General features: G+C 38.9%; 55 protein-coding genes (2 of these 55 running past the window's edge). 43 read left to right on the top strand and 12 right to left on the bottom strand.

Annotated features, from left to right (window positions below):
* The 3 genes in view from H4J38_RS03240 to murA are tightly spaced (at most 27 nt apart) and all read left to right on the top strand, a layout consistent with a single transcriptional unit that may run on beyond the window.
* Nucleotides 1–70, top strand: partial view of a lipid asymmetry maintenance protein MlaB gene (locus H4J38_RS03240; RefSeq protein WP_182129382.1) — the final stretch only. 227 nt of this gene lie to the left of the window's left edge; 70 of the gene's 297 nt are visible here — the last part of the coding sequence; the start codon falls outside the window, past its left edge; it ends in the stop codon at nucleotides 68–70.
* 24 nt (nucleotides 71–94) lie between these two features.
* Nucleotides 95–352, top strand: coding sequence for a BolA family protein (locus tag H4J38_RS03235; RefSeq protein ID WP_182129380.1), 258 nt, complete (start codon nucleotides 95–97; stop codon nucleotides 350–352).
* A 27-nt stretch (nucleotides 353–379) separates the two neighbouring features.
* On the top strand, nucleotides 380–1642 hold the full coding sequence (gene murA / locus H4J38_RS03230; RefSeq protein ID WP_182129378.1) for a UDP-N-acetylglucosamine 1-carboxyvinyltransferase: 1263 nt from the start codon (nucleotides 380–382) through the stop codon (nucleotides 1640–1642).
* 139 nt (nucleotides 1643–1781) lie between these two features.
* Here murA and H4J38_RS03225 read toward each other — a convergent pair whose 3' ends face one another.
* The 4 genes from H4J38_RS03225 to H4J38_RS03210 all read right to left on the bottom strand — a co-directional run bounded on the left by H4J38_RS03225 (nucleotide 1782) and on the right by H4J38_RS03210 (nucleotide 6038).
* A complete protein-coding gene (locus H4J38_RS03225; protein ID WP_182129377.1) occupies nucleotides 1782–2786 on the bottom strand; it encodes a trypsin-like peptidase domain-containing protein in 1005 nt (334 codons plus the stop codon).
* A gap of 280 nt (nucleotides 2787–3066) precedes the next feature.
* Entirely contained in the window at nucleotides 3067–3765 is a 699-nt protein-coding gene (locus H4J38_RS03220) for a glucosaminidase domain-containing protein (RefSeq protein WP_182129375.1), read from the bottom strand.
* 322 nt (nucleotides 3766–4087) lie between these two features.
* Nucleotides 4088–5449, bottom strand: coding sequence for a Do family serine endopeptidase (locus H4J38_RS03215; protein WP_182129373.1), 1362 nt, complete (start codon nucleotides 5447–5449; stop codon nucleotides 4088–4090).
* A 124-nt stretch (nucleotides 5450–5573) separates the two neighbouring features.
* Nucleotides 5574–6038 carry a YhcB family protein gene (locus H4J38_RS03210; RefSeq protein WP_182129371.1) on the bottom strand — a complete coding sequence of 155 codons (465 nt, stop codon included), beginning with the start codon at nucleotides 6036–6038 and terminating at the stop codon, nucleotides 5574–5576.
* A 180-nt stretch (nucleotides 6039–6218) separates the two neighbouring features.
* Here H4J38_RS03210 and zapE point away from each other — a divergent pair, with 180 nt between their 5' ends.
* From zapE to H4J38_RS03165, 9 genes are all read left to right on the top strand, one after another.
* A complete protein-coding gene (gene zapE, locus H4J38_RS03205) occupies nucleotides 6219–7334 on the top strand; it encodes a cell division protein ZapE (RefSeq protein ID WP_182129369.1) in 1116 nt (371 codons plus the stop codon).
* A 60-nt stretch (nucleotides 7335–7394) separates the two neighbouring features.
* Nucleotides 7395–8366, top strand: coding sequence for a hypothetical protein (locus tag H4J38_RS03200; protein WP_182129367.1), 972 nt, complete (start codon nucleotides 7395–7397; stop codon nucleotides 8364–8366).
* Nucleotides 8367–8596: 230 nt separating this feature from the next.
* Nucleotides 8597–9025, top strand: coding sequence for a 50S ribosomal protein L13 (rplM, locus tag H4J38_RS03195; RefSeq protein ID WP_085330301.1), 429 nt, complete (start codon nucleotides 8597–8599; stop codon nucleotides 9023–9025).
* Nucleotides 9026–9028: 3 nt separating this feature from the next.
* Nucleotides 9029–9421, top strand: coding sequence for a 30S ribosomal protein S9 (gene rpsI, locus H4J38_RS03190; RefSeq protein ID WP_081150081.1), 393 nt, complete (start codon nucleotides 9029–9031; stop codon nucleotides 9419–9421).
* Nucleotides 9422–9846: 425 nt separating this feature from the next.
* A complete protein-coding gene (petA, locus tag H4J38_RS03185) occupies nucleotides 9847–10437 on the top strand; it encodes a ubiquinol-cytochrome c reductase iron-sulfur subunit (protein ID WP_182129365.1) in 591 nt (196 codons plus the stop codon).
* A complete protein-coding gene (locus tag H4J38_RS03180; protein ID WP_182129363.1) occupies nucleotides 10437–11705 on the top strand; it encodes a cytochrome bc complex cytochrome b subunit in 1269 nt (422 codons plus the stop codon). The genes petA and H4J38_RS03180 overlap by 1 nt, the downstream gene beginning before the upstream one ends.
* A complete protein-coding gene (locus H4J38_RS03175) occupies nucleotides 11702–12400 on the top strand; it encodes a cytochrome c1 (protein WP_182129361.1) in 699 nt (232 codons plus the stop codon). The genes H4J38_RS03180 and H4J38_RS03175 overlap by 4 nt, the downstream gene beginning before the upstream one ends.
* Before the next feature lie 98 nt (nucleotides 12401–12498).
* Nucleotides 12499–13140, top strand: coding sequence for a stringent starvation protein SspA (gene sspA, locus H4J38_RS03170; RefSeq protein ID WP_182129359.1), 642 nt, complete (start codon nucleotides 12499–12501; stop codon nucleotides 13138–13140).
* Between the two features lie 11 nt (nucleotides 13141–13151).
* Nucleotides 13152–13634, top strand: a complete 483-nt coding sequence (locus H4J38_RS03165; protein WP_182129357.1) for a ClpXP protease specificity-enhancing factor — start codon at nucleotides 13152–13154, stop codon at nucleotides 13632–13634.
* Between the two features lie 148 nt (nucleotides 13635–13782).
* Here H4J38_RS03165 and hemL read toward each other — a convergent pair whose 3' ends face one another.
* The 4 genes from hemL to H4J38_RS03145 form a co-directional block, all read right to left on the bottom strand.
* Entirely contained in the window at nucleotides 13783–15066 is a 1284-nt protein-coding gene (gene hemL / locus H4J38_RS03160) for a glutamate-1-semialdehyde 2,1-aminomutase (protein WP_182129355.1), read from the bottom strand.
* 43 nt (nucleotides 15067–15109) lie between these two features.
* On the bottom strand, nucleotides 15110–16120 hold the full coding sequence (locus tag H4J38_RS03155) for an aspartate carbamoyltransferase (protein ID WP_220465397.1): 1011 nt from the start codon (nucleotides 16118–16120) through the stop codon (nucleotides 15110–15112).
* A 207-nt stretch (nucleotides 16121–16327) separates the two neighbouring features.
* Nucleotides 16328–16759 carry a protoporphyrinogen oxidase HemJ gene (hemJ, locus tag H4J38_RS03150; RefSeq protein ID WP_182129353.1) on the bottom strand — a complete coding sequence of 144 codons (432 nt, stop codon included), beginning with the start codon at nucleotides 16757–16759 and terminating at the stop codon, nucleotides 16328–16330.
* Nucleotides 16759–18444 (bottom strand): chloride channel protein, encoded by a 1686-nt coding sequence (locus H4J38_RS03145; RefSeq protein WP_182129351.1) that lies wholly within the window; start codon nucleotides 18442–18444, stop codon nucleotides 16759–16761. Before H4J38_RS03145 ends, hemJ begins: the two co-directional genes overlap by 1 nt.
* A 59-nt stretch (nucleotides 18445–18503) precedes the next feature.
* Here H4J38_RS03145 and H4J38_RS03140 point away from each other — a divergent pair, with 59 nt between their 5' ends.
* The 3 genes from H4J38_RS03140 to H4J38_RS03130 all read left to right on the top strand — a co-directional run bounded on the left by H4J38_RS03140 (nucleotide 18504) and on the right by H4J38_RS03130 (nucleotide 21354).
* Nucleotides 18504–19247 (top strand): DUF6776 family protein, encoded by a 744-nt coding sequence (locus tag H4J38_RS03140; RefSeq protein ID WP_182129349.1) that lies wholly within the window; start codon nucleotides 18504–18506, stop codon nucleotides 19245–19247.
* Nucleotides 19248–19311: 64 nt separating this feature from the next.
* Nucleotides 19312–19653, top strand: a complete 342-nt coding sequence (gene erpA / locus H4J38_RS03135; RefSeq protein WP_182129347.1) for an iron-sulfur cluster insertion protein ErpA — start codon at nucleotides 19312–19314, stop codon at nucleotides 19651–19653.
* Nucleotides 19654–19917: 264 nt separating this feature from the next.
* Nucleotides 19918–21354 carry a M20/M25/M40 family metallo-hydrolase gene (locus H4J38_RS03130; protein ID WP_259365369.1) on the top strand — a complete coding sequence of 479 codons (1437 nt, stop codon included), beginning with the start codon at nucleotides 19918–19920 and terminating at the stop codon, nucleotides 21352–21354.
* A gap of 184 nt (nucleotides 21355–21538) precedes the next feature.
* Here the strand turns inward: H4J38_RS03130 and H4J38_RS03125 are convergent, their stop codons facing one another.
* Together H4J38_RS03125 and H4J38_RS03120 are read right to left on the bottom strand one after the other, a co-directional pair.
* Nucleotides 21539–21829 (bottom strand): hypothetical protein, encoded by a 291-nt coding sequence (locus H4J38_RS03125; RefSeq protein WP_182129345.1) that lies wholly within the window; start codon nucleotides 21827–21829, stop codon nucleotides 21539–21541.
* An 82-nt stretch (nucleotides 21830–21911) separates the two neighbouring features.
* Complete coding sequence (locus H4J38_RS03120) at nucleotides 21912–22934, bottom strand: GGDEF domain-containing protein (RefSeq protein WP_182129343.1); 1023 nt, start codon at nucleotides 22932–22934, stop codon at nucleotides 21912–21914.
* Nucleotides 22935–23206: 272 nt separating this feature from the next.
* On the opposite strand from H4J38_RS03120, the gene H4J38_RS03115 reads away from it, so the two are divergent.
* The 8 genes from H4J38_RS03115 to H4J38_RS03080 all read left to right on the top strand — a co-directional run bounded on the left by H4J38_RS03115 (nucleotide 23207) and on the right by H4J38_RS03080 (nucleotide 31518).
* On the top strand, nucleotides 23207–23824 hold the full coding sequence (locus tag H4J38_RS03115) for a tetratricopeptide repeat protein (RefSeq protein ID WP_182129341.1): 618 nt from the start codon (nucleotides 23207–23209) through the stop codon (nucleotides 23822–23824).
* A gap of 171 nt (nucleotides 23825–23995) precedes the next feature.
* Nucleotides 23996–26461 carry a ribonuclease R gene (gene rnr / locus H4J38_RS03110; protein WP_182129339.1) on the top strand — a complete coding sequence of 822 codons (2466 nt, stop codon included), beginning with the start codon at nucleotides 23996–23998 and terminating at the stop codon, nucleotides 26459–26461.
* Nucleotides 26462–26659: 198 nt separating this feature from the next.
* Entirely contained in the window at nucleotides 26660–27418 is a 759-nt protein-coding gene (rlmB, locus tag H4J38_RS03105) for a 23S rRNA (guanosine(2251)-2'-O)-methyltransferase RlmB (RefSeq protein ID WP_182129337.1), read from the top strand.
* A 354-nt stretch (nucleotides 27419–27772) separates the two neighbouring features.
* Complete coding sequence (gene rpsF / locus H4J38_RS03100) at nucleotides 27773–28219, top strand: 30S ribosomal protein S6 (protein ID WP_126670225.1); 447 nt, start codon at nucleotides 27773–27775, stop codon at nucleotides 28217–28219.
* Between the two features lie 35 nt (nucleotides 28220–28254).
* A complete protein-coding gene (priB, locus tag H4J38_RS03095; protein ID WP_182129335.1) occupies nucleotides 28255–28569 on the top strand; it encodes a primosomal replication protein N in 315 nt (104 codons plus the stop codon).
* Between the two features lie 65 nt (nucleotides 28570–28634).
* Nucleotides 28635–28862 carry a 30S ribosomal protein S18 gene (gene rpsR, locus H4J38_RS03090; RefSeq protein ID WP_182129333.1) on the top strand — a complete coding sequence of 76 codons (228 nt, stop codon included), beginning with the start codon at nucleotides 28635–28637 and terminating at the stop codon, nucleotides 28860–28862.
* Between the two features lie 20 nt (nucleotides 28863–28882).
* Nucleotides 28883–29335: a 50S ribosomal protein L9 gene (rplI, locus tag H4J38_RS03085; protein ID WP_081150055.1), complete on the top strand. Its 453-nt coding sequence runs from the start codon at nucleotides 28883–28885 to the stop codon at nucleotides 29333–29335.
* Between the two features lie 332 nt (nucleotides 29336–29667).
* Complete coding sequence (locus H4J38_RS03080) at nucleotides 29668–31518, top strand: EAL domain-containing protein (RefSeq protein ID WP_182129331.1); 1851 nt, start codon at nucleotides 29668–29670, stop codon at nucleotides 31516–31518.
* On the opposite strand, the gene H4J38_RS03075 is transcribed toward H4J38_RS03080, so the two are convergent.
* The gene (locus H4J38_RS03075) at nucleotides 31472–32416 is read right to left on the bottom strand and encodes a 1-aminocyclopropane-1-carboxylate deaminase/D-cysteine desulfhydrase (protein ID WP_182129329.1); all 945 of its coding nucleotides are present in this window, start codon (nucleotides 32414–32416) and stop codon (nucleotides 31472–31474) included. The genes H4J38_RS03080 and H4J38_RS03075 overlap by 47 nt on opposite strands.
* A gap of 107 nt (nucleotides 32417–32523) precedes the next feature.
* On the opposite strand from H4J38_RS03075, the gene H4J38_RS03070 reads away from it, so the two are divergent.
* From H4J38_RS03070 to H4J38_RS02980, 19 genes are all read left to right on the top strand, one after another.
* Nucleotides 32524–33423, top strand: coding sequence for a hypothetical protein (locus H4J38_RS03070; RefSeq protein ID WP_182129327.1), 900 nt, complete (start codon nucleotides 32524–32526; stop codon nucleotides 33421–33423).
* Nucleotide 33424: 1 nt separating this feature from the next.
* A complete protein-coding gene (locus H4J38_RS03065) occupies nucleotides 33425–34021 on the top strand; it encodes a PilN domain-containing protein (RefSeq protein WP_182129325.1) in 597 nt (198 codons plus the stop codon).
* A 4-nt stretch (nucleotides 34022–34025) separates the two neighbouring features.
* Nucleotides 34026–34742, top strand: a complete 717-nt coding sequence (gspM, locus tag H4J38_RS03060; RefSeq protein ID WP_182129323.1) for a type II secretion system protein GspM — start codon at nucleotides 34026–34028, stop codon at nucleotides 34740–34742.
* Between the two features lie 28 nt (nucleotides 34743–34770).
* Nucleotides 34771–35052 (top strand): hypothetical protein, encoded by a 282-nt coding sequence (locus tag H4J38_RS03055; RefSeq protein ID WP_220465396.1) that lies wholly within the window; start codon nucleotides 34771–34773, stop codon nucleotides 35050–35052.
* Nucleotides 35049–36755: a pilus (MSHA type) biogenesis protein MshL gene (gene mshL / locus H4J38_RS03050; RefSeq protein ID WP_259365368.1), complete on the top strand. Its 1707-nt coding sequence runs from the start codon at nucleotides 35049–35051 to the stop codon at nucleotides 36753–36755. Before H4J38_RS03055 ends, mshL begins: the two co-directional genes overlap by 4 nt.
* 11 nt (nucleotides 36756–36766) lie before the next feature.
* Nucleotides 36767–37675 (top strand): ExeA family protein, encoded by a 909-nt coding sequence (locus H4J38_RS03045; RefSeq protein WP_182129319.1) that lies wholly within the window; start codon nucleotides 36767–36769, stop codon nucleotides 37673–37675.
* Complete coding sequence (locus H4J38_RS03040; RefSeq protein WP_182129317.1) at nucleotides 37672–38838, top strand: lipopolysaccharide assembly protein LapB; 1167 nt, start codon at nucleotides 37672–37674, stop codon at nucleotides 38836–38838. The genes H4J38_RS03045 and H4J38_RS03040 overlap by 4 nt, the downstream gene beginning before the upstream one ends.
* A 1-nt stretch (nucleotide 38839) precedes the next feature.
* Entirely contained in the window at nucleotides 38840–40555 is a 1716-nt protein-coding gene (locus H4J38_RS03035; protein WP_182129315.1) for a GspE/PulE family protein, read from the top strand.
* A gap of 11 nt (nucleotides 40556–40566) precedes the next feature.
* Nucleotides 40567–41805, top strand: coding sequence for a type II secretion system F family protein (locus H4J38_RS03030; RefSeq protein WP_182129313.1), 1239 nt, complete (start codon nucleotides 40567–40569; stop codon nucleotides 41803–41805).
* A 28-nt stretch (nucleotides 41806–41833) separates the two neighbouring features.
* Nucleotides 41834–42340, top strand: coding sequence for a hypothetical protein (locus H4J38_RS03025; RefSeq protein WP_182129311.1), 507 nt, complete (start codon nucleotides 41834–41836; stop codon nucleotides 42338–42340).
* A gap of 122 nt (nucleotides 42341–42462) precedes the next feature.
* Nucleotides 42463–43080 carry a type II secretion system protein gene (locus H4J38_RS03020; RefSeq protein ID WP_182129309.1) on the top strand — a complete coding sequence of 206 codons (618 nt, stop codon included), beginning with the start codon at nucleotides 42463–42465 and terminating at the stop codon, nucleotides 43078–43080.
* 24 nt (nucleotides 43081–43104) lie between these two features.
* Nucleotides 43105–43602, top strand: coding sequence for a prepilin-type N-terminal cleavage/methylation domain-containing protein (locus H4J38_RS17355; RefSeq protein WP_182129307.1), 498 nt, complete (start codon nucleotides 43105–43107; stop codon nucleotides 43600–43602).
* Nucleotides 43603–43873: 271 nt separating this feature from the next.
* Nucleotides 43874–44362, top strand: a complete 489-nt coding sequence (locus H4J38_RS17350; protein ID WP_182129305.1) for a prepilin-type N-terminal cleavage/methylation domain-containing protein — start codon at nucleotides 43874–43876, stop codon at nucleotides 44360–44362.
* A gap of 27 nt (nucleotides 44363–44389) precedes the next feature.
* Nucleotides 44390–44887 (top strand): prepilin-type N-terminal cleavage/methylation domain-containing protein, encoded by a 498-nt coding sequence (locus tag H4J38_RS17345; RefSeq protein WP_310733435.1) that lies wholly within the window; start codon nucleotides 44390–44392, stop codon nucleotides 44885–44887.
* Nucleotides 44877–45488: a prepilin-type N-terminal cleavage/methylation domain-containing protein gene (locus tag H4J38_RS03000; protein WP_182129301.1), complete on the top strand. Its 612-nt coding sequence runs from the start codon at nucleotides 44877–44879 to the stop codon at nucleotides 45486–45488. Before H4J38_RS17345 ends, H4J38_RS03000 begins: the two co-directional genes overlap by 11 nt.
* Complete coding sequence (locus H4J38_RS02995) at nucleotides 45488–46309, top strand: PilW family protein (RefSeq protein WP_182129299.1); 822 nt, start codon at nucleotides 45488–45490, stop codon at nucleotides 46307–46309. The genes H4J38_RS03000 and H4J38_RS02995 overlap by 1 nt, the downstream gene beginning before the upstream one ends.
* On the top strand, nucleotides 46299–46784 hold the full coding sequence (locus H4J38_RS02990; protein WP_182129297.1) for a pilus assembly PilX N-terminal domain-containing protein: 486 nt from the start codon (nucleotides 46299–46301) through the stop codon (nucleotides 46782–46784). Before H4J38_RS02995 ends, H4J38_RS02990 begins: the two co-directional genes overlap by 11 nt.
* Nucleotides 46785–46976: 192 nt before the next feature.
* The gene (locus H4J38_RS02985; protein ID WP_182129295.1) at nucleotides 46977–47519 is read left to right on the top strand and encodes a PEP-CTERM sorting domain-containing protein; all 543 of its coding nucleotides are present in this window, start codon (nucleotides 46977–46979) and stop codon (nucleotides 47517–47519) included.
* Nucleotides 47520–47766: 247 nt separating this feature from the next.
* Complete coding sequence (locus H4J38_RS02980; protein WP_182129293.1) at nucleotides 47767–51960, top strand: LamG domain-containing protein; 4194 nt, start codon at nucleotides 47767–47769, stop codon at nucleotides 51958–51960.
* Nucleotides 51961–52054: 94 nt separating this feature from the next.
* Here H4J38_RS02980 and H4J38_RS02975 read toward each other — a convergent pair whose 3' ends face one another.
* On the bottom strand, nucleotides 52055–52408 hold the full coding sequence (locus H4J38_RS02975) for a hypothetical protein (RefSeq protein WP_182129291.1): 354 nt from the start codon (nucleotides 52406–52408) through the stop codon (nucleotides 52055–52057).
* 266 nt (nucleotides 52409–52674) lie between these two features.
* On the opposite strand from H4J38_RS02975, the gene H4J38_RS02970 reads away from it, so the two are divergent.
* Nucleotides 52675–57671: the 5' portion of a LamG domain-containing protein gene (locus tag H4J38_RS02970; protein ID WP_182129289.1), read on the top strand. It continues 1456 nt past the right edge of the window; 4997 of the gene's 6453 nt are visible here — the first part of the coding sequence; it begins with the start codon at nucleotides 52675–52677; its stop codon lies off the right edge, out of view.

Here is a 57671-nt window from a genome sequence, read left to right as displayed (position 1 = left end):
ACCTGATGACCTATTAAAGTTGGCAAAGTTAAGTGCAGTTGATACCTTATTGCCAATAGAAAACACCTAATCTACACGCTATTTGGAGCAAAAAGTGGAAGTAAAAGATATAGAAAAGCTAATTACCGATGCAGTTGAATTAGACGAGATTCACGTAGCATTTGATGGTTCACAATGTAAAGTCATTGCCATTGCTGACTTTTTAGGTGAATTGAGCCGAGTGAAAAAGCAACAAACAATTTATGCACCCTTAGCAAAAGTTATTAATGAAGGTGTCATTCACGCGGTAACCATTAAAACTTTCACAACGTCTGATTGGCAGCGTGAAAAAATGTTTAATTTACCTCTTTAATTAACACCGACTTAAAAGAATATTCAATTGGACGCATTTAAAATTATAGGTGGGCAACCACTACACGGCGAAGTGACTATTTCAGGCGCAAAGAATGCAGCATTACCTATTCTAATGTCTGCATTGCTCTCGGAAACCCCGGTCACTTTTTCCAATGTTCCTAAACTCAATGATATAGAAACTACGATTAAGCTTTTGTCTCAATTTGGTGCTAAATGTCAGTGGGTTAGTGAGAGTAGTTTGATGATCGATGCTAGTAGTATTGACCATTGTCGCGCGTCGTATGAATTAGTCAAAACCATGCGAGCATCTATTTTGGTCTTAGGCCCTTTGCTTGCCCGTTTTGGTCATGCTGAAGTGTCTTTACCGGGTGGCTGCGCTATTGGTGCTCGACCGGTTAACCTGCATATTCATGGTTTGAAGTTGATGGGTGCAGATATAGACGTTGAAAATGGCTATATCATTGCTCGAAACAATGGTCGACTCAAAGGTGCGACTATTTTTATGGATACCGTCAGTGTTACGGGTACTGAAAATTTGATGATGGCGGCAGCACTTGCTGATGGCGTAACTATTATCGAAAACGCAGCACGTGAACCCGAAATTGTAGATTTAGCTAATTGTCTCAATGGTATGGGCGCCATCGTTTTAGGCGCAGGCTCTGATACCTTAACGATCACCGGCGTTGAAAAGCTACAAGGTGAAAGTTATTCAGTAATGCCAGACCGCATAGAAACAGGTACGTTTTTAGTCGCTGCAGCAGTAACGCAAGGTAAAGTCAGATGTTTAAATACCGATCCTAAAGCTTTAGATGCCGTGCTAAGTAAATTACAAGAAGCTGGCGCGTTAATCACCACGGGTGATGACTGGATTGAACTGGAAATGACTACTAGGCCAAAAGCGGTTAATATTCGCACTGCGCCTCATCCGGCATTTCCAACCGATATGCAAGCGCAATTCGTTGCACTTAATGCCATAGCTGATGGCACAGCAACGACAACAGAAACTATTTTTGAAAATCGCTTTATGCATGTGCCTGAATTACAGCGTATGGGTGCAAAAATAAGTCTTGAAGGCAACACGGCCATCAGTACAGGTGTTGAACACCTAAATGGTGCACAGGTTATGGCTACAGATTTACGTGCCTCTGCGAGCTTAGTAATTGCTGGACTAGTAGCGAGTACAGAAACGCAAGTTGATCGCATTTATCATATTGATCGTGGATATCAAAAAATTGAAGATAAACTGCAAGCATTAGGTGCAAATATTACGCGTATTAAAGCGAGTTAAATCTAGCGTATTTGCGCGTGTTAAGCGTTAAGCTGAATTAGACGTTAATTGTTTCATAAAAAATCCCAGCTACTTGCTGGGATTTTTTTGTGTAAGGCTAATTAAAAAGGGTAACTAAAAGCTCTTATATCAATTGATACTATTTGGGCACTTCAGCAATGGTAACTGGCAAGGTTAACAGTTGGTTATCGCGAGAGATCATAAAGTTTAATATGCTCCCTGGCGCGGCTTCTGCGACAACATCTAAGCCCTGTTTTGCATTCTGTAATCGAATATCGTTAATTTGGTAAACCACGTCACCAGATTGAAGTCCTGCTTTGAGGGCGGGGCTATTTGGCGTTATCGCACCAATAATAAAGCCTTTTAGGCTAGTCACAGAATCTTTTGCGTCGACACCAAGCCAACCACGCACTACTCGTCCATGCTCAATTATTTTCAACATAATTGTACGCGCTAATTGATACGGAACCGCAAAAAATATTCCCTGGATATTGAGATTAGGATTGGCCTGAGTAAACTTTCTTGAATTGATACCGACTAATTCGCCGTTAGAATTGATAAGCGCGCCGCCGGAATTGCCTTCATTAATGGCGGCATCCATTTGTAAAAATTGTAAGTAGCTAGTACTTAAGCCACTTTGCCCTGTTGCGCTAACAATACCTTGTGTAACGGTTTGGCCAAGATTTAAAGGGTTACCAATAGCTAACACCACATCACCAACTTGTGATGTTAATGTACTAATTTGTGGGATCACAGGTAAATTATTGTCGTGAACCTTTAATACTGCAAGATCGGTAAGCACATCGTAACCAATGAGTTCAGCATGAAGTTCTTGCCCGCGTTGCAATACCACTACAATTAAATCAGCACTTTGCACTACATGGTAGTTAGTTAGAATATAGCCCTGTTCATGCATGATAACGCCACTACCTAAACGGGTGACTTTACGCGATTGACGACCATAAGTTGGGTTAACTTGAATATCTTCAGTGTAAATATTGACTACAGCAGGGCCAGCTAACCGCACTGCTTTTGCATAAGAAAGTGGTTGTTGCTTTTGTTCGGTGGCAGTAAATACTTGCCAAGGTAAGATGTTATTCTCACGTAGCTCAGGTACTAATATCAACAAAACTACTGCAAACATGACACCGTAGCTGGCTGAACGAAGGATAAACTTTAGGGCATTGATAATTTTCAACAGGATTATTTTTATTAGTCTAATTTTTAGTAGATTAACATAAACCCATTGTGGTTATAAGGTCTTGTCTAGCTATATCTTTTAAAAGCGATTTTACAATAATTTGCAGTGCATTATCTGCTCATGGATATTATCTTTTAGGTTGCTGTTGATATATTTTAATGTCTAGCAACCTAGACATTAAAATATAAATTAGTTGAGTCTATGATTTTGATTAAAAAAATAGTTAATCTTCAGTATTAACCTCTTTAAGTTTATGAAATTTATTAAACTTAATAATAGATGTTAATTCATGACCGTATTCTGCTCCTTTTTCAGAATAACGATCTAACTTTTTAACTAAAGCAAATGGGTCATCTGTTTTCATTTTTAATTTTCTAAACTCTTTAAACGCAGTGCTTCGTGCAATTGTTCGATAATAATCACGAACTGACGCTTTTACTGATGAGTATTCTTTTACCCAAATCGTTTTATCACCGCGTTTTTGCAGTGCAGCAATTCTGGGTTCATCTTCATCAAATGACCAAACACCAAAAATATTATAGGCCTCTCTGAAGAATCGAGAAGTAGCCCAAGAACTTTCCATGGCGGCTTGTGCAATAGCGATACTTTTTGGGTGTGGCTTAAGTGCCATTAAAAGTTCTGCATCGCTTTTTGCTTTGTATTCCACTTTAAGTTCTTCTATTTCTTCAATATTATCACCAGATTTAAGTGATGCTGAAACGTCTTGATATTGTTCCATAAGTTCAGCGTATACTTCGTTTACTGCTGGAATAATGAGCTCTTTAAAACGCGCCTTTTTCTCTTGCACTGTCATTTTTGGCAAAGTTGTTTCTTGCGATGAGTAGAAATAAATAACGGCAGACAACAAGAATAAGGAGATTAACGCGATTAATATTTTAGATTGGAAAGAAGTTAATTTCATATAAAGCCTTTATTTGAAGTGTTAAAATATTAACTATAAAAAATAGGTTACGCTATAATAGCATATATATACAACTGCCCAAATACCGGGTAACTAACCTCGCGTAAGCTACCCTAAAATATAGGCCCTCTGTTCAGGTTATTTTTCTCATTTGTAATATTCTAATCTTTTAAAATAAGCTATAACCAAAGTCAGATAAAACCTTAAACTGATGATGGTGTGAGATTTCGAGCGATAAAAAAGCCTGTTGTTAGACAGGCTTAGTTCTTAGTGTTGAGTAACGTGGCTTTATAGATCAATGAAAGCCACTTGTTGGTTTCTACTAACGAATCATTAAGAACAATGAAGAGTTGTTGCGCTGAACATTCAGTGCAAAAACACCTTTATGATCATTTAAGTAGCTACGTAACTCACCTATATTATTGATACGTTGGCGATTAATGCCATTAATTACATCACCTTTACGTAAACCAACTGCGGCAGCAGGGCTATTTTCAGCTATTTCAGCAACTGTAATGCCATTGCCTTGGCTGTTATTTTCCAGTTCAGCACCATCCAGCATGCGATGTAAACTCGCTGCTTCTATATTTGCCATTTCAGACTTTTTCAACGTGACATCATAGGTCTTTTCTTTACCGTCTTTTCTTATCACGGTTATTTTTACAGTTTGCCCAGCGCCAATTGAACCAATTTTACCTCTAAGTGCGTTAAAGGTTTTAATCATTTTACCGTTAACTTTAATAATAACATCGCCAGCTCTAATACCGGCTTCATCAGCGGCTGAATCTGGAGTGACTTGTTCAACAAAACCACCTTGGCTAACATCAAGCTCCATTGCTTTGGCAATTTCACTATTGACACTGCGACCAGCAACACCTAAAACACCGCGTCGAACTTCACCAAACTCAATTATTTGATTTACCAGGTTTTGTACCATATTACTTGGAATGGCAAAACCAATACCGACATTGCCACCGTTAGGGCCTAAAATAGCGGTATTGATACCGATTAATTCACCACGCAAGTTGATTAAGGCGCCGCCTGAATTTCCGCTATTAATCGCGGCATCGGTTTGAATGAAATCTTCGTAGTTTTCAATGTTGAGACCGCTGCGACCTAACGCACTAACAATACCAGAGGTAACGGTTTGTCCTAAGCCAAATGGACTCCCGATGGCAACAGCAAAATCACCAACACGTAAATTATCAGAGTCAGCAATTTTTACTGCAACAAGATCATCTGCTTTTATTTGTAATAAAGCGATATCGCTAGCTTCGTCGCCACCAATTTTTTTTGCTTCAAGTTGGCGACCATCTTTTAAAGTAATTTGAATTTCGTCTGCATCATTTATTACGTGACTGTTAGTGACGATATAACCTTTGTCAGCGTCTAGAATAACCCCTGAGCCTAAACCGCGAAATTGTCGTTCTTTTTGTTGGCCTTTACCTTGGCGAGGATTACCAAAGAAAAATTTAAATGCATCGGGTACACGTTGTTCAACTTCATGGGTACCGCGAACTGATATTAGTACAACACCCGGAGTTACCTTTTCAAGCATAGGTGCAAGGCTAGGCATATTTTGCCCATTTAGCGATTGAGGTAATTCGGCTTGTACGGGTAAGCTTGCCATGGCAAGTGTAGAGGAAAGTAAAACAGTATTAATTAAAACTGATAAATTTTTCATATAACAGAAAACTCCTAATTAAAGTATTTAAAGAAACAGGAACAACTCGATGTTTAGTTAATGTTTAGCGAGTTAATCCTGTTACTATCACCCAATTAAAGACATGGAATAAAAAAATTAGTTCCTAATTATTGGTCTCAGAATTTGTAACACTATGTTTCTTGTCATCAAACAAGCCACTGGGGGCGCCGGAATAATCAAGAGGTGGCTCTGACGCTGTTTCATCATTTTTACGCACACTTTTGTTATGTCGCAAGTTCACAGTTTGTGCTAATTGTTCTTGTGTTTCTTTAGAGAAAAATGGCATGTTTTCAATGTTATCTGGTGTGGCTTGTTGCAACAGTTGAGTACTTTGCGCCATTTGTGCCATAGCCACTTGGCAAGTACTGTTCATTTGCCCAAGTAAATTGGCTGAGTTTTCAAGATGCTCTGCGACATCAAGTTTATACCGTGCTAATTCTGATTCACTTTGACTGGCTTTAGCCGCGAGTTTCTGTGTTTCTTGAGTAGATGAAAAAAGTATTCTGCTAGCAAAAAAACCGATAATTGCACCAACGATAAATAGCCCGAGTCCTAAAACAACATTCATATTTCTTTACCTTCATTGTATTCATGGAAAAAATTAGAGAAAATAACCTTCAATCCAATTTAATATAACGTGCTTCACGCTACTTTCCTAATGAATATATTTGCAAAAAAATATATTTCAAGTGTAGTTTGTGTAAACGTTATAAAAAAATAAAGTTAGTACTAATTAAACGGCTGTTAAATGATTAAATTATCTCCAATTGGCAAGTATACGCAAGATTTAACCCGCGATGATTTTCATTTTGATGCGGCACAAGAAAATGCCGTTAAAAATTTGCAACGCCTTTACGACGATTTAATTACTCAACCTTTACCGGTAACCGGTTTTAAAAAAGTATTAAATAACTGGAAGAGAGTTGTAGCGAAACCGGAAATAAAGCTGATAAAAGGTATTTATTTTTGGGGCGGTGTTGGCCGAGGTAAAACTTACCTTGTTGATACCTTTTATGATTGTTTACCATTTCAGAATAAAATGCGAGTGCATTTTCATCGCTTTATGCATCGTGTGCATGAAGAATTGAAATCGCTACAAGGGCAGTCAGATCCGCTTAAGGTTATTGCTAAACGCTTTGCCGATGAAACCTGTATTATTTGTTTTGATGAGTTTTTTGTGTCAGATATTACCGACGCTATGATTTTAGGCACTTTGTTTGAAGAGTTATTTGCCCACAATGTCACGCTTGTTGCTACATCAAACATTATTCCTGATGAGTTATATCGCAATGGCTTGCAGCGTGAACGCTTCCTGCCAGCAATAAAGTTAATTAATCAATGTTGTGATGTTATTAACGTGGATAGTGGTGTTGATTATCGACTGCGCACCTTAGAGCAAGCTGAAATATTTCATTACCCTTTAGATCAACAAGCCGATGAAAATTTAATGCAGTATTTTCAACAGTTGTCGATTGAAGCCGGTGAAAAGGGTAAGGTTATTAACATTAATAACCGCTCGCTAACCACGATTCAAGAGTCGGATGGTGTAGTGCATTTTGATTTTTCAACCCTGTGTGAATCTGCGCGAAGTCAGCGCGATTATATGGAACTGAGCCGCTTATATCATACAGTATTACTGGCAAATGTTACGCAAATGGGCGTTGATAATGATGATAGTACGCGTCGGTTCATTGCTTTAGTTGATGAGTTTTATGAACGCCATGTTAAATTAATTATCTCAGCGGAAGTCGCTCTAGAGTGTTTATATTTAGAAGGCCGCTTAACGTTTGAATTCAAGCGGTGTTTAAGTCGATTGCAAGAAATGCAGTCGCATAGCTATTTAGCCAGTGAACATTTACCTTAATATATTAATGATGAGTTATTCGCTGTTTAGCGGTTTTAAATTGAAATGGAGTTCATGTAAATGCTAACTAAAAAGATTATCCACTACGGCGCTGTTTTAATTGCGCTATTTACGTTAAATGTGTTGGCTGAGCCTGCTGATAACCCTTATAGAAAGTCTCTTGATATAACAAAAAAATATTTACCAGAGGCTATTGCTGCTATGTGGCAGAGCGAATATTTAGTGTGGCGAGCTCAATTGTTTAACTCTGCTTGTAGCCAAAATCAGCAAGCGGTAAAAAATACCATAAACTCAAGTTTTCCATTGTTTAATCAATATATTATTGATCAAGCGATAATTAATAAAACACTAACAGACGACAGCGAAAAATTAATCTTACAAAATAGTAACAAGTTGTATTATCTTATTTTTAGCGAGGTTTATGCGTTTGCTTATAAAAAGCGTTTGCAAATAATTAAACAGTATCACCCAGAAATCACCCTTGATTTATGCACGCATGCTAAAAAATCTTCACAACAATATCCGGCTTACGAGCAGGCAATAATGCCTTGGCAAACAACCAATCAATTAGAGGTAAATACTTGGCGGGCAGAATTGTTTTCAATGCGGACAGTGAACAAATATTTTATAAATGCCTTTATGACTAGGCAAAAGCCTTTTGCTAATATAATAGACGCAGAAATCTATGCCAGAATCCAGCAAGATGAAAAAGCCATAATTGCCTTTACTGATATTAGCGAGAGCTACAGATACGGCGCTTTGCTTATGAAAGAAATAGCTAAAGCGTACACAAAAACAAAAGGTAGAGAATTGCCCGATAAGCTTTGGCGGCCAATTTATGCTCAAGAAGCCAGTTTATTGGCAAGCCGAGCTTACAAACTGGCAACTGTCTCAGCCCTAATGCAACTTAAAGCACTTTATCCAGAGTTATCTCCACGCATTGAAGCTCATATGCTTAGCTATGTTAAATTACAATTAAGCACATTAGACCAGGATAAAAAACGATTGAGTAAAGCATTTAATGCAGGTTAATGCTTTTTTTTGATTATTTCGCTTTAGTGACAAAAAGATTAAAAAATAGGCGTGATCTTTTGATTATTGTTCTGTATAATCCGGCCTCCCTACGTTACAAAGCTTGTTCTTTTTCCAGAGGACTGGCAACGGACTCGATGCTCGAAGGGGCAATAGCGTAGTCTTTAACGGATAACTTAAGGTTTTCTTAGGTTATTATTTAAGTAACATTTATATAATTGGGTTTTTTAATGAAAACTTTTGTAGCTAAACCAGAAAGCGTACAACGCGAATGGTTCTTAGTGGACGCCGAAGATAAAACTTTAGGTCGTATCGCTACTGAAATTGCAAGCCGTTTACGCGGTAAGCATAAAGCAGAATATACTCCTCATGTAGATACTGGCGATTACATCGTTGTTATCAATGCTGAGAAAGTAAGAGTAACTGGTAATAAAGCGAAGGGTAAAATTTACTACTCGCATACAGAATTTGTTGGTGGTCTTAAGCAAATTAGCTTTGAAAAGCTAATCGAAAAAGCTCCAGAGCGCGTTATTGAATTCGCAGTTAAGGGTATGTTACCTAAAGGTCCTTTAGGTCGTGAAATGTTCCGTAAGCTTAAAGTTTACGCGGGTACTGAACATAAACATACTGCACAACAACCACAACTTTTGGAGCTGTAAGCAATGGCTGATAATCAATATTACGGTACTGGTCGTCGCAAGAGCTCAACTGCTCGTGTGTTCATGAAAGCTGGTAACGGTGCAATCACAATTAACAAACGTGACATTTCTGTATACTTTGGTCGTGAAACGGCTCGTATGGTTGTTCGTCAACCATTAGACTTAGTTGAAATGTTAGAAAAGTTTGACTTTAACATCACTGTAACTGGTGGTGGTATTTCTGGTCAAGCTGGCGCAATTCGTCACGGTATTACTCGTGCATTAATGGAGTTTGACGAAACTTTACGTAGTGCTCTACGTAATGCTGGTTTCGTTACTCGTGATGCTCGTAAAGTTGAACGTAAGAAAGTTGGTCTACACAAGGCTCGTAAAAAGCCACAATTTTCAAAACGTTAATTTTTACGTTATGTTATTTCAAAAACCGGCTTCTGCCGGTTTTTTTATGGCAAAAAATTATGTGGCATTACACTTTGCGGCTTTAAATTTCTCACTGAAAAATACTGGCTCACCATTGTTTATAATTTCAAAACTCATATCTTAAATAGCTGTTCTTGTTTAATTTTTATTTATAAGTAACAGGGTAATTTAACCATAAATACGAATAGTTTTTATTTATTTGACTTAGTGAGTATAAAAATTGACTTTTATTTGCATAAACCTGTGTTGAAAAGGTTAATTACCTTGTAAAAAACAAGGGTTTTCTTTATTATCAGAGCAATTTTTTTGTCGTTGATTTAGTCGATCAGCAATCTTCACAGTAACTAAGCACTTTTCTTAGTCACGTGTTGTTGTTTTAGCTAGATAATAATTGGAGAGTTTGAATGAGCAATGTGCCTGTTAACAATGGCCGTCGACGCTTTTTAACTGCTGCTACTTCGGTAGTTGGTGGTGTGGGTGTTGTCGGTGTGGCTGTGCCTTTCATTGGTTCTTGGAACCCTAGCGCGCGTGCGAAAGCTGCAGGTGCGCCGGTTGAAGTCAATGTAAGTAAATTAGAGCCTGGTCAATTAATTCGTGCTGAATGGCGCGGTAAACCTGTATATGTGGTTCGTAGGTCAGAAGAAATTTTAGCTGGCTTGAGTGCGCATAACGGGCAATTGAAAGATCCTGATTCAGAAAAACCGCAACAGCCAGTGTATGCTACGAATGAATTTCGCTCGATTAAACCAGAAATTATGGTGGCATTAGGCGTATGTACTCATTTAGGTTGTGCTCCAACATATCTCAAAGGTAACTTTGAGGAGCAAGTAGAAGGCGTGACAGATGGTTTTTATTGTCCATGTCATGGCTCTAAATTTGATATGGCTGGTCGTGTTTTTCAAAGTGTACCAGCGCCAACAAACTTAATGGTTCCTGAGCATTCATTCCCTACTGAAGGTACATTGTTGATTGGTGTATCTGGAGGAGAAGCATAATGTTTTCTAACTTAATGGCTTGGATCGAACAGCGTCTACCTTTGATGGACGCAATGAATAAACATGCCGCACAATACCCTGCACCAAAAAACTTTAACTTTTGGTATGTATTCGGTATTTTGGCGAGTGTTGTTTTAGTTAACCAATTGTTAACCGGTGTATGGTTAACAATGAACTACGAACCTTCAGGTGATGGTGCTTTTGCTTCTGTAGAATACATCATGCGTGATGTCGACTACGGTTGGTTATTGCGTTATATGCATTCAACGGGTGCTTCTGCATTCTTTGTGGTCGTATACATGCATATGTTCCGTGGCATGATGTACGGCTCTTACCAAAAGCCGCGTGAATTACTGTGGTTGTTCGGTATGCTAATCTTCTTAGTATTAATGGCTGAAGCATTTATGGGCTACTTATTACCTTGGGGTAATATGTCGTACTGGGGTGCACAAGTTATTATCTCTATATTTGGCGCTATTCCTGTAATTGGAGACGACTTAACACTGTGGATTCGTGGTGATTATGTTATATCCGGGGCGACGCTAAACCGTTTCTTTGCGTTGCATGTTATTGCCTTGCCATTAGTGTTAGTTGTGTTAGTTTTCTTACACATTTTAGCGTTACATGAAGTAGGTTCAAACAACCCTGACGGCACTAATATTAAAAAGCCTAAAGGCAGTGTTCCTCCTGAAGAGCAAAGTAAATTTGCCTTCCACGAGCAGTATACTAAGAAGTACGATATTGTTGATGCGATTCCGTTCCATCCTTATTACACGGTAAAAGATTTAGTTGCTGTGGTGATCTTCTTAATTATTTTCTGTGGCGTTATGTTCTTTGCCCCAGAAGGTGGTGGTTACTTTATAGAAGCGCCAAACTTCGAACCTGCTAACGGTTTAAAAACACCAGAGCATATTGCTCCAGTATGGTATTTTGGTCCTTTTTACACCATTTTACGTATTATCCCGGATAAGCTTTTAGGGGCTATTGGTATGTTTGGTGCGATAATCGCATTGTTCATGTTGCCTTGGTGTGACCGTGGTGTTGTGAAGTCTCTTCGCTATCGTTGTACTGCACACACAGTTAACCTTATCCAATTTGCTATTTGTTTTATTATTTTAGGTGTTTTAGGTACTTTGCCTGCGACGCCATTAAATAACATGATTGGTACCATTGCGAGTTTTGGTTACTTTGGATTTTTCGTTGCGATATGGATTTACAGTAAAAACGAAAAAACCCAGCCAGTTCCAGAGAGGGTGACAGGAAAATGAAAAAATTTATTTTAGCAGTTTTAGCTGTACTTCCTATGCTAGCAATAGCAGCTGGACCAAGCTTACAATTAGATGAAGCTAATAATGATTTACGTGACAAAGCCTCGTTAAAACGTGGTTTTGAAGCTTACATTAACAATTGTTTAGCCTGTCACGAATTAAAGTATCAGCGTTACAATCGTACTTTTGCTGATTTGGGTATCTCTGATGCAGATGGTGTAGCTAATTATATGTATACCGGTGAAAAAGCTGGTGATCATATTACCAATACTATGCCAGCTAAAGAAGCGGCTAAGTGGTTTGGTAGTTCACCACCTGATTTAACACTTGAAGCTCGCTTTAGAAGTCCTGATTACATCTATACATACTTGCGTTCTTTTTATGTTGATGAAAACCGTCCTTTTGGTGTTAACAACAAGGTGTTTCCAGACGTTGGTATGCCGCATGTTTTACAAAACCTTCAAGGTGTTCGCACAATGGATGAGCACGGTAACCTTTCTGAGGCTACTGGTGGTTCAATGACAGCAGAAGAGTATGATACTTTTGCTCGAGATATAACCAACTTCTTGGAATATACCGGTGAGCCAAATAAACTTGAGCGTGAAAGCATGGGTTATTGGGTTATTGGTTTCCTATTTATCTTGTTATTCTTTGCTTACTTACTGAAGAAAGAATACTGGAGAGATGTACACTAGTTATTAATGTTCCTTAAAACAGTGTAAACTTTAGACATTACTGGGGGCTTTGGCCCCCTTTGTTAGTTTTTTTAATTAAGAATTTTTTGGAGGCATTTATGGCCATAGCCGCAAACAAACGCTCTGTTATGACTTTATATTCGCATGCAGATGATATGTATAGTCATCAAACCCGCATTGTGTTGGCAGAGAAGGGTGTCGGTGTAGACATCCATTTGGTTGACTTAGCCAATTTACCAGAGGATTTACTTGATTTAAATCCTTATGGCACAGTGCCTACGTTAATTGACCGCGAATTAGCGCTTTATGAAGCGTCAATTATTATCGAATACTTAGATGAACGTTTTCCTCATCCACCACTTATGCCGGTTTACCCTGTATCTCGTGGTCGTAGCCGTTTAATGATGCATCGTATTGAGCAAGACTGGTACAGCCTAGCTAAAACTATCTACAATGGACCAGCCGATGCAGCAGCAAAAGCGCGTCAAGAATTGAAAGAAAGTTTGTTAAGTGTTGCCCCTATTTTGAATGAAGCACCTTACTTTATGAGTGAAGAGTTTAGTTTGGTTGATTGTTACTTAGCTCCTCTATTGTGGCGCTTACCTGTTATGGGTATTGAGCTAGATGGTCAAGGTTCAAAAGAACTAAAATCTTACATGTTACGCGTATTTGAACGTGAGTCATTCCAAGCGTCATTAACTGAGTCTGAGCGTGAATTACGCTTTGGCGCACCGGTTTAAAGACCTAATTCATGACAAGCGAAATGACATCAAGTAAGCCTTATATTGTTAAGGCTTTTTATGACTGGATTTCTGATAATGGTTTAACACCCTACATTGTTGTTGATGTAAATGTTTATGGTGTTATGGTGCCAATGTCTTATGTTAACGACGGTCAAATCGTCTTGAACGTTTCTCCATCAGCGGTGGGTAGCATCGTAATGGGTGAAGAAACAATTGAACTTAGTGCTCGTTTTGGTGGCAAGCTTGAACATATGAGCGTGCCTTATGGTGCTGTTGGTGCTATTTATGCGAAAGAAAATGGTGCTGGCACATCGTTAGCGATTGAACATCCATCGTCAGACGATATTGCTGAAGTGCCTGAGCAACCAAGCGTAAAAATGTCTTCGGTAAAAGCCGTTGACAGTAAAGCAGATACTAAAGTGTCAGATAAAAAGCAAAGTACTAAAGCATCAAAATCGAAAAAGCCTAGCCTGTCTGTTGTTAAGAAATAAACAGGACTCAGCAGGATTAAGCTGAGTAAGTTTAGTTAGAAAAACGATGTTGTGATAAAAAAAGGTAAGCATAATGCTTACCTTTTTTATTGTCTGAATAATAGTAGATTACTGTTAAATACAGATGTTCTCCTATTCGTTGTCGAGATTATAGCTTTGAGAAACAACGATCTGCAGCGGCTAAAGTGAATTCAATTTCGGCATCACCATGAGCGGTTGACACAAAGCCTGCTTCAAACGCTGAAGGTGCAAGATACACGCCTTCGTCCAACATCAAATGAAAGAAACGTTTGAATTTCTCGCCATCACACGCGGTCGCCTGAGCAAAACAAGTAATATTTTCTTCTTCAGTAAAGAAGAAACCAAACATAGCGCCAACATAATTAATTGCTAATGATACACCGTTGCGCTCTGCAGCAGCTTTTAAACCCATGGCTAGCTTTTCTGTGGCATCACTTAGTTGTTGGTGCTTATTACCCTTACAAAGTTCATTTAAAGACGCTAAACCTGCTGCCATAGCAATAGGGTTACCTGATAATGTTCCAGCTTGATAAACTGGACCTACCGGCGCAATGTAGTCCATTATTTCTTTTTTACCGCCAAAAGCACCTACTGGCATTCCGCCACCAATAACTTTCCCTAAAGCGGTTAAGTCAGGCACGATATTATAATGTGCTTGTGCACCGCCTAAAGCGACGCGAAAGCCAGTCATTACCTCATCAAAAATCAATACACTTTTATACTGATCACAAATGGCGCGCAACCCTTCCAAGAAACCTTCTACTGGAGGAATACAGTTCATGTTGCCAGCAACAGGTTCAACAATAATACAAGCGATTTCATCGCCGAGTTCAGCGAAAATTTGTTTTACTTCTTCAAGGTTGTTAAAGCTAACTGTTAAAGTATGCTTGGCAACATCAGCCGGAATTCCCGGAGAGCTTGGCACGCCCATGGTTAGCATGCCTGACCCGGCTTTTACTAATAAAGAGTCGGCATGACCGTGATAACAACCTTCAAACTTTAATATTTTGTCCCGACCGGTAAAGCCGCGCGCTAGTCGAATAGCGCTCATAGTGGCTTCAGTACCAGAACTGACCATACGTAATCTTTCCATTGAAGGTACAATTTCACGCACTTTTTCAGCCATGGTTATTTCAAGTTCAGTTGGCGCACCAAAGCTAAGGCCGTTTTGTGCCGTTTCAATAACGGCTGCAAGAATTGCTGGATGGTTGTGACCTAAAATCATTGGTCCCCATGAACCGACATAATCAACATATTTTTTATCTTCAGCGTCAAAGATATAAGCGCCTTGGGCCTTCTTGATAAATAAGGGGGTGCCACCCACGCCATTAAAAGCACGGACGGGGGAGTTTACGCCACCAGGAATAACGGCTTGGGCTTCATTAAATAATTGCTGTGAATTTTTAGTCATAATCTACTACTCGTTGTTAGCGTACCTGCTGATGAGGTTAAAATTAGTATTTGTTGGTGTGCCAGGTGACGGGCTTTTCATAATGACTTAGCCTGCTTTCAACTCCTAAACTTAGGGCAAATAAAGCCATACGTACCAGAACGCCATTTTGGGCTTGGCGGAATATGGCTAGATTATCTAAGTCATTTAAATCAATATCTAGTTCATTCGCTTCAGCACGAGAATCGCGCGGTAACGGGTGCATTATTACAGTGTGTTCGTGGCAATATTGCTGATAGATTTTCCGATTCAAACTAAAGTGACCACGATATAAATCGGCTTCATCTTTACTGGCAAAACGCTCTTGTTGAATGCGGGTTTGATAAATAACATCGCAGGCTAGATTACCTTCAATTTGATCTGTTATTACGACTTGGTGCCCAGCATTGGTTAAGGTAGCAACCACGCTATCAGGCATTTGTAATGCCTTAGGAGCAATCATAGTGACTTTTATATTGTTATATAAGCTGATCAATTTTGATAAAGAATGTACTGTTCTGCCATGTTTTAGGTCGCCCATTAACACAATATTTAAGCCATCTAGGCCCATATCGTAGCGCGCCATTTCTGACTGAATGGTAAATAAGTCGAGTAACGCCTGTGTCGGGTGTTCATTAGCACCATCACCGCCGTTAATTACTGGCACACTGCTACCTTTGGCAAAATCTGCAACTGAATGCATAGTCGGGTGGCGCATAGCTATGACATCCGAATACCCACTGATCACGCGTGCGGTATCAAATAACGACTCGCCTTTTGACAATGACGAGTTTTCTTGGCCAACCGTTTCTCTGACAAAACCACCTAATAGATTAAAGGCGGTACCAAAGCTGACGCGTGTACGGGTGCTGGGCTCAAAGAACAAATTACTTAATATTGCTCCATCGAGTACATGACAGCGTTTTTTTCGCATGGCGTAGGGCGCCATTAACGTTGAAATCTCTAAAATACGGGAAATACTCTCTCTATCGAACTGCGATACAGATAAGATATGGTTCCCTTCAAATTTCATCATAGATAATACCTACATTATAAAAATAATTACCGAGGCGAGTGTTTGCTACTTGCTACTTGATAATTGTATTTTCATTATATTAAATAGTGGGTTGTTGCTTTTTAAGCAACAGCGAAAATTTGCTGCGAAATATAGCACAAAAGTTGAATGCTGAGAATGTATTATCTGATTTGAATTAAGGATATTAACGCATTTTCAAACAAGATATTAAAAAGGTTTGACGTAGGCTAATATAACAATGATAAACAATACGATGACTGGTACTTCGTTAAAAATTCTATAAAATTTTCCAGAACGAGTGTTTTTGTCAGCGGCAAATGTTTTGACCAATTTAAAGCAATAGCCATGGTAAATCAGCAATAAAACCACTAGCATTATTTTTATATGCAGCCATTTAGCGGCAACAAACCATGGATAACCATATTGATAAATAATGGCAATACCAAGTAAAACGGTCAAAATGGCAAAAGGTGTAACAAAATAAAGTAAGCGTCGCTCCATACCCTTGAGGTGTTGGTGCACAAGAGGTTCAGTTGATTCTGCATGATTTACAAAAATGCGCGGTAAATAAAAAATACCAGCAAACCAGGCCACCATAAAAATAACATGGAATGCTTTAAGCCATAAAATGGTAGCCATTAATAGGTCTTTCCTTTTAATAAATAAGAGCGAATATAGTCAAATGATATTATTCCCATAATTTCATCTGGATTATCTTGATGAATATAAACCCCACCCGTTCTGGTTTTAACTAACAATAAATAAGCTTCGGCAAGTGTTGATTGGCTAGAAAGTGGCAACAGCGTATGCTTTTCTATTGTAGGTTCATCGTCAATGTTGGCCAAACTTTGCTGATAAAAAATAAATTGTGTCTGTTCATCAACCGTTATTTTACAAATAAGATTATCAAGTGGCGCTAAATTTGATAATGCCGTTGCAATAGTTTCATCATCTGGTTGCTGTAATAGCGTGATATTTTCATCCATTACGCCAATCACCCCGATACGCTGTAAGGACTTTTCTATTGGTGGTCGACGGTAGGGCAAGCCTTGAACTTCCAGCTGCATAATAAAAATTGAACGATTACCAAAAAATTGACCAGAGAAAACACATGCACTGGTGATAACTATCATGGCTGGGACAATAATTTCTATTTGGTTAGACATTTCAACTACACAAAGCAGGGCAGCTAAAGGAGCATTAAGTGTGGCGGCCATAAAACCTGCCATGCCCATCAACGCAAAGTCACTAGCAGAAATATCTCCAGTCATAAAGTAAGTTGCGATAACTGAGCCGCATGTTCCTGCGATGGCACCAATACCGAGTATAGGGCCAATAATACCACCCGGTATTCCTAGTCCAAGCGCAAAAATGGTCATCAGCACTTTTGCGACTAATAAGCCAAGCAATAGTTGGAGCTCTAGATTGTTTTGCAAAGAAAAATTAATGGCGCTTAAGTCGGTGCCCATAGCATAAGGTACGGCATAACCAAGAGCGCCGGTAATAAAAGCAGCGGTAAGTATTCGCGGCACAATATGAAAGCGAGCACTATGTTTGATCACTAATATTAGATAGCGATTAAACACAAAAGCGATAACACCCAACACAAGCCCTAGTAGAGCCAAAGCAAGATAATGGTCAGTGTTCAAAGTAATGGCGGTAAAATAGCCAAACTCATGAGTGGGGCCAAAAATTGTGCTCGTGGTCATCGATCCAACAATAGCAGCTATCATTACCGGTATAAAAATATGTACTTTATACTCTCTTAATATAACTTCCATCACAAATAATACCGCGGCTACAGGGGTATTAAAACAAGCCGCAATACCTGCCGCAATACCGCAAGCACTTAAACTACGAATAGCGTTATAAGGTAAATTTAATTTGTTACCAATATAACTGCTACATGCAGCACCTAAATGCACCGCTGGGCCTTCTCTACCAACGGAAAAGCCCGCGATAAGTGCGATTGCACTACCGATGAATTGATTGACGGTGTTTCGAAATGGCATAACGCCATTGGCAATTTTTAAGCGATGTAAAACAAAAGGAATACCACTGCGGATATACTTATAACCGGTAAGCCAGGCGAAGAAGAGAATGGCAACAGCGCCAATTATTGGTAATTGGAAACGACTTAAAGGGGTTAAGCTGTTATAGTCTTCTTTTTCGCTCAGAAAAAATGACTGAACGCCTTCAATGGCAAAAATGAATAGTACAACCAGCATCGCCGATGCAAAACCACCAATAGCAGCTAATAAACATAGTTGCCATGATGTTTGGGGTAGAGCAAGGCGCTTTTTTAGCTGAATTATTGTCTTCATATTAAGTTATTTTTATTGGGCATATTGACAGACACTGCGGATATCATAATACTTTTCAAATGAATTGGTTAGCAAAAATAAATTTCAGTACTGTAGTAACGCGCTTAGGAACATTTAGTTCGGCGATTTTACTCTTGGTCATTGTTGTCATTTTATTATTCTGTGGCTATCGCTTGGGTAATTTTTATCACGGCTATCAAACGCAGACCTTATCACAACAACAAACACGCTTAGACTTTATCTATAAGCAATTGGTTGAAAAGACCCAGCGCATAAATACGCTTGAAGTTGAGCTTGAAGTTGAACGTATGGCGAATATACGTAGCCAACAAACTTTAAAATCAATTGAACAAGAGCACTTCCAAGTTAAAAAAGAACTCGCTTTTTATGAAAAGGTCATGGCACCAGAGAAGCAAGCGAATGGTTTAGTCATTGACGGATTGAATTTAACAAAGTCAGAAAGCGCTGCACATTACCGTTTTCAAGTTGTTTTGGTGCAACAGTTATTGCGCAAACGTTACGCAAAAGGTTATATCGAACTTTCAATTGCTGGTAGCTTGAACAATAAGCCAACTAGTATTGCCTTATCTGAACTATCAACAGCTACTAAAAAAGATTTATCGTTTAGTTTTCAGTACTTTCAAATTATTAGTGGTGAATTAACACTACCAGAAAATTTTGTTCCTGAAACCATTAATGTTGCTGCAATACTGCCAAAAAGTAAGTGGCAAAAATACAATCGTATCGACCATAGTTATCCGTGGCTAAAAAGTATTGAGAATATTACACAGAGTCCACCATAATACTTGACTAAAACAGTCAAGTTTAAGATAATTGCCCTAGTTCATCCGTTTTAAGTTGAGTTTTATGTCAAATCCTGAATTACCTATTAAATTTTCCGACGCTGCAGCTACCAAAGTATTGTCTTTGATCACGGAAGAAGAAAACCCAGACTTGAAATTACGTGTATACGTTACAGGTGGCGGTTGCTCTGGCTTCCAGTATGGCTTTACCTTTGATGAAAAAGTTAATGACGGTGATATGACGATAGTCAAAAAAGGCGTTACTATGGTGATTGACCCAATGAGTTTGCAGTATTTAGTTGACGGTGAAGTTGATTATACTGAAGGCTTGGAAGGCAGTCGTTTCTTAGTAAATAACCCAAATGCGAGTACAACTTGTGGTTGTGGATCTTCTTTTTCGATTTAATCTACATCGTTAGTAAATGAAAGCCGACTTGATGTCGGCTTTTTTGATCGCTCCAGCTGATTAAAAAAAGTTTATAAAAGTAATTACTAGCGGGTATAGGAAGAAATTGTCGCTTAAACGCTAGCAATATTATTGTTGCGCTTTTAACGGGCACTATATCTTTACAGTTACTCAGTATTTGTTATTAGTGATATTAACTGACTGAGGGGAAATTATTGCAAGTTAATTACCTTTTATAGATACTTAACCACAATGGCAAAATGAATGAAAATAATCGATTTAAGGAAAAACATGATCACCAGAACTAAAATTATTGCGGGTACCTGCATAGCAGCTCTGCTAAGTGTTTGTAGTTTTATTGTTTCAGCACAACAATTAAACACCGAGCAACAAGCGCAATTAAACGCGTTGAAAAACACGGCATTGCAATCAGATTTATCCTACCAATTAATTGAGTCATTAACCACAGAAGTGGGTCATCGTTTGATGGGCTCGCAAGGTGATAAAAAATCAATTGTTTGGGCAGTTAACAAAATGAAAGCCCTAGACTTTGATAAAGTATGGACTGAAGAAGTCACGGGTAGCTATTGGTTACGTGGCAAGGCAGAAGCAAAAATTGTTGCGCCTTATCCCCATGATGTCGTAGTTTTAGCCCTGGGTGGAAGCATAGGTACAGCAAAAGAAGGTTTAACGGCTAACATTGCTCACTTTGAAACGTTTGCAGATTTAAAAGCAGCACCAGATGATAGTCTTAATGGCAAAATAGCCTTTGTGTCTTATCAAATGGAACGTCATATTGATGGTGAAGGATATGGACCTGCAGTAGGCACGCGAGTGGGTGGCGCAGTTGTTGCTGCTCAAAAAGGCGCTTCAGCACTTGTGATGCGTTCAGTAGGCACAGACAATAATCGCACAGCTCACACTGGTGTAATGCGATACAAAGATGACGTGCGTAAAATACCAGCCGCCGCCTTATCTAACCCTGATGCTGATTTATTAGTTAATCAACTCAAGCGTGGCAAAGACGTTAGTATGTATCTTAATATGACCGCTAAAACTAACGCTGAAGTTGTGGCTAAGTCGGCCAATGTTATTGGTGAATTTACCGGAAGTGAATTTCCAGAAGAAATTGTCGCTTTAGGTGCTCATTTAGATAGCTGGGATGTTGGCACAGGTGCTTTAGATGATGGTTTAGGTATTGGCATGGTGATGGCTGCGGCGCACCACATTGGGCAATTACCTAAACGTCCAAAACGCACCATTCGCGTTATTCTATTTGCTGCTGAAGAAGTAGGTTTATTGGGCGCGAAGCAATACGTTAAAGATCATAAAAATGATATGGCTAAACACGTTATTGGTGCTGAGTGGGATTTCGGCATAGGGCGCATATATAAAATGACCTCAGGTGTTGGCGCGCAATCGCTAAATGCAGTTCGTGAATTAGCGCAATATTTGGCCCCAATGGGTGTTGCACTTGCACCAGAGAACAATGCTAAAGGGCAATCAGATATGAGTGCATTAAGTGACGCTGGCATGCCAAGCATTGACTTTGCACCTGATGGCTCTAATTACTTTGACTATCACCATACTGAAAATGATACTTTAGACAAAGTTGAACCAGAAGCACTAAAAGTAAATACGGCCATTTACACTATGTATGCCTACTTTGCAGCACAAGCGATGGTAGACTTTAGAAAGTAAAAAGTAGAATAGTTAAAGCAATGGATTAGTTTATTGAGCAAATTAATGTTTCAGTAAATTAATCCAGTTTGTAATATTACCATGGTAAATTGTAGCGCTTTATGCTCAATTTAATTAAGTTTAAATGGTGATATTTTCATTGAATACACTGGCAATTGAATGCATTGCTAGCTTAGCGTTTTTATCACTTATCAGCCTTCCTGCAATAAAAACTCGATAATGCGATTGTGGTCGACATCAAAGTCTTTAGCTTTACCCCTAGAATAATAAAATCGGCTTCCTTAGCTAAATCAATATTTTTAGCCATGGTATATCGATGATATTTTATATTATAAAAACAACGTACTTTTGGATTAATAGGGTCGTCTTGATTGCGGCTTTCAACTTTTGCTAAGCGATTTCTATTAAGCTCAATCAATGTGCCGACAGGGTATAGTCCTAAACATTTAATAAATAAATCTACTAGCCTAGGCATGAGTTTGTCATCAAGCGCTAAGCCTTTTAATATACTAAATGCTCTAATTGGGCTGAAATTTATTTTGACTTAAAAGCTATTTTTATAGTTTAAATACCATGCCATTACTGGCCTTTTTATTAACATAGAGGTTTTTGTCGGCAGTTTTTAATAATTCGTCCATAGTTTCTTCGCCGCTGCTTGCCGCGGCACCACAGCTAATACTTATTGGCAAACGAATATTTTGATAAGGCATAGGATTATTATTAAAAAATTGACATAAACGGTCACTAGCTTGTTCCGCCTCCAATAGGGTTTGGCTGGCAAGTACCACCACAAACTCGTCACCGGCGTAGCGAAAACATTTATCATTTTCGCGAACTAATTCTTGTAGTTGAGTCGCGACATAAGTTAGTACCTTGTCACCGCAGTCATGGCCATAGGTATCATTTATGGCTTTAAATTTATTGCAATCGATAAACAGAACTGAAAAAGGTACACCGTAGCGGCGTTGGCGAATAAGCTCCTCACCAATACAAACTTCCATCAGACGTCGGTTAGCTACACCCGTTAAACGATCATAGTGCGCCATATATTGAAGCTGTTCTCGAATTAATACATTCGATAAGCAAAGGCTAACCTTGACCGCGAGTTGTTCTAAATGAAAAGTGCCTAAATCCTGATGAAATCTAGCAGAGGCTTTATCGGTAAATAATAAGCTACCAAATAATTTACCTTCTAATGATAAAGGCGTTAACGCAGCTGATTTTGCACCCGTGAGTAATGATTTGGGCACGATGTTATCCAACTGCTTAAGCTGATTGGTTAACATAGGTTTTTTGTCTACGTGCAACAGCGCTAATTTTTCAGCAGAAATTTGCGTAGTATTTTTTTGATGCCAATTAGATTGTAAATTACCATTAATTAAATAGCTTAAAGGCGTAGGTTCGGCAAGTAATAACGAAATGCCAGACAATTGAAACTTAGTTTGAATTAGCCCAAGTAAACGCTGCAGCAGTTCCTCACTTGATTGACAAGCCAGTACTTCTGTTTCAATTTCGAATAATTTACGGGCAATGCTTTCGTTTACTTTTGAATTTTCAATTAACTGATGAATTTGCGACATTTAACACGCCTTGACTACTCAGATTTTACTATTGTTATATTTTATTCTGTAGAGTGCAAGCTAAGAAAACCTATGCAACAATTTGACTAACGCTGAAGATATTAGCTTTCATTGGTATTATATTTGCTTAAAGTTAATCATGTTGAATGATTAAAAGTAATTTGGCTGCATGTGTCAATAAATTACTATGCGCAATTTGCTAAGTTATTTATGGTACCTGTCGATATAAACAATGACGTCACTAGAATTACATCCAAGTGCAAAGAGGCATTATGCAAAAACTACTCATCGCTATCTTATTTACAATAACCTATGTTATTAGCGCTTCTGCTGCTGAATTGACCGCTGTACAAATTTATAGTGATAACGTATTACTTGATTTAATAAAAGAAAACAAGCACTTAAGTCAAGTGGTTATTGATGATTGTCAGTTGGTGCAGGATATTGAAGCACGGGCGGTAAAATCTAAGATGCCTTCATATGAGTTTCTTTGGGGCGATATGCTTGCCTATGGTGTTTGTGTGAAAAAAGATGTGGCTTTAGGTTTACATTATATGCAAGCGTCAGCCGATCAGGGTTTATCAGAAGCTTTAGAGCAAATGGGTCGTTATTATCATGTTGGAAAATTTGTTCAAGTCGATATAAACCAAGCCATTATTTTTCTAAAAGAGTCGGCAGCATTGCATAACTTAAAAGCACAGCTTAGGTTAGCCGATATGTATTTAGCTGGTCATGGTAGCCCATTGGACTTCCCTCAGTTATACATGCAATTGCATCAATCAGTTACTGATGATAAAAAAGAGCATAAAATTATCGCTCAGCATTTAGCAAAACTAGCGCAAAAAATGCCCGAACGAGTAGTTAATGCCGCCATTAGCGGAAAGTATTAACCGCCTCAGTTGACAAATAGTTACAAAGCTTAGCTTTGTTAAGGTTTTCGGTTTTTATCTTGCTTATTGAATACCTATATCACTTAAATATACCCAAGCCTGCATATTGAAGTGGCTTGGGTATATAGCTAATCTGCGATATACTTAAAAAAAAACCATTATTGAATAAATGTGACCGAAAAAGACCCACACAAACAGCGCGAAGCTGACAAATATGACAAGCCAGTAGCGAGTCGTGAAATGCTATTGTCGCTAATCGAAAAATCAAACATCCCACCCACCTTTAAATCCCTTGTTAATCAATTGCAATACACTGATGACGATATGATAGTGGGCATGAAGCATCGTTTGCGCGCCATGGAAAATAGCGGACAAATTGTTTTTAATAAATTTAAGCAATATGCCATAGCAAACCGTAGTGATGTCTTAACGGGTAAAGTTATTGGTCATCGTGATGGTTTTGGCTTTTTCTCTCCAGATAATGGCGATAAAGATTTTTATATTTCTTCTTATGAAATGAAACGTGTTATCCATGGCGATATTGCAGAAGCAATATTATTGGATCGCACAGACCGCAAAGGTCGTAAAGAAGTAAAAATACTCGATGTTATAAAGCCACGCACCGCTGGTGTTGTTGGTCGTTTTTATGTCGATCATCATATCGCCTGTGTTGTGCCAGATGATGCCCGCATTCAACAAGAAATTGTCATTCAACCAGATAAAAAATTAGGCGCTCGCCATGGCGAAGTCGTGGTAGTTAACATTATTCAAAGGCCAACAAAGCGTTCAAATGCGGTTGGTGAAGTAGTTGAAGTACTCGGTGAGCATATGGCGCCCGGTATGGAAATCGAAATTGCCTTGCGTGAGCATGATCTTCCCAATCAATTTTCGTCAGAAGTTATTGCCGAAGTTAGCGGTATTGCTGATGAAGTTGAAGAGTCTGCAAAAGCACCTAGAGTTGATCTTCGAGATTTACCCTTAGTTACCATTGATGGTGAAGATGCACGAGATTTTGATGATGCGGTTTATTGTAAACCTAATCCCGATGGTGGTTGGACGTTATGGGTGGCAATAGCTGATGTTAGTTACTATGTGCGTGATAAAACCGCATTAGATGAAGAAGCAATCTCTCGTGGTAATTCAGTTTATTTTCCTAGTCAAGTTATTCCCATGTTACCGGAAAAGCTTTCCAATGGGCTGTGTTCATTAAATCCAGATGTTGACAGACTGTGTATGGTTTGTGAAATGAGTATTAGCGCATCGGGAGAACTCTCTGAGGCTAAATTTTATCCAGCGGTAATGCGCTCTAAAGCGCGTTTTACGTACAGTAAAGTGGCGACTATTTTAGGCGTAAATCCTGAGCAAAAAGACGAAGACTTCCGTGCAGAATTACGCACACAATATCAAGCACTGATACCTGATTTAGAAAACTTAAATGCCATGTATCACGTGTTAAGCGCCGCTCGAACAAAACGCGGTGCCATTGCCTTTGAAACGACTGAGTCGCAGTTTCTTTTTAACAGCGACAGAAAAATAGAATCTATCGTGGCAATGGTGCGTAACGACGCACATAAAATCATTGAAGAATGTATGATTTTAGCCAACGTCGCCACGGCAGAGTTTATTGAAAAACATAAAAAGCCCGGTTTATTCCGTGTACATGATAAGCCTAGCGAAGATAAATATAATAATTTTATCAGCTACGTCAACGAGCTTGGGCTTGACTTATCTTCTATGGGTGAGCGTAAAGCACAACCTGAGCCGAAAGACTATTGCCATATTTTAGAAAAAATTGCTGGCCGTCCTGATCAAGAGCTTATTCAAACCATGCTATTGCGTTCAATGCGCCAAGCGGTTTATCAAAGCGACAACATTGGTCACTTTGGTTTAGCATTACCATCATATAGCCATTTTACTTCGCCAATACGTCGTTACCCCGATTTAGTGGTGCATCGTGTTATTAAAGCGATTTTAAATGAGCAAGCTAAAGATCAAGCCAATGCTGGCGCGCATAGCTATACACCTGAAGCGGTAATAGAACTTGGCGAACATTGTTCTATGACTGAACGTCGTGCTGACGATGCCACGCGTGATGTCTCAGATTGGCTGAAATGTGAATATATGCAAGATCATGTTGGTGATACATTTACGGGTGTCATATCAACCGTGACCAACTTTGGTTTATTTGTGCGTTTAGCCGACTTACACATCGAAGGTTTAGTGCATATAACCTCGTTAGGTCATGACTATTATCACTTTGATGATGTACGCATGTGTTTAACAGGTGAAAATACCGGCGCTAAGTATCACATTGGCGATACGGTAGAAGTACAAGTGGCCGCCGTTAATCTTGACGAGAAAAAAATTGATTTAGCATTGGCCGGTGCAAATGCCGTTATAAAACGTGCTAAACCACAGGCAAAAAGCAAAAGCTCAGATAAACATAAACGCGGTAAGCGTAGCGCTGGAAAGTCAGCCTCACAAGACGCAAAAGCTAGTTTTGATGAAAAAGCTAAGCCAAGTAAAAAGCCTGTTAAAACTGCCGAAAAAGCTAGCGATAAAACGACCACTAAAGCGAAAAAGCGCAAGGCAAGAAAAAAACGCCCGGGTAAAAATGCCCGAAAAACAGATGATTAACTAATAAAGCTTTAGTTGGCTGTTGTGCTAAAAATACAATGCAAACTTACTTTTAAAGTGATTGATTAAATGAGAAAGAAATAAAACTTCTCACAAAGTAAAAGCTTAACTGGCTGACGATTAATAGATTTAGGATGAAGGTATCACAGTCCTAATGTCTCATAATTAACTGATTTAATAGAGAAAGAAAATAATTTTATGGCAAAGCAAGAAGAATTAGTATTTGGTATCCACGCAGTAAAAGCCCTGATTGAGCACGCACCTGAAAGATTTATCGAATTGTGGCTATTGAAAGGTCGTGAAGACGACCGTTTAATGCCAATTATTAACTTAGCGCAACAATACGGTATCCCTGCACAAATGGCGAGCCGCAAAGTATTGGATGATAAAAGTGAAGGTGATCAGCATCAAGGTGTTGTGGCTCGAGTTAAACCTGGTAAGGTTTTCACTGAAGCCGATTTAGAAGATATTCTTGCTGAAGCCGAACGTAAAAAACAAGCGCCATTTTTATTGATATTAGATGGTGTTACTGACCCGCATAACTTAGGAGCATGTCTGCGTAACGCCGATGCTGCCGGTGTGCAAGCGATTATAGTGCCCAAAGATAACGCTGCTCGTTTAACCGCAACCGTGCGTAAAGTTGCTGTTGGCGCCGCCGAAAGTGTGCCATTAGTGCAAGTAACCAATTTATCAAGAACCATGAAAGCCTTGCAACAAATGGGCGTATGGATTATTGGTACGGCGGGAGAAACAGATACTTGTCTTTACGATGTAAAATTAGCTGGCCCAATGGCATTGGTAATGGGCGCTGAAGGAAAAGGTATGCGCCGTTTAACACGCGAAAATTGCGACCAATTAGTTAAATTACCTATGGCTGGTAGTGTTTCAAGTTTAAACGTATCTGTGGCAACCGGTATCTGTTTATTTGAAATCGTACGCCAACGGCTAGTGGTTTAACTAACCGTTATATATATCTGCAGCTGAATTTGTCTTCATTTGGAGAATTCAGCTGAAACTTATCTTATATATGTATTTTCAAATACAGTCTTTAATTGTTCTTAGTTAATGGATAAGCCACTCAACCATCGAAATTCAGCGGATTTTAGCCTATTCAGATGAGTGCCAAAACCCTGCTAAGTGAATGAATACTAAGTTTAAAATTGAACAAATAAACTATATGAAGCATCTTCTTGCCTTTTTTGCTTATTTTCCCTACAATACGCGTCCTTAATTCAGCCTGAACTTTTGTTCCTTGCCTCAACTGGTGTTGGCTGAGCCAGACAATGAGGCTACAACCGTAAGGAGCTCGTAATGCGTCATTACGAAATCGTATTTATGGTTCACCCTGATCAGAGTGAACAAGTACCAGCTATGATTCAGCGTTACAGTGACATCGTCACTAATGCTGAAGGCAAAATCCACCGTCTTGAAGACTGGGGCCGTCGCCAATTAGCTTACCCAATCAATAAATTGCACAAAGCACACTATGTTTTAATTAACATTGAAGCGCCACAAGCAGCTATTGATGAATTAGAAACTTCTTTCCGTTATAACGATGTTGTTATACGTAACATGATCATGCGCACTAAAGACGCGGTTACTGAAGCTTCAGCTATGGCTGTTGCTAAAGAAGACCGTCGTGATGAGCGTCGCGAAGTGAAGAAAGAGGTTACTGACGCACCAGCTACTGAAGCATCAGATGTTGAAGCACCAGTTGCTGAAGCACCTAAAGCAGAAGAAGCTGCGAGCGAAGAATAAGTAACCTGTGACCAACTCTCTGTCTATGACTTCTTATGAATAGTAGCCAAGAGAATTGCTTAGTATTGACCGGACATGTGGTAAAACCACCTAAAACGTCAACTAGCCCAGCGGGTATTCAGCACTGTCAGTTTTCAATGGACCACAAGTCCATACAAAATGAAGCAGGCATGAACAGGCAAGCGTTTGTTCGGATACAAGTTGTTGCAACCGGCAAAGTGTCACAACACTTAACTCGTGATTTAATTGAAGGCTGTAATGTTAGAGTGACTGGTTTTATAAACCGTCATGAATCTAGAAACGGAAATCCGCTTTTAGTGTTACATGCCCAACAAATTGAAATGATTTAATTTAGGCTATACATATTTAACGGTGATTTTCACCTGAATAAAGTAAGCCATATTAGGAGAAATCCATGTCTCGTTTTTTTAGACGTCGTAAGTTCTGCCGTTTTTCGGCAGAAGGTGCTGTTGCAATCGATTATAAAGATACAGCTGTACTAAGAAACTATATCACTGAAAGTGGTAAAATTGTTCCTAGCCGTATTACTGGTACAAGTGCTAAATATCAACGTCAACTTGGTCGTGCGATCAAGCGTGCTCGTTACTTAGCATTATTACCATATACTGATTTACATAAGTAACCTAATAAGGGGTTTTGAAAATGGAAGTAATACTTCTTGATAAAATCGCCAAATTAGGCGGCCTTGGTGACAAGGTAACAGTTAAATCTGGTTACGCTCGTAACTTTTTACTACCAAAAGGCAAAGCTGTTTTTGCCTCTAAAGCAAACGTTGAGCATTTTGAAGCTCGTCGCGCTGACTTAGAGAAAAAATTAGCTGAGCAACTTAGTGCTTCTGAAGCACGTGCTGCTAAATTAACTGAATTAGCTGAAATCACTATCGCTTCTAAAGCGGGTGATGAAGGTAAATTATTCGGTTCAATTGGTACACGTGATATTGCTGATGCAATTACTGAAGCTGGTGTTGAAGTTGTTAAAGCTGAAGTACGTTTACCTTTAGGTAGCATTCGTGAAACAGGTGAATTCGATATCGTAATTCACGTGCACAACGATGTAGATGCAACAATTAAAGTTGTTGTTATTGCTCAAGCTTAATTGCTGCTAGTAATCGTGTAATGAAAAACCTGAATTCGTCATGAATTCAGGTTTTTTTATGCTCAAAATAATTGCTTCTATCAATTTGTTAAATTGGGAATAACCTTATTTAAAAGGATGAATTGCTGGAATAGCATTTATTTAAGCGCTTATTTCGGCCAGTAAAGTTAAGAATTGAGTTTATTTGCCGATAATAGAGTACCTATGTGTAATTAAAAATATATTAATGTATTTATCAACTACAATAGGCTTAATCTGAACGTTATATTTAACAGATCATCAAAGCGCTGTTATCAGTCTAATATAACGATTTACTCAGCGATGGAGTGCTCATGTTGTCGAAGGCTAAACTAATAGAAAGAATCAAGCTAAAAACGCTGTTTATTATGATGACAGTGCTTTATATCTTGGTTTGTATTTTTTCGGTGATAGCAGTTTATCAAGCGCAGAATACTCAGCACCAAGAGTTAGAATCATTAACACTCAATGAGCAACAACTAAATAACTATGCCATTACTACGGCTCTATCTAACGCCCAATTTGGTCGGTTAGTGTTAGAGAAAGAAAACGGCGCACGTCAATTAGCAATTGCGAACAGTCGTTGGTATTTAAGTTTTCAGCAGCCAATTTATCTTGTTTTTACCTCACCATTACTACTTTGTTTTACATTTATATTACTTGTTACAGGCTTGGTGCTGCGCAAAATATTACAACAACAATTAGCAATAATTCTTAAACCTTTACAACAATTGGAAAATTGGGCGAATCTCACGATAATTCAAGGCTTCGCTAATGAAGTTATTATTGACAAATCGTCGCAAGAAACCAGCGTTATTACTTCGGCCATTCATCAATTACAGCAACAAATAAGTGATAATGTTGCGAGTGATACAGCCTGGGATCAAAGTATTCGCTCCAGCGCCTTGCTTGATCAAGAAACTCGCATTGGTAACCGGGCATTTTTCGATAATAGGTTGCAAGCATTTCTTAAAGAGGAAGATGCCCAAGGTGCGGTACTTTTGATCCAATTTAAAGAAATAGAACTGATACAAAATTTATATGGCTACCAGCAAGCGATGTCACTTTTATTAACGCTTATTCAAGTCACTAAGCAAAGGTTACAGGGGCAACCAAGCTATTTTCTTGCGCGGCATAGTGATTATGAACTATCAGTATTACTACCCAGTGTCTTTATTCAGGAAGTTGAGAAACTAGCAGATCGATTAATAAAAAATTTACAAACTGTCGTGACCCCTATAGGTATTAATCAAGAAGAGTTTGTTCATATTGGCATCAGTTATTTTGGTTATGACCAAGTGCCTTATCAAATAATGTCAGAAGCTGATATGGCGTTGCGCTCAGCACAGCTGCAAGGTCCATCTCAATGGTTTATGTTTGAAGCTGGCGAGTTAGAAGAAGTTAAAGCGAAAGGGTCTTTAAAGTGGCGAACTTTTCTTAATGCAGCAATCAATGGTAATGGTTTCGTTATTTTTTTTCAGCCTGTTATCGCAAGCGATAGTGCTAAGGTTTTACATCATGAAGTGTTGTCTAAGGTCAGAGATAAAAATGGCGCTTTGATCAGTGCACGTGTTTTCTTTCCCATGGCAAAAAAATGTGGACTCACGGTGCCAATAGATCTACTCATCCTCGAGCAGGTTTGTCGTGTGTTAGCTTATGAAAAAGACCAACAAGACCATTGTAGTATTAATATTTCTATCGACTCGCTGTTGTCAAAAGGCTTTACTGACAAGTTTTTATCCGTAGCACGTGGTTTTCCTAAAGTAAAAGACAAGCTAATGATTGAAATTAGCGAATATCAGTTGGTTAACCATTTAGCTGAATTGCAGCCAGCGATAGCGGCTTTAAGTTGTGCCGGGGTAAAAATTATTGCTGATAAGGTGGGTCAGTACGTAGTTAGCGCAAACTATATTAATGTATGCCCAATATATGCGATGAAATTACACCGTAGTATTGTAATTGATATAGATAAAAAATCAGAAAACCAAGTGTTTATCCAAAGCTTGAAAACCTTAGCTGCGGCCAAAAATGTTCCGGTTTATGCTTTAGGTGTTGAAAAACAAGCCGAATGGCGTACTTTACTTCAATTGGGTGTCAAAGGTGGCCAAGGACACTTTTTTACTGAACCGGTGGCACAGGTAGCGAAGGCCATTCATCTTGATTAAGTAAACCTCGTTCAAACATTCCCGCTAAACCTTGCAGGCCACCCGTATGCAAAAGCACAATACGATGATGAGCTGGAAAATAACCAGACTCTATCAGTTCGAGGAGTGCTAAAATCATTTTTCCTGAATAAACTGGCTCAAAACCAATACCGACGATGTCACTAAAGTTACGTATTTTTTCTGCATCTTGCGGACTAAACTTGGCGTAACCACCTCGATGAAATTCATGCGCTATGCGCCAATTATGCGCATTTTTACTTCTGCTGGGTAATAAGGCCTTTACTTCATTTTCTAGGTAATCTTGTTGTTTTAGTACTGCAATTCCCAGTAAATTATGCTGCGATTTATCGCCGACAATAAGGCCTGCTAGCGTACCGCCACTCCCTACCGGTGTTATTAACGTATCAAACTCGCTTTGTTGGTTTAGTTCATTAATAACTTCAGCTACACCAGTTAACGCTAATGAATTACTGCCACCTTCAGGGATAATAAGGTGGTCAGGGTATTGTTGCTGTAATTGTTGTAAATAATGTTCATCATGGCGCAGGCGATAGCTTTTTCGGTCAACAAAAGATAGCTGCATGCCCCAATTTTTTGCCCAGGCTAAGGTGTAATTATCTTGATGATTATCTTCCCCTCGGATAATACCAATAACGGGCAACTGCTGCTGTTGGCAGGCAAACGCACAAGCATGAATATGATTTGAAAAACAACCGCCAAATGTAATAACGCCTTTAGCACCAATGGATTTTGCATGTAGTAAGTTGTATTTAAGTTTACGCCATTTATTTCCAGAAATAATGCCATCAATTTGATCGTCACGCTTAACTTGCACAGTTAATTTATGTTGAGTAAAAATAGGGTGTGTAATTGGCTGTAAAACTGATAAAGGAGGCATAAGTTTTGTAACTCAAAATAATGAAGTAATTAAAACACTTGCGCCGAAAATAGAATCAGCGATAATGGCTTTACGGTTGTAGATGAATAGATTAATAATATCGCTTAATGTCAATTATTACACGTATCAGAAATGTTTTCTCAAAAGTAAAATCCACTGATTTAGTCGGTGTATCTTTACGACAGCAATCCATTAGTTATTTTGCAAAAAAAACTAATGGAAATAAAAGTGATGTTGTTGATAATAAAGGCAATTCAACTTCAAAGGCACTGAAGGTTTTTTTAAAAGCTCAGTCGCTATCAGGGCAATGTCATTTGGTATTAGCGCACGCCCATACGCAAATTGTGCAGGTTGAAAAACCTAACGTGCCGGCCGCGGAAATGAATGCTGCTTTGAAGTGGCAGATAAAAGACTTAGTGAGTATTGCACCTGAGAATATGATTTTGGATTATTTTGATGGTCCAACTTTAGCTGGGGGGCATGAAAAAATTAACGTTGTTTGTGTTGCTAAAAATGATTTGATTGATCTAGTCACCACATTCACCGATGAACAGTTAAATATTAGCAGTATAACCATTGAAGAGTTTGCATTTGCAAGCTTATTACCATTGCAACAAGACGCAGTGTTACTGGTTTGCCAGCAGCCTAATGAAGAAATCAACCTTTTAATTATTAAAAATGGTCAATTGTTTTTTAGTCGACGTTTGCGTGGCTTTGCACAAATAGCAAATAAGACTGAAGATGAATTAAGCATGGGTGTTATTGACGCCTTAAGTTTAGAAATTCAACGTTCTACCGATTATTTTGAACGACAATTAAAACAAGCGCCAATCAAAGCGATTGAAATTTTACTACCTGTTGAAAAAGAAGCATTCTTAGCCCGTAAGTTGGCGGAGAACACCAATGTAGAGGTTAAGTTATTTACCATGCCTACTACGCTAGAAAGTTTACGAGGTAGTGCGGTGGCTATTGGCGCCACGCAGTTAAATTTTATGGAGCCAAACTAAAATGGCTAAACATTCAATCAACCTATTACAGGCTGACCTGCTGCCGGCACAAGCGCTATGGACACTTAATCGAGTTGTCACACTTTGGGTAACTGCTCTGGTTGTTATGCTTGCGTTAATTTTTATTGTTCAACTGCAAGTCAATAACTTAAATGCGGAATTTGCAACAATAAACTCGCTAAACAATGCTCAGGTATCAAAATTAGCAAAGTTAGAATCAGCCATTAGCAATAATCGCCAAGACACTAAATTGCTTACAGAGCTAAATACTATTAAGTTAGTTATTGCTAATAAAGAATATTTACATGAACAATTAACTGACCCAACAAAAACTTATAGTGCTGGTTTTTCTAGTGCAATGGCAGAATTAGCCGAATTACACGATAAAAACATTAGTTTGCAAAAAGTGAAGATTGGTAATGGTAATATGACATTCTCGGGCATAGCACGTACACCTGATGCCGTACCTAATTGGTTGTCTGGTTTCGAATCATCAACATTTCTTTCTGGTAAGCGATTTATTAATTTCTCTTTAACTGAAAATGAACAAAAATTAACTGAGTTTGTTGTTAGCTCTGCACCAAGTAAAGGAGAGTAGCACTATGACACAGTGGTCAACATACAGTGAAAAATTCAATAATACGACACCGCGAGAGCAATATTTGATTATTGCTTCGGGCCTAGTGGCGATAGTGTTTATTTTGTATAGTTTATTTATGGATGAATCGATTCAACGCATTGAAACGTTGAATAAGCAAGTTTTACAAACTCAGCAAAGTAATGCGAATATGCAGAGTTCTATTCAAGTGTTAGAGCAGGCATTGCGCGAAGATCCTAACATTGCCTTGCAGAAAGAGTTATTACAATATCAAGCTAAACTTGGCGGTATTGATGAGAAATTGCTCGCGTTAACCTCAGATTTAATTGACCCCATTCAAATGCGCTACGCCTTGATCAAGTTATTAAAATTGCAAAAGGGCGTTAAGTTACTTTCATTTGAAGTACTTCCCGCAAGCCCGGTATCTGATGACAAAGTGCAAACAGCAGCTAAAAATGACAATAAAAAAGATGAAATAGCAACTGTGCGGGTAGATGCAACGCAAGCGCATACTAAGCAATTACATTTATATCGTCATGGCATTAAAATTAAGCTGCAAGGACAATACTTTCAATTAAAAGATTATTTAACACAATTAGAGAGTTTATCTTGGAAGTTTTTCTGGCAAGAGTTTGATTATCAATTAAAAGCGTATCCGTTAAGCGAGCTAGAAATTGAAATCTATAGTTTAAGCACGTCTAAGGAGTTTATTGGTGTATAAAATCATCCTCGTTTTATTTGTGCTATTTATGTCCCAATATGTAAACAGCCAACAAGTTGATCCAACTAGGCCTTTTGGCGCAGTTGCATCAGTCAATAGCAGTGAAAAGAGAGCAGCTTTAGTTTTGCAGTCAATTATCGAAAGTAATAATAAAAGAAAAGCGATTATTAATGGCCAAGTACTTAATGTTGGCGACAAATATAAAGGCTTTGATTTGATTGCAATCAATGTAAATGGGGTGGTGTTAGATTCACCACAGGGTAGAATGGAATTATCATTATTTTCAGGTGTAATAGCGAACTCAAAATGAATAAAATAATTAAAAATAAAAAACACCAAATGAAATTATTATGCTGCTCAGCGGTAATCGTACTCGTGGGCTGTCAATCAGCACCTAAGCCACCAACCGATGTAACACAAGCGTTAGATGAAGCGATTGCACAATCGAATAAGCCAGCAGCACCTAAGCCGTTACAAGCTTTACCAAACTCTGTTCGCCAAGAGCTTATGCAAAAAGAAATTCAGCAAGCACGCCATGGTTTATTGGCAGAAAAACGCTTAGAAATTGCCGCCAGTGGTGTTGCAGCTGATCAGTTTTTCGCAGCTATTGTTGATGATTCATCATACAGTATCGCCGTTCATCCTGATGTTACAGGCACGATCACGTTAAATTTAAAAAATGTTACGTTAGATGAAACACTTGACGTAATTGAATCACTCTACGGTTACGATATTCGTCGTGAAGGGCGTGTCATTCAAGTCTATCCTGCGGGCATTCGCACTGAAACTATTCCGTTAGACTATTTGTATGTTAAACGCAGTGGTATTTCTAGCACTAGTATTAACTCTGGTGGCGTTTCTGAAAACGACCCTAATAGCAGTAATTCAAGTGGCAACAGCGGCAACAATAATAATGGCGGCAATAGCGGTGGCAACAATAATAATCAAAACGGTAATGGCAATCAGAGTAGTAGCAGTGGTGTAAATATTTATACCGAAAATGAATCTGACTTCTGGACTGAATTAAAAGAAACTTTAAGTGCATTAGTTGGTGATGAAGGTGGGCGCTCTGTTATTGTGTCACCACAAGCTGGCTTAGTTACAATTAAAGCACTGCCTGCTGAAATCGCCGCTGTTAAACGTTTTATTGAAAGTACTGAAGAGCACTTGCGTCGCCAGGTTATTATTGAAGCAAAAATAATGGAAGTCACTTTAAATGATGACTACCAACAAGGTGTAAAGTGGGACCAAGTATTAGGCCATATTCAAAGCACAGATATTGGCTTTTCAACGACGGGCAATATTGCGGGTAATGCTATTTCATCTGCCATTGGTGGTGTAACTAGCTTAAGCTTCTTGAATAAAGATTTTAGTGGTGTAATTGATTTATTATCCACGCAGGGTAATGTGCAGGTGCTTTCTAGCCCAAGAATTACTGCGACAAATAATCAAAAAGCGATCATCAAAGTTGGTGAAGATGAATATTTTGTTACTGATGTTTCCAGTACAACCACAACGGGTACGTCAACTACGACTACACCAGAAATTGACCTAACACCTTTTTTCTCCGGTATTGCTCTTGATGTAACGCCGCAAATTGATGCTGATGGCGAAGTTATTTTGCATATTCACCCATCGGTGACAATTACCGCCGAGCAAACGAAAACTATCCGATTAAGTGATCAAGATATTGTATTACCGTTAGCACAAAGCAGCGTGCGTGAATCTGATACTATTATTCGCGCTAAGTCAGGTGAAATTGTTGTGATTGGCGGACTAATTGAAACACGCAAAGTTGATATAGAATCTAAAACGCCTTTCTTCGGCGATATCCCAATTATGGGCGCATTATTTAAAAGTAAAAGTGAATCAGTTCAAAAGAAAGAGTTGGTTATTTTACTTAAACCTATTGTTATCGGGCAAGACACTTGGAAGAATCAATTGCAAGATGCACGTGCTTTGTTAAAACAATGGTTTCCAGAAGATGCGGATGCAAACGCCGCTAGTAATTAAGTTAACACATTATGTATTTGATCCACTTTGGCTTAAGGGAATTACCTTTTACTCTGACTCCAAATACTAGTTTTTATTTGGGATTAGAGTCTCATAATGAGGCTCTAGCGGTACTGCTTACAGCGCTAAAAACTGGCGAAGGCTTTATCAAAGTTGTTGGTGAAGTGGGCACAGGTAAAACCTTGATGTGTCGTAAATTATTAAATGAAATTCCTGAGCATTTTGTCACCGCTTATATTCCCAACCCTTATTTAAAACCAGATGAATTACGCCGTGCAGTAGCGGTTGAACTGGGCGCTAAACAGGCACAAAGTATCTCGGCTGAGCTTTTAACTCAACGTATTCAACAACGATTGTTGGAGTTACACGTGAGGGGGCATTCAGTGGTGTTAATACTTGATGAAGCACAAGCGTTGCCCTCGGAAAGTCTTGAGGCGCTGCGATTATTTACCAACCTTGAAACCGAAACTCGCAAATTATTACAAGTGGTTTTATTTGCTCAGCCTGAATTAGATGAAAGGCTAGCTGAAAAAGCATTTCGTCAACTAAAGCAGCGAATTACATTTTCTTATAAATTACGTGCAATGAATGCGCGTGAGGTTGACTATTATATTCAGCATAGATTACAAGTTGCCGGTCATAAGGGGCCAAATTTATTTAGTCGCTCCTTGGCAACAAAAGTGGCTAATGTCAGCGACGGCATTCCGAGGTTGGTTAATATTATTTGCCATAAAATGCTAATGCTCGGCTATGGTGAAGGCAGTTATAAGCTGACTAATAAACATTTAAACAGAGCCATACAAGACACCGAAGGCTTACAACAGAAAGCGCCACGAAAATTTTATTTAATTAGCTTGTTGATTGCTACAGTTTTGGCTGGCTTATACTTTTCAAGCAATATTTTTGGGATGTTGGTATGAGTGTAATAAACCAAATGTTAAAAGATTTAGACAAGCGTCAGAGCGATCAACAAGATGCTGCTAATGTTTCGGTACCTTTGCTAGCAAAAAGCTCAAGCACTAAATCAGTACTAGTGATTGTCGCTATAATTATTGTTTTTAACGTTGTTGGTATACTTGGATGGCAACTTTACAGTGAAAATAAGCAATTAAAATCGCAAGCACAACAAGAAGCGATAACGCTTGAACATAAACAAAAATTAGTAAATGCTCAATCAAATACAGTAGCTGCTTTAAACGCAGAAGCCGCAGTGGAAATACAAACGCTTCCTATTACGTCAACAGTAATAAAACATGTATCTGAAGAGGTTGATGATTTTGCAAAAGTGCCACAATCAGCCACCATAAGAACTAATATCAAAGATGACAATACGGTAACGAGTATTGTTAATAAAACAAGTAAACACAAAAGTTTACCCTCAATAGTGCCAGAAAAGCATGACCCGGTTGTTATTGTCGCACCTGTTGAAGTAACCAAGGCGGTTGTTAATGCTGAACAAGTTAATGAAACTGTTCCCGCTAAATCAAGTTTAACTATTTCCCGCACGCAATTATCACCACAAGCATTGGCAGCAAATAAAATTACTGAAGCTGAGCAAGCAATGGAGCGTAATGATATTGCCAAAGCTGAATCGTTATTTGAGGAAGTACTGCTAGTTATGCCTGAGCATGAAACCGCGCGAAAACAACTTGCGGCGCTGTGGTATGGTAAAAGGTATTATCAAGATGCAGTTAACCTCTTGTCGCAAGGTATTGCCTTAGCACCAAAAGCAGAAGAAATGCGTTTAATGAGTGCTCGAATTTACTACGAACAAGGTCAGGCTAGAGAAGCATATAAGATGTTAAGGCCAGTCAATAATAGCAATAGTAGTGAAATACAAATATTGTTAGCCAATGTCTCTGCAGAATTAAATGAGCATAACAGTGCTATTATTGCTTATAAAAAATTAATAACGCTTGAGCCTGATGTTGGGCGATGGTGGTTAGGCGTGGCGGTTTCATTAGATAGCCTTGGCATGTTTGTGCCAGCAAGAGACGCATATAAACAATCAATTGCACGTAATAATTTATCTACCAGTGCAATGCAATTTGCGCGACAACGCCTGATAGAGTTAGGAGAATAATATGGCAGCACCTAAATTAAAAATGCGTTTGGGCGATTTACTTGTTCACGAACACATTATTAGCAATGAACAACTAATGCAGGCGCTAAACAGCCAAAAAACCAGTGGTAGGAAACTCGGGGATACCTTAATTGAGTTAGGGCACATCACTGAGCGGCAGTTATTAGAATTCTTTGCGCAACAATTAGATGTACCATTTTTAGATTTAAGCAATCGCAGAATTTCATCTGAAGTCGCTTTATTATTGCCAGAAGTTCACGCAAGACGTTTACGCGCCATTATTATTGAAGATCAAGGAGACTCTGTTCTCATTGGTATGAGTGACCCAGCGGATTTAAGTGCCCTTGATCAACTAGAACAAATGCTAGCACCTAAACGTTTGAATCTAGCTGTTGTGATGGAATCACAACTCTTTAATGCCTTTGACGGTTTATACCGACGTACTGCAGATATAGAATCTTTCGCTAGCCAATTAGAGGAAGAATACGATCAAAGTAGCGACTTTGACTTATCCAATAATTTCCTTGAAGAAGGCGGTGATGCGACGGTTGGTAAATTATTACAATCAGTGTTTGAAGACGCCGTGCAGATGCGAGCATCTGATGTTCATATAGAACCAGATGAAAACTCGCTACGCATTCGACAACGTATTGACGGTGTACTGCAAGAAAATATTTTGAAAGAAAATAAAATTGCCTCGGCAATGGTATTACGCTTGAAACTAATGGCAGGCCTAGATATATCTGAAAAGCGCTTACCGCAAGATGGACGATTTAATCTAAAAATTAATGGCCATAATGTTGATGTTCGTATGTCAACAATGCCTGTGCAATATGGTGAGTCTGTGGTCATGCGTTTACTTGATCAGTCGGCGGGTTTGTTATCGCTAGATGAAACCGGCATGCCTGAGCATTTTGTTAAGCGAATTCGCCATCAAATTTCACGTCCACACGGTATGGTACTAGTTACAGGTCCTACAGGTAGTGGTAAAACCACCACCTTGTATGCGGCATTAAGTGAACTCAATAAAGCCAGTAAGAAAATTATCACGGTAGAAGATCCTGTAGAATATCGCTTACCTCGTGTTAATCAGGTACAAATTAATAGTAAAATCAACCTTACTTTTTCCAGTGTATTACGTACCGCTTTACGACAAGATCCCGATATTTTAATGGTGGGTGAAATGCGTGATCAAGAAACTGTTGAAATAGGTTTACGAGGTGCATTAACAGGTCACTTAGTGTTATCAACACTACATACTAATGATGCTATTACCAGTGCTTTACGTCTTTTAGATATGGGCGCCGCCGGCTTCCTAGTCGGTAGTTCATTGCGTGCGATTATCGCCCAGCGCTTAGTACGTAAAGTTTGCGATAGTTGTCGTCAGGTTTATCAACCCGATGACCAAGAATTGATGTGGCTATCAAACCTAGTTGATGAAAATATCAAAGAAATTGAGTTCAGTCATGGCCGTGGTTGTCAAACATGCCAACATACAGGTTATAAAGGCCGCATAGGTGTATTTGAACTGTTGGAAATGAATGAGCCTATGATGGCGGCTTTAAAGCGTGAGGATACTGAAGCGTTCACACAAGCAGCTAAACAACATCCAGGGTTTAGGCCTTTAGCGTTGGCCGCTTTTGATTATGCTAAGCTAGGTGTAACCAGTGTTGAAGAAGTACTGCGTTTAGTTGAAACCATCGATGTCACAGGATAAGCAATAATATTATGCCAGCATTTAATTATATTGGACGAGACGCCAGTGGTAGCCAAGTAAAAGGTGCTATAGAAGCGGCGAATTCCGCTGTGGTTGCGGAGCAATTGTCCCGTAGTCGCATTATTCCAATATCAATAGAAAGTGCAAAAATAGCCAATGCAGAAGCTACCCCTAATAATGTCGATATCAGTGAGCTATTAGGTCTTAATCAAGTTACGCTTGATGATTTAATCGTTTTTTGTCGACAAATGTATGCTTTAGTAAAATCAGGTGTTCCTATTCTTAGAGCCATAAAGGGTATGGCTGAATCAAGTACCTCGGTAAAATTAAAATCAGCGTTAACTGATATATCAACGCAACTAGAAGGCGGTTTTCCACTCTCTACTACTTTGCATAAACACCCAAAAATATTCACGCCATTATTTGTCTCTCTTGTTCACGTGGGCGAAAATACCGGTAATCTTGACGACGCATTTTTAAAGCTCGCTGGCTATTTCGAACGCGAGCAAGAAACCCGTAAACGCATTAAAACTGCCTTGCGTTATCCAAGTTTTGTGTTGATTGCGTTGGTAGCAGCTTTAGTTATTTTAAATATTTTCGTTATCCCCACTTTTGCTGACATGTTTACCAAGCTAGGCGCTGATTTACCCTGGTCAACAAAAATGCTAATTAGTAGCTCAAACTTTTTTCTAAATTATTGGCCTCATATGTTAGTTGCCAGTGTGGTTGGATTTTTTTCATTACGACATTATTTAAAAACCCCCACAGGCATGTATTTTTGGGATAAACAAAAATTAAAACTGCCAGTTGTTGGTGGCGTTATCGAACGTTCAATTTTGTCACGGTTTGCCCACAGTTTTGCGATAATATTACGTGCGGGTGTTCCAATGACATCGGGCTTGTCGCTCGTGGCTGACGCTGTCGATAATACTTATATGCAAGATAAAATTATGGCCATGCGCACGAGTATTGAAAGTGGTGAAAGCTTATTACGCTCGTCAGTTGCCAGTAAGTTATTTACACCTTTAGTGCTACAAATGGTTGCTGTTGGGGAAGAAACTGGACGTGTTGACGAACTGCTCGCAGAAGTGGGTGATTATTATGAGCGAGAAGTAGATTACGAGCTTAGCACCCTTACTGCGCGCATTGAGCCGATTATGATCGCGATTGTTGCTGCCATGGTGCTAGTGTTAGCCTTAGGTATATTCAGCCCAATGTGGGATATGATGTCAGCATTCCAAGGTAAGTAGCATTGTTAGCTTTTAGGATGATAAACCCATGACATCACTACAAGTTGCAGAAAAAAATGAAAAGTCACTCACAGAAATTCTCGTGGTGATTGTGCTTGTAGCCGTGTTGATGGCGAGTTTTATTTTTTATTTTTTTAAACAGCAAGAACAAATAACCCGAGCCGGTTTTGAATCAATAGCACAAGTTTTTTCAGCGCGAGTTACTGGTATTCGCGCTCAATGGTTTATGGATTTACAACCAAGTACTGTTAATGTTGAAAGTAGCCAAATACAAGCTGACGGTGGTCGCATGGTGAAAATTGAAGTTAACAAATCGGGGTGGGTAGATACCAAAAATGCATCTTTGTCATGCCAAATTATCTGGCAATATGTCATGGAAGCCCCATTATTATACATGAAAGAGCCTGTAGGTGCGGTGTTAGTTGAATATGAAAACCAAATAGTGCCGAATTGCCAATATAGTTTATCAAGTGGCGAGTATTTCACTTACCATCGCCATAATGGCAAAGTGAGTGAGGTTAAATCAGCATATTAAACGAAATTAACAAGGTGTTTTTACGGTCTTTTTTAAATATTTAGGTAAAATATCACTAAGTAAGTGACTTTGTTGGTATTTCGTTGTTAGAATAAAATTAATATAATAGTTAAGAGGTCGTTATGAATAAACAGTCAGGTTTTACCCTCATAGAATTAGTTATTGTGGTTGTGATCCTAGGTTTTTTGGCGGTTACCGCAATTCCTAAATTCCTCGACTTAACTGATCAAGCAAAACAAGCAAATATTGAAGGCATGGCAGGTGGTTTCGCTACAGCTGTTTCACTCGCACGTGCGCAATGGGAAGCTGAAGCTCGACCAAAAGATGTAAGTGGCAAAAATACAGTTGATTATGATGGCTCAAATTTAATTTTGACAACAGAAGCTACGGGTATTCGTCCAGGTTATGTTGTGTCAACGGTCGCTGGAGGTGCTTCAGGCGACACGCTAGATACTAATTTTACCTCGGCAAACTGTGTTGATATTTGGCAAAATATTTTTCAACAGCCACCACGTTTAACCGATGCTATTGCCACGTTAAATAGTGATCGCTCTATGGATTACTTAGCAGCTAAATCTGGTAGCGGTGCGACAACCTTATGTCACTATTATTTAAAAGAGACATTAAACAAAGATAGTAACGGTAGCTTTGCCGACCCAGGTGTGTCGACAATTACAGGTAACAGTTTTACTTACCAACCCGCCAACAGTTCAGTGATTGTTTATATCAACAATAATTAATTATTAATAATAAAGGTTTATGTTATGAAGAAGTTAACAAATAATAGTTTTAGTAAGCAAACAGGTTTTACCCTAATTGAATTAGTGGTTGTTATTGTTATTTTAGGTATTTTAGCAGCAACTGCTGCACCTAAATTTATCGATTTAACGGGTGATGCTAGAGGCGCGGTAATAAAAGGCGTTCAAGGTAGTGTCAATAGCGCAATTAATATGGCGCATGCTAAAGCACTTGTGAGTAATCAAACTGGTGCAACAGGTGAAGTGACAGTTAATGGTGAGGTTTTCGCGTTAGTATACGGCTATCCAACAGCAGCTGGTGCAGGCACTCCTGCTGGTACTGCAGGTAATGGCTGGGGAGTTAACAAGCTTATTGACTTAGACGACGGTACAGCTATAACTTATGCAGCAGGTGTATTTAGCCATAGCGGTACTACCGCATGTAAAGTTACTTACACGAATGCTTCTAAAACAGGCGCGGTAGTTACTCCGGCGAAGACAGCATTAGATGTTACCTCTTGTTAAGCTATTAAAATAATCATTTTAGAGGGAGAGCTATGCTCTCCTTTTTTATAGCCAGAATAACCTTTAAAGGCTAGCTTGTATTTAGAAAATGCTAAACTTGTTAGCGCGAGCTGTGGTTACAAAGGTTGAAAATGGCAATCTATTGTTAGATATATTATGCTTCATATCAATATATCAGCATCATTTAATGTGATAAATTGATTAACATCATTTGTGATTAAACAGTTAATCATCATGTTAGTCAGTAGTGTGATTTTTCAAGGTTGTATAAATGAATACCAAAGGGTTTACTTTAATTGAGTTAGTGGTTGTTATTGTCATTCTTGGCATTTTGGCTGCTACAGCTGCGCCAAAATTTATTAATTTGAAGGCGGAGGCGCAAACTGCGACATTGCAAGGTGTTAAAGCGACGATGCAAGGTGCGGCTGCTATGGTTCATAGTAAGTCGCTTGTTCAAGGTAATCATAAGGAGTCCACGGGCGCAATTAATATTGGCGATGGTGGCGGTTTTAGTAGCAATGGCGAAATTTTTGTTAGATACGGCTACCCTTTTGCCAAGTTAACTGATTGGAAACGAATTATTAAACTTGACGATAATTTTAGCTATCTTATTGTTAATTCAACATCAGAAAATACCTTAATTATTTACCGTAGTGAAAATTCGCAGCCTACCAGCTTTAATGACCCATGCATGCTTTATTACAAAGTTGCTAAAGATCAAAATACACCACCAACATTTACATTAAACAAGTGCGTTTAAATATTACGGACGAGTGAGGAAATGCAGTTGGCAAGTACAAAATCCATAATTTGCTCGCCACAAAAACTTTCTAGTGGCTTTACATTAATCGAAACGATTGTAGTGATTATTATATTGGGTATTCTCTCAGTAACGATAGCGCCTAAATTTTTCAACGCTAAAGGTTTTTCAGAATATGCTTATCGCACTGATGCTATTGCTAAATTGCGCTTAATTCAGACTAGGGCGATGCAACAAACGAATAGTAGTTATTGTCATAGTGTACTGGTAACCGACACCATACTAGGAACACCTGACAATTGTGGTTCGTCACTAAGTTTTGCTACACCATGGCAAGACAGTGCTTCAAAACTACAGATAGATAGTAGCGACAATATTACATTGTCGACTAATTTTGCTGGTAATAGTTTCTCATTCGACAGTATGGGGCGACCTTCTTGTGCTGCACCATGCATAATCACCATTAGTGGTGAACAAAGTATTAGCGTTCAGATAGAGTCAGAAGGCTATATTCATGCACTCTAAACAAAGCACACCTGCAATGCACATTTCATTGGCTAGAACTGCACAGCAAGGTTTTACTTTAATCGAAACCATTGTCGGCATCGTAGTGCTATCGATTGCCTTTTCAATATTCACCACGCTAATCTACCCGCTGGCTAACCAAAGCGCAGAGCAAGTGCATCAAATTAAAGCAGCAGAGCTTGGCCAGTCAATGATCAATGAAATACTGGGTAAAGCCTTCGACGAAAACTCAGAAATGTCAGGCGGATATTATCGCTGCGGTGAAGATCATAATAATGACGGTGAAATTAAAGCAGTAGACGGTGAAACTTGTACAGCCAGTGCGAGCCTAGGGCCTGATAGCGGTGAAACCCGAAAAAATTTTGATGATGTTGATGACTATCACGGCTTAGCCATTATTGAAGGTTCATTAGGTAACGATGACTCGTTAGCAGACCTATATATAGGTTACAAAGCTAATGTCCAGGTTATTAATGACAGTGATTATGATGGTGATAATGACAGTGCTGATAACAATTTTACGGCCAAATTCATAACAGTAACTATAACGACACCACAAGATTTTAACTTTGTTTTTTCTGTCTATCGGGTGAACTTTTAATGCGCAGCTTACCTAAAAATCAGCAAGGCTTTACGCTGGTCGAGCTAGTAACCGTTATTGTAATTTTAGGTGTTTTGGCTAGCAGCATTACCTCATTCCTACGTTTTGGCACTAAAAGTTATACGGATGCCACTGACCGTGAAGCGTTGATTTCAACGGCAAGATTCGTCGTAGAGCGGCTTAACCGTGAAGTAAGAAATGCCCTGCCTAATAGTATTCGTACTATCGGCGCTAATAATCAATGTTTGGAGTTTGTGCCAATAGATAAAAGCGCCATTTATTTAGACATTCCAGTGGCACCAGAGGCGGCAAGCAACAGTGTTGATGTGGTTATGCTAGCAGATTCACTTATGCCAACAACCCAATATGTTGCCGTTTATGCGTTAAACAGTAATGATATTTACAGTACTGCATCTGGTGTGATTGAAGCATTTTCTTCAGTAGACAATTCGGGGAATAAGCAAAGTCCATCAAAAATTAATTTCGCGAGCAACATATTATTTAACGCAGAGTCTCCCACCAGTCGTTTGTACTTTATCGACTTGCCGGTCAGTTATTGTGTGGAAAATAACGCCATCTATCGTTACCAAGGTTATAGCTTTGGCAATTATGACAGTGATGGCACGCCAGACTCTACTGCAACTCAGATTTTAATGGCCGAATATGTTAATAATTTTTCATCGTCTGGTAATGTTATACCGTTTCAAACTTTTCCGGCTACCCTGCAAAGAAATGGCTTAGCGTTAACAAGATTAAAGTTTGTCCGTAATTTAGAAACAATTGTATTTAATAATGAGATACAGGTGCCCAATGTCCCTTAAGCCAGCGTTTAATACAACTAAATTATTTGGTAAATTACAAAAGCGGCCATACCTAAAGCAGTATAATAATAAGCAAACAGGTAGCGCATTAGTTATTGCTATTTTTATTATTATTGTTTTATCAGCACTCGGTGCAGCTTTAGTTAATATGCTAGATTCGAGCCAAGAAGGTGTTGCCTACGAGGTATTGGGTACACGGGCTTACACAGCAGCACAAAGCGGTTTGCAGTGGCAGTTAGCTGAAGTTTTTCCGTTAAATAGTGATGCTGTTGTTTGTAAAAGCCAAACTGCTATTGACAGCATAACTCCTACTTTTAATAATTCACAGGGTTTAACTCAGTGTAATATCAGTGTTAGCTGTGTTGATTTTGAACGAGATAGCATTCGCTATTACACCATCACTAGCACAGGCGAATGCACCATTGATGGTGAAGTAACATCGAGAAGAGTTGCTGTCGAAGCGCGTAGCCTATAACCTTTATCAACCTCGAAAAATGGTATCAGCCCCTAATATAACTGTTGGTTTCTTTTACACTTTTGCGATTGTATAAAACCTCCGCTCTTAAATCTTACTGATTTACAATGGATTTATTATTTTGGCGCGATGCTTGCATTATTGTATTTAATTGCACAATTACTGCTGTTTTTCATTAGTTGAGGTTTTATAATGATCAAGTATTCATTCAAATTAATTACCGCGTTATTCTTGTTAGCTTCTAGTTCTGCTATTGCTGGACTTATTACAACAGAGCTTTCTGAAGATACCTATATTTCATATGGTGGTTATGATTGGACTTGGGCTTCGCCAGTAAATGTTACAAATTATGAATTATATGACTTTAATAATGGTAAGAGAGTTAACGAATTTAAATCCGCAGATTTCCATACTGGGTGGATGGAGATTGTTAATACCAATTCGAACCCTGACCTAGAAAGATTATTTTTAGAGCTAGAGTTGTCTAACTTTACCAGTAATAATGGTTTTATAATTAATTCAGTATCTTACTGGAACACAATTATTACTGAAGTTGATGTCGATCAATTTGGTGAGCGTTTAGGTAAAAAAAATGATCTAGGTAATGAACAATATTTTAATTACGAGACATTCTATGTTCGTGCTTCAGTTGCCAAAGTTCCTGAGCCAACCACTTTATTCATTTTTGCTGCCGGTCTTTTAGGCTTTACACTACGTAAGCGCAACGCAAAATAATTTGATCGTATATTTACAAAACCCGCTATATGCGGGTTTTTTATTGCTTATTAAACCACATAGCGGTACCTTTAATGATTTATAGCAGCAGTAAATTCGCTTGTTATAAGGCAGCGCTAAATTAACTCTGTGTTGAATTTCCTGTCTTTATTACTGTTGAATATTTAATTTCCATACCGTGAGTTTTAGCGCGAGTTTAGTTAGGCTGTAAAAATCAGCTATTTTGGGCATTTAAGGGTTGTAACACATGAAGTATCTTCTATTGCTGGTTGTTTGTTTGCTGTCATTTTCTGCCAGTGCTTTCGAAGATATTTTATATGATTTCAAAACCAGAACAACAGGTAACAATATCGTTGCCTATAAAGGCTCAACTAGTACACAGGTTCCATCTAGCTTAGTACTCGGAGCGCAAGTCTCTTCAGTTGAATACAATGCCTTAAAGGTGGACGATCAGAGTTATCAGCAAACTACAACCTCGACAAATAACCATTTTCCCTATACACAATTTGAAATATATATAGATGAAGATGAAACCGATATCACAAAGTTCACTATTTTATGGAACGGTTATGGCACAAATGACAACAACGGTAGGAAAGATGGCGTTGATTTCTATATCTGGAATTTTAGACTGAATAGTTATCAGCTTGTGGATAGGATAGATTCTACTAGCAATGAAATCTCACTGGGTGGTCAGGTAACCAGTTCTATGACAGATTACTTTGGTGGTACTAACCAAAATGCTATGGTTTTGTACGTAGTCGCCAGAGAAAAAAAGTCAGGAAACGTTCAGAGCTCTAATATTTATAGTGATTATGTGAGTTTAACGGTGACAGACCCACCCCCAGCTTTTGCCATGGCAAATTTTCAGTTTGATGAGTGTGCTTACACGGGCACAGGTAATGAAGTTATCGACCAACTGGGCAATTATTCTGGCACAAGCCATAATAATGTAGATACCTCTGTTGACGCACAAATAGAAAGAGCGCTAGCAATTACTAATGCTGCTCATCACATGCAAACCAGTATTCCTCTACCTAACAGATATAGCGTTTCTACCTGGTTTAAAAAGCCTACGGCTACTACGGGCAATCGTTATTTTGTGCTTGGCGCAATGGAAAATGGCAGCGATTTACTGGTCATAGATAGAGATAACGATTGGCGGTGGGCTATTTATAGTTCAAATCCTGCACAAGTTATAAACGGTACTTATAGTTTGAAAAATTTAAGTGATAGTTGGCACCATATGGCGCTAGTTTATAAAAACGGCCAAACTAATTTATACATTGATGGTGTTTTTATTGAAGCTATTAACCTTATTCCTACGGGGACATTAAAATATGTAGGTACGTCATTTGATGATTTAAGCACACCTGACTCACAAGGTTTTAGGGCTCCCTTAGATGAGTTTATTGTTTTCAATGGCGCGCTTACCGCCAATGAAGTAGCAACAATATATAACAATCAAAGAGTGGGTGCTAACTATGATGGTGGTGTTCGTGCAAGTCCAAACTGTGTAGCGTTAATTGCTCAATTTTCACTGGATGAAAGCTCGTGGAGTAGCGTTGCAGGTGAAGTCATCGATAGTGCTGGGAATTATAATGGTCAGGCGTTTAATGGTACAAATACGGCATTAGCTTCTCCCGCATTAACAGGTAACCCAGGTACTTGTGGTTATGGGGTGTTTGATGGTGTTGACGATTATGTTGAATTGCCTAGTTCATTTGAAAATCTACAAGACAACTTTACCATCGCAGCATGGATTAAACCGAGCGATTTAGATAGTGGTTCGAGGATTTTTATTGATGATGAAAATAATCAACAAGGCTATGGTTTTAGCTTAAGTGATGAGGCTAGCGGTATTGGAAATTTACGATTTTATTCGCGTGGTGTGAGCCCTGTTTTTATTGATACAACTTCTGTAATAGCGATAGATACATGGACATTTGTGACCGCGGTTCATAACAGTGTTAACAAAACTCGACAAATTTATATTAACGGTGTGGCACAAACGTTAACAGGTGGTGGTATTAGTCAAACCTATACAGGGTCTTGGGGTGTAGATACTGGACCAGCAAGTATAGGGGGTGAAACGGCCAACTCTTCGGAAACTGGCAGTAGTTTTCATTTTGCTGGCGCAATTGACGAAGTACATGTTTTTAAGGGCGCCTTGAATGCAAGCGAAATTAACCAGCTGTATACTAAAACTCATGCTTGTGTTGAGCCGGTTATTCATCATTACGAAATAGTTCACGACGGTAATGGTTTAACCTGCGCAGCTGAGCCTATAACCATCAAAGCCTGTACAAATAGCGCCTGTACAAGTGAAAGTACTGCATCGGTAAGTTTAGATTTTAATATTACTAGTCCAACAACGGGTATTGTCACTAAAGCCTCACCAACCTTTATCGGTAGCACCATAATTGATTTAAGTCATACAACGGCAGAAACTATTACTTTATCAATTAATAATACGAGTATTGCGGCCAGTAATGCTGTTGAATGTTCTGGTGTTGGTACCAGTTGCGATATGACCTTTGCCGATGCAGGTTTTAGGTTTCTTTATGGTGATACTAATAGTGAAACAATTGGCCATCAAACATCAGGTGTAGAGTTTGTAGAAACTTTAAAGTTACAAGCCGTTAAAAGTAATAATGGTGTTTGTGAGGGGCTTTTTAACGGCAATGTAAGTATCAGTCTTTCTCAGCAAAATGTTACTCCAGACTTGGCTTTTAACGCCGGATTAGCATTTCAATCTGGCGGCACTAATATCGCAAAGCATCCGCTATTTACCGACAATGTCAGTGTCAACTTTGGTAACGACAGTATTGCTATTATACCAACGCCTAAGTACTTAGATGCAGGTGAAATTCGTTTAAATGCAAAATACGCTAATGCTGATTTTACTATTGTTGGTAGCTCAAATGATTTTTGGGTAAAACCTGATAGTTTTGAAATAACTGCAACAAACTTAAATGGTGCTTTAAATGGGAATAGTGCCATAAGCACAACCATACACAATGCGGGTAATAATTTCGAATTCACTGTTAGCGCACTTAACGTCGCGGGTGGTTTAACACAAAACTATCGCCAAGCTGACGGACAATTACAATTAAAAGTATCGCGTATTGCGCCATTACTAAATGGCACAGTTGATGGTAACTTTATCTACGCAGCAGGGCAAAGTCGCACCACATCAACGGGCGCAATTTTTCAAAATGCCCTATTAACGAGTTTCACTGAGGGTGATAAAGGCACCGCTGTATTTAGTGGCGCTCAATATAATGAAGTGGGTGTTATTAATATTGATATACAAGATATTAATTATGGTGGTTTGGGTAATGTAAATGGTTTGATTGAAGCGGTAGATAAAGATATTGGACGCTTTACGCCTGCGTATTTTAAACAAAGTGTTAAAGCCGAGCACAAAGGTAAACTTGATGCTTATCACAGTGCAACAGGCAGTTGTGCGATTGCTGACTGGGCCTACACTGGTCAGCGTACGAGTGATGATAAGGGCGCTATTACTTATAGTCTTGAACCTAAAATAACCATTACAGCATACAATGCTAACGACGGAGTCACCAAGAACTATACTTTGGGCGAGCCTGAAGGTTTTATGAAATTGTTGGCAACGGGTGTTGATATTAAGCTACCAACACATGACGAAACACAACAAATAGTCGGCAGCCTTGCTGATAACCCTGTTGCTTTAACTGCGGTTATGTTGGCCGGTAATTTAAGTGCAAGCCTTGATGTTAACGGCAACTTTATCGCGGGTGAGTGGCTTTATACCTTTTCAAGTGATGACCATTTTAGTTATAACAAAAATGAAACAAGTTTTTTAGTGCCTTTTAATGCGCAAATACCTTTTGTTACTAACCAAATAGAAGATAGTGATGGTGTATTACTCAGTAGTAGTATCGATGCGACAGAAAAGCTATTGACAGATGGCGTAGAAATTCGCTTTGCTCGTATGGTGTTAGAAAACTCATATGGCTCAGAGAATACCAAGTTACGCGCGCCGTTAAATGTGCAAGTTTATGACGGGGCAAACTTTACCATAAATACCGATGAATCCTGCTTATCCACATTGATAGGTGATAAAAAAGCGGGTGCTAAATATTCAGGCAACATGAATCTTTGGGATTATCGTTTAATCGATATTGATACTGATGCAATACAGGTTAGTGATACCATAGCTAGTGTTTCAGGTGTTTTTAACCTCGGTATTCAGGCGCAGTTGTCATTCAGTACTCCAGGAAAGCAAGGTACACTTGAATGGGAATATGAAGTACCCAGTTGGTTGAAGTTTAAATGGGATAACGTCGATACAGATAATGATGGTAATTTTTACGATGACAACCCAAGTGCGATACTAAGCTTTGGTATTTATCGCGGTAACGACCGAATTATCTCATGGCGAGAAATCGCGAATTAGCTAACTAGCCAACTAGCTTAGATAGAGTGATAAATTAAGTCGTTCACAGTATTTATGAATTGCTGTGACTTTATCAGAAAAAGTTCTGATTGAGCTATTGAGTAACTAAATCAGCAGCGCGGCTTTTAATGCTTTCTAATAGTGCTTCTTCGGCTAACAATTTTTCTCTTACTTGTACTTTTAATAATTGTTCTTCAGTCCTATTTTGCAAGTTATCTGCATCTTCAAGTAAAGTTTTTTCATTGTCAAATGCTTGATTTTCAACGACGGATTGTAGGTTTTTTTCGCGTAATTCAATTATAGCTTGCCATTCTTTTTCTAGCGCAGACTCATCAATAGTTTTAATTTCGCTTAACTCATTTAAGTCTATATTATTTTTTTTATGGTCTGGGCTACAACCGGCTATTAATAAAATTACTAAGCTTATTTTGATTGTTGAGACGTTCATTCAATTTACCTTTCAAGTTTAATAACCCATTTACATGTTATTATTATTGTATAATAATAACCATGAAAAGCAGCAAGCTAAAGAAAAACAATTAAATTCAGGGCGTTATTTTGCACGGGTTTATTTATAAAAATAACTTAATTGTTATAGTGGTTGTTTAACTCATCGTACTGAGTTCTCGTATTTTAAATATATTCCCAATGTACAGTTAACAGTTTCAGATAAAGGTTAAGTCACACATGCAGCAGGGAACATTTGTTTCTTATATGAAAAAAATTATTATCATAGCCTATTTGTTTACTCGTTTTACATACGCTGATGCTTTAGCTTCATCAGCCATCACACTAATAGACTCGCAATATAATAGTACAACATGGGCAGCGGAAAATTTGCTTGACGATGATCCTACGACTCAGTGGATGTCAAGCAGCCAAAGCAATAATTTAAATTTTCAATTTTCAGCAAGTAACGGAGCCATGTGCTTTAATGGCTTTGAATTAACTAATTATGGCGGCGATGATCGTGGTGTAAATCAATTTGTATTATTGACCACGCAAAATGAAGCCCTAAGCGCAGATTCTGGTTCCGCGGGCTGGAAGCCCATGGTAGCCGATGAGAATCCTATTGGTTATATTGACTATTTAAGTTGGGCGCAAGGCGCAAGGCAAGTCTTTGTTGATGCACAATATAACAACACATCCTACTCAGCGAAAAATATCAACGATGGCAATCGTTCATCTCGTTGGTTATCTCGAAAATCCAATAATATATTGCAATATAATTTTGATACCGACTGGGATGGCTCTGCGGGTAACGGCATAACCATTAATGAACTCGAAGTTACTAACTATGGCGTTGACGATCGTTCTGTTAAGCAATTTCAAGTTGAAATTACCAACGATGGTTCAACTTGGCGGAAATTACAGGTGCCTGGTACTGCTGCTGGCGATGCAGAGTATATTTATAGTCGTTATCAAGATGGGGGAATTCTCGGTGCTGTCGACAGTCAGTATAATGCGACAAGCTATCATGCTGAAAATATGCAAGATGGCGATCAAAACTCTCAGTGGTTGAGCCGAAAAGGTAATAACACTATCGAATTTACCTTCGATCCCAACAACAATGGTATAACGGGAGCCGGTGGCGATACTGCAGATGTTTTTGCCATCGATAAAATTAATATTGAAAACTATGGTAACGATGACCGTTCAGTTAAGCAATTTCAACTTGCCGTTAAAACTTTAGCAAATCCCAATTGGCATAAAGTAAATGCTCCAGGCGCGATAATTGGCGAGGCAGATTATAATTTCGCCATGTCACATCATGGTGGCGCGTTAGTTAGCATTGACAGTGAATATAATTCAACAAGCTACGGGGCTAAGAATATTCATGACGGTGACCAAAATACTTTATGGTTAAGTCGAAAAAGCAATAATGAGTTGGCCTTTCAATTCGATGCCAATGGAGATGGTACGCTTGGCGCAGCAGAAGATCTTTTTATCTTAAATAGTATTTACTTGCGAAACTATGGCAATGATGACCGGGCAATTAAAGAATTTCAACTAGCGGTTAAAACTAAGGCTAATCCTAATTGGGCAAAAATTAATGTCCCGGGCGCAAGTATCGGTCAAGCCGATTACAATTTTGCGATGTCTCATCATGGGGGCACATTAGTCTCTATTGATAGTGAGTATAATTCCACTAGCTACGGCGCGAAAAACATTCATGATGGCGACCTCAATACCTTGTGGTTAAGTCGTAAAAGCAACAATGAGTTAGCCTTTCAATTTGACGCCGATGAAAATGGTACGCTTGGTGCGATTGAAGATTTATTCACCTTAAAGAGTATTTATTTAGTCAACTATGGCAATGATGACCGTTCGATTAAAGAGTTTCAAATAGCGGTAAAAACGCGTACTAACCCAAATTGGGCGAAAATTAATACCCCTGGTGCCACTGTTGGTCAAGCCGATTATAATTTTGCTTTAGCACAACACGGAGGCAATTTAATAGCGATAGATAGTGAATATAACGCAACCAATTATGGAGCTAAAAATATTCATGATGGCGATCAAAATAGCCTTTGGCTGAGCAGAAAAAGCAATAACACCTTGGACTTTCAATTCGATGTTAATGAAGATGGTATTCAAGGTGGCGCTGAAGATGTTTTTACCTTAGAGAGTTTTTACTTAGTTAATTATGGCAATGATGACCGCGCAATTAAGAAGTTTCAGGTAGAAGTTAAAACACTAGACAATAGTAATTGGACAAAGTTGCCCGTGTCAGGTGCAGGTGGAAATACCCCTGACTATAACTTCGCGTTAACGGCAAACGGTGGCAGTTTAACTGTGATTGACAGTGAACATAACTCAACTAACTATGGTGCGAAAAATATTCATGATGGCGATAACAACACGCGTTGGTTATCGAGCAAGCAAACCAATACCTTAGCTTTTAGTTTTGATAGTAATTTTGATGGTGTGATGGGCGATGCGATAAATGTTGATACTATCTCATTGATTAACTATGGCAATAACGATGTATCTATACAAACGTTCGAAGTTGATGTACAAATTTCTGGTGGTGCGTGGCAAGCTATTAATGCACCGGCAGGCGGCACTGTTTTTACTGCAGCTATGGATAGTAACCAACAAAACTGGGCAATTACATCACAAAGTAACGTAACCGCGCTTCGTCTTAGAACATTGTCAAATTACGGTGATGCAACATACACCGGCGCGACTGAATTTAAAATTTCGGGCACCTTGTCAGGACAGTTATACACCTATTCTGCTGCTATGCACGGTAATGGAGAAACTTTTAGCATAGCTGAAGCTGATCAACCGATTGACGTTACTGGCGTTAGGCTTCGTACCATCACAAATTATGGCGACCCTTCATATATCGGCGCTAGAGAATTGAAATTACAAGGTACATCTGTTACAGAGTCTAAAACCTTTATTGCCGCTATGCATGCCAATGGAGAAACCTTCACTTTTGATAGCGATGATGTGCCAGAAGAGGTAACCGACGTAAAATTAATTACTATCAGCAACCATGGCGATCCTTCTTACGTTGGTGCAAAGGAGTTAAAGTTACAAGGGCCATCTGTTACTGAAACGAAAACCTTTCTTGCTGCTATGCATGGCAATGGTGAAAGCTTTACCTTAGATAATGGAGATATTCCGGTGGAAGTTACGGATGTGAAGCTAGTTACCATCAGTAACCATGGCGATCCTTCTTACGTTGGTGCAAAGGAGTTAAAGCTACAAGGGCCTTCAGTCACTGAAACTAAAACCTTTATTGCAGCTATGCAAAGCACGTTAGAAAGTTTTCAACTTGATACTAACGACATGCCTATTGATGTTACCGGTGTTAAGTTAACCACCATCAATAACCATGGCGACCCTTCATTAATAGGCCTTCGAGAGTTTGAAGTTGTTGGTAAATCAGTTACTGCCGCGAGCACTTTTACCCTACCGATGAATTCAATACCATTTAGTATAGCTCTTGATAATGACGATACTGTTTCCGGTATTATTGGCGCTCGTATAGTGACTATTAAAAATCATGGCGATCCCTCTTTGACTGGGTTGGCCGACTTTAAGTTATTAGGTAACCCCATAACGCCAAGCTATATATTTACTGCGAGCAATATTACGTCAGTACAAAATTTTAATTTTTCGCCGGTAAAGGCCAAGATTTTTCGCTTTCATAGTATGAATAATCATGGGGATCCCTCTTATACTGGAGCCGCCGATTTTGCGTTAAATGACAGCTTTTGTGCTAATCCTGTTGCCCAATATTCAATGGATGAAACACAGTGGAGTGGTGTTGCTGACGAAGTAATAGATAGTTCAGGAACTCTTAATGGCCAAGCATTTAATGGTGCAACTACATTTAATGACACCTCTGCATTAACCGGCAATCCAGGTACATGTGCTTATGGTGTATTTGACGGAGTCGATGATTATGTTGGAATTGTAGATAACTCAACATTAGATTTACAGAAAGAACTGACTATCACGGCTTGGATTAACCCCCAAACCCTACCCAGTGCAAGCACCGACTTACACACTATTGTCTCTAAAGATGAAAATTATGAGTTTCACTTAAGCTCCACAGGCGAAATTTATTGGTGGTGGCAAACCAATGAATTTTCAACGTCAGGAGCCGGTATTACCACTGACAATTGGTATCACATAGCGATAACTTACAAAAGCGGCGAGCAAGTCATATATGTTAATGGTATAGAAAAAGGTACTCGAACTTTTACTGATGAGCTAATTCTAAATAATGATCCTTTACACATAGGACAAGCTCAAAATTACAGTGAACCTTCACGCTTCTTTGATGGCTTTATCGATGAAGTTCAGCTCTTTGATGTTGCGCTTACTCAAACAGAAGTTCAACAAGTTTATACTCAAAGTCATGCTTGTGCTGAGCCTGTTATTCATCATTATGAAATAGTGCATGATGGCAATGGTTTAACCTGTGCGGCTGAGCCCATTACCATAAAAGCATGCACGAATAGTGACTGTTCAAGCGAATCTACTGAGCCGGTAAGTTTGAATTTTAATATTACCAGTCCGAAAACAGGTATGGTGCTTAAAACCTCAGCAACCTTTACCGGTATCACCTCAGTTAATTTCAAGCATACCATTGCAGAAACTATTGTCTTATCTATTGATAGTGCAAGTATTACTGCCAGTAATGCCGTTGAATGCTCAGGCTTTGGTAGTAGTTGTGATATGAACTTTACTGATACAGGTTTCCAATTTTTGGCTGACGGTGTTTCAAATAATATTAATACGCAATTGTCTGGTAAACCTTCAAATACTGGTTTTAATAGCCAAACATTATCCTTGCAGGCAATCAGAACAGATACAGCTACCGGAGTTTGTGAAGCTGTACTGATTAGTAATGTTGACATTGAACTTGCTGCTGAATGTACTGAGCCCAGCACTTGCAGTTTAGGTCAGGTAGTTATTAATGATACTGCTATTACAACGCTCAATGATGCGATCTCACCATCGGAATATACAAAAGTAAGTTTAGATTTCGGTGATAATATCGACAACACCGCAAACATAGTCGTGAGTTACCCCAGTGCGGGAAAAATTCAGTTACATGCCCGTTATGATATATCAATTGAAGGTTATCCAACGAGTTATATGTTAGGTAATAGTAATCAATTTGTTGTTAGGCCACTTGGTTTGTATGTTAACGTGGACCCAAAAGAAGGTGATCCATCAGTATCGAG

The organism is Colwellia sp. BRX10-3 (assembly GCF_014077505.1).
GTDB lineage: Bacteria > Pseudomonadota > Gammaproteobacteria > Enterobacterales > Alteromonadaceae > Cognaticolwellia.
This window is presented reverse-complemented; position numbering and strand designations above follow the sequence as displayed.

Excerpts from the sequence above, each read along its gene's own strand:
- petA (WP_182129365.1), top strand. The coding sequence starts at position 9,847 with ATGAGCAATGTGCCTGTTAACAATGGCCGTCGACGCTTTTTAACTGCT.
- H4J38_RS03125 (WP_182129345.1), bottom strand. The coding sequence starts at position 21,829 with ATGCCTAGGCTAGTAGATTTATTTATTAAATGTTTAGGACTATACCCT.
- H4J38_RS03000 (WP_182129301.1), top strand. The coding sequence starts at position 44,877 with ATGCACTCTAAACAAAGCACACCTGCAATGCACATTTCATTGGCTAGA.
- mshL (WP_259365368.1), top strand. The coding sequence starts at position 35,049 with ATGAATAAAATAATTAAAAATAAAAAACACCAAATGAAATTATTATGC.
- rplM (WP_085330301.1), top strand. The coding sequence starts at position 8,597 with ATGAAAACTTTTGTAGCTAAACCAGAAAGCGTACAACGCGAATGGTTC.
- H4J38_RS03075 (WP_182129329.1), bottom strand. The coding sequence starts at position 32,416 with ATGCCTCCTTTATCAGTTTTACAGCCAATTACACACCCTATTTTTACT.
- H4J38_RS03180 (WP_182129363.1), top strand. The coding sequence starts at position 10,437 with ATGTTTTCTAACTTAATGGCTTGGATCGAACAGCGTCTACCTTTGATG.
- zapE (WP_182129369.1), top strand. The coding sequence starts at position 6,219 with ATGATTAAATTATCTCCAATTGGCAAGTATACGCAAGATTTAACCCGC.
- H4J38_RS03140 (WP_182129349.1), top strand. The coding sequence starts at position 18,504 with ATGAATTGGTTAGCAAAAATAAATTTCAGTACTGTAGTAACGCGCTTA.
- hemL (WP_182129355.1), bottom strand. The coding sequence starts at position 15,066 with ATGACTAAAAATTCACAGCAATTATTTAATGAAGCCCAAGCCGTTATT.
- H4J38_RS17350 (WP_182129305.1), top strand. The coding sequence starts at position 43,874 with ATGAATACCAAAGGGTTTACTTTAATTGAGTTAGTGGTTGTTATTGTC.
- H4J38_RS03035 (WP_182129315.1), top strand. The coding sequence starts at position 38,840 with ATGGCAGCACCTAAATTAAAAATGCGTTTGGGCGATTTACTTGTTCAC.
- erpA (WP_182129347.1), top strand. The coding sequence starts at position 19,312 with ATGTCAAATCCTGAATTACCTATTAAATTTTCCGACGCTGCAGCTACC.
- H4J38_RS03155 (WP_220465397.1), bottom strand. The coding sequence starts at position 16,120 with ATGATGAAATTTGAAGGGAACCATATCTTATCTGTATCGCAGTTCGAT.
- H4J38_RS03040 (WP_182129317.1), top strand. The coding sequence starts at position 37,672 with ATGAGTGTAATAAACCAAATGTTAAAAGATTTAGACAAGCGTCAGAGC.
- H4J38_RS03165 (WP_182129357.1), top strand. The coding sequence starts at position 13,152 with ATGACAAGCGAAATGACATCAAGTAAGCCTTATATTGTTAAGGCTTTT.
- sspA (WP_182129359.1), top strand. The coding sequence starts at position 12,499 with ATGGCCATAGCCGCAAACAAACGCTCTGTTATGACTTTATATTCGCAT.
- H4J38_RS03175 (WP_182129361.1), top strand. The coding sequence starts at position 11,702 with ATGAAAAAATTTATTTTAGCAGTTTTAGCTGTACTTCCTATGCTAGCA.
- priB (WP_182129335.1), top strand. The coding sequence starts at position 28,255 with ATGAATAGTAGCCAAGAGAATTGCTTAGTATTGACCGGACATGTGGTA.
- H4J38_RS02975 (WP_182129291.1), bottom strand. The coding sequence starts at position 52,408 with ATGAACGTCTCAACAATCAAAATAAGCTTAGTAATTTTATTAATAGCC.
- H4J38_RS03055 (WP_220465396.1), top strand. The coding sequence starts at position 34,771 with ATGTCCCAATATGTAAACAGCCAACAAGTTGATCCAACTAGGCCTTTT.
- rplI (WP_081150055.1), top strand. The coding sequence starts at position 28,883 with ATGGAAGTAATACTTCTTGATAAAATCGCCAAATTAGGCGGCCTTGGT.
- H4J38_RS02995 (WP_182129299.1), top strand. The coding sequence starts at position 45,488 with ATGCGCAGCTTACCTAAAAATCAGCAAGGCTTTACGCTGGTCGAGCTA.
- H4J38_RS03225 (WP_182129377.1), bottom strand. The coding sequence starts at position 2,786 with ATGTTTGCAGTAGTTTTGTTGATATTAGTACCTGAGCTACGTGAGAAT.
- H4J38_RS03145 (WP_182129351.1), bottom strand. The coding sequence starts at position 18,444 with ATGAAGACAATAATTCAGCTAAAAAAGCGCCTTGCTCTACCCCAAACA.
- H4J38_RS02980 (WP_182129293.1), top strand. The coding sequence starts at position 47,767 with ATGAAGTATCTTCTATTGCTGGTTGTTTGTTTGCTGTCATTTTCTGCC.
- rpsF (WP_126670225.1), top strand. The coding sequence starts at position 27,773 with ATGCGTCATTACGAAATCGTATTTATGGTTCACCCTGATCAGAGTGAA.
- rlmB (WP_182129337.1), top strand. The coding sequence starts at position 26,660 with ATGGCAAAGCAAGAAGAATTAGTATTTGGTATCCACGCAGTAAAAGCC.
- H4J38_RS03025 (WP_182129311.1), top strand. The coding sequence starts at position 41,834 with ATGACATCACTACAAGTTGCAGAAAAAAATGAAAAGTCACTCACAGAA.
- rpsI (WP_081150081.1), top strand. The coding sequence starts at position 9,029 with ATGGCTGATAATCAATATTACGGTACTGGTCGTCGCAAGAGCTCAACT.
- H4J38_RS03080 (WP_182129331.1), top strand. The coding sequence starts at position 29,668 with ATGTTGTCGAAGGCTAAACTAATAGAAAGAATCAAGCTAAAAACGCTG.
- H4J38_RS03030 (WP_182129313.1), top strand. The coding sequence starts at position 40,567 with ATGCCAGCATTTAATTATATTGGACGAGACGCCAGTGGTAGCCAAGTA.
- H4J38_RS03020 (WP_182129309.1), top strand. The coding sequence starts at position 42,463 with ATGAATAAACAGTCAGGTTTTACCCTCATAGAATTAGTTATTGTGGTT.
- H4J38_RS03130 (WP_259365369.1), top strand. The coding sequence starts at position 19,918 with ATGAAAATAATCGATTTAAGGAAAAACATGATCACCAGAACTAAAATT.
- gspM (WP_182129323.1), top strand. The coding sequence starts at position 34,026 with ATGACACAGTGGTCAACATACAGTGAAAAATTCAATAATACGACACCG.
- H4J38_RS03220 (WP_182129375.1), bottom strand. The coding sequence starts at position 3,765 with ATGAAATTAACTTCTTTCCAATCTAAAATATTAATCGCGTTAATCTCC.
- H4J38_RS03115 (WP_182129341.1), top strand. The coding sequence starts at position 23,207 with ATGCAAAAACTACTCATCGCTATCTTATTTACAATAACCTATGTTATT.
- rpsR (WP_182129333.1), top strand. The coding sequence starts at position 28,635 with ATGTCTCGTTTTTTTAGACGTCGTAAGTTCTGCCGTTTTTCGGCAGAA.
- H4J38_RS02990 (WP_182129297.1), top strand. The coding sequence starts at position 46,299 with ATGTCCCTTAAGCCAGCGTTTAATACAACTAAATTATTTGGTAAATTA.
- H4J38_RS03200 (WP_182129367.1), top strand. The coding sequence starts at position 7,395 with ATGCTAACTAAAAAGATTATCCACTACGGCGCTGTTTTAATTGCGCTA.
- H4J38_RS03215 (WP_182129373.1), bottom strand. The coding sequence starts at position 5,449 with ATGAAAAATTTATCAGTTTTAATTAATACTGTTTTACTTTCCTCTACA.
- H4J38_RS03070 (WP_182129327.1), top strand. The coding sequence starts at position 32,524 with ATGTCAATTATTACACGTATCAGAAATGTTTTCTCAAAAGTAAAATCC.
- H4J38_RS03045 (WP_182129319.1), top strand. The coding sequence starts at position 36,767 with ATGTATTTGATCCACTTTGGCTTAAGGGAATTACCTTTTACTCTGACT.
- H4J38_RS17355 (WP_182129307.1), top strand. The coding sequence starts at position 43,105 with ATGAAGAAGTTAACAAATAATAGTTTTAGTAAGCAAACAGGTTTTACC.
- H4J38_RS02985 (WP_182129295.1), top strand. The coding sequence starts at position 46,977 with ATGATCAAGTATTCATTCAAATTAATTACCGCGTTATTCTTGTTAGCT.
- H4J38_RS03210 (WP_182129371.1), bottom strand. The coding sequence starts at position 6,038 with ATGAATGTTGTTTTAGGACTCGGGCTATTTATCGTTGGTGCAATTATC.
- H4J38_RS03120 (WP_182129343.1), bottom strand. The coding sequence starts at position 22,934 with ATGTCGCAAATTCATCAGTTAATTGAAAATTCAAAAGTAAACGAAAGC.
- H4J38_RS03065 (WP_182129325.1), top strand. The coding sequence starts at position 33,425 with ATGGCTAAACATTCAATCAACCTATTACAGGCTGACCTGCTGCCGGCA.
- hemJ (WP_182129353.1), bottom strand. The coding sequence starts at position 16,759 with ATGGCTACCATTTTATGGCTTAAAGCATTCCATGTTATTTTTATGGTG.